Origin of the sequence: Streptomyces sp. NPDC057939, assembly GCF_042887545.1 — a bacterium.
GTDB lineage: Bacteria > Actinomycetota > Actinomycetes > Streptomycetales > Streptomycetaceae > Streptomyces.
This window is the reverse complement of sequence record NZ_JBHVPG010000010.1, coordinates 95,462-151,692: the sequence shown is the minus strand read 5'-3', so window position 1 is coordinate 151,692 and position 56,231 is coordinate 95,462. Positions and strand designations below refer to the sequence as shown.

The window sequence follows — 56,231 nt, the reverse complement described above, 5'->3', positions numbered from 1 at the left end:
TGCACGTGTGCACGCATTACGCGAGGCGAAGGCCCCGCCGGAGTCCGGCGGGGCCTTCGTTGGGGGTGTTCAGCGGCGCGGGTCGTGCTGCTCCAGTACCTGGTCCGCGTACTGCATGAGGTGGTTCCACAACCTCGGATCGCCCTCGGCCCGCCTGTCGATCGCGAGCTTGAAGAGGCGGCAGACGCTCGTGAAACCGCGGATGACGTCATCCCGTCCGGCCCTGACGTCCTGGGTGATTCGGGTTCGAGTCACGCGGAGCCAGAATTCCATCCGACCAAGCTCGCCGCGACTTTCGATTGCCCTGCGCTCCTCATCCTTCAGCCAGCCGTTGCGCCCCTGAATGGAGCGTTCCGTGCTGGTGAAGGGGCGCGTCACGCCGACTCCCTGTTACCCATGTCGTAAATCGACGTGGGGCCACCGTAGCCGGAATTCCGGATCGGCGCACCCTGCTGCGACGGATACTGCGGGGCGGCCTGGAGCGGCGGGGCGTTCTTGCGCTGCTTTTCCAGCTCCTTTTCCTTCCTCTTCTTTGCGGTATTCGAGACCGCCTCGTCGTGGGCGCGGCGCTTGAATGCGCTCTTCTCCAGGCCCTTGGTGACGCCCTCGACGTGCTTGAGCACGTCCTTGAGGGCGCGCTCCACGGGCTGGGCGCGCAGCCAGGCGTCGAACCAGCGGTCACCCGAGACGTGGGTGTCGCGGCAGTGGACGCGGGTCTCCAGGGCCAAGGCCTCCAGGTTCCTGCCGATGTCCAGCAGGACCCGCTGAACGTCGGCCAGGTACCGGGCGGTTGCCTCCGGGCTCTTCGCCACATCGCGCAGAGGTGCGTGATTGGGGTCGTTGCTGTTCACGGCGGGTCTCCTCCTGCTGTACTGGGTGGGCTGTGGACTGCTTCCGGCAGTCGCAGCGAGGGCCAGCCCGCTTCCTTCGGGCTGGCCCTCACTGGCGTGTGCCGGACACGGGGTCACGTCAGGTGCTTGTCCGCGTCCTCGGGGCGCAGCAGGCCGGCCTGTGCGAGCAGGCGTACTGCGCGGGTGTTGTTGACGGAGAGCTTGGTGCGGGCCTGGTAGAGGGTTACGAAGCCCTTCTCGTCCCGGGGCAGGTGCTGTACGAGCGCGAGGAGTTCCTCGTCCGTCCGTACACCCGTAGCTGTACGGTCCGCGCCCCCTGTACCGGTGGTTCCGGTTGCGGGAGCGGACACGATGTCTGTACCTGTACGGGCTCCCGGAACACCCTCGTTGCCGGGCTGGGTACGGGCGCTGATGGCGCCGGTGCGTCCCTGGACGGCCGCGCTGGCCGTCCCGGTACGCCCGACCCCCGTCGTACGTGTACGCGCCACCCCCTCGGAGGCGGTGTGTACGCCATATGTACGGCCGCTGTACGCCCTGGTCATCGCCGCTTCGGTGCCGCCGCCGTGCGGCGGGTGCGAGGCGGGGCGTACAGGGTCCGTACCGTCCCATCCAGCGCCCGAGCCGTTCGGCTGAACCGTGTTGTGCGCGGCGTACAGGCCATGGCTCGTGCCCTCTGTACGGCTGGACGGCGCGGTGTCCGTTCCGTCGGTACGCCGGTGCGTACCTGTACGGGCGGGCATTCCGTTTTCGCCCTCCGTACCGGGACGGACGCCCGCCGCGGCATTGCCGTCGTGGCCGTCCACACTGTCGATGTGCATGAGCGTGTGGACGCGCCAGATGACGGCCACGAAGATCAGCACGACGAACGTGGTCAGCTGCCACGGGGCCGACTGACCGTCCTGGACGAGGTGCGCCTGCTCGGACAGGTGGTAGGTCACGTTCGCCGACGCCATGAGCAGCAGCGCGTAGGGGATGTCCTTCTTGGCCCGGAACGCGGTGACGCAGTAGACGTCGATCGAGACGGGGAGCAGCGGGGCGACGTAGGGGTGGATGCCGACCATGCGGGCCAGTTCGTACTCGCCGGAGGCGGCGAGCCCGACGCCGGCGGCGAGCGCGATCCATGGGGCCGTCTTCCACGCCTTGCGGCTGATGTTCTGCTGCCAGCCGTTCCAGCGGGACGCGGACTTCTTAGCCTCCCGAGCCTCCTCCAGCAGCCGGCGGGCACGGGCCTCATCGGCCTTGGCCCGCTCGGTGACGGCCTTCGCCCTGCGGTCCGCCTCCGTGGTGATGCGGTCGGCCTCCTTCTGGGCGGCTTCGCGCAGCTGCACCGCGACGGTCTTGGCTTCGTCCCGCAGCCGGTCGCGCTGCTTGTCGCACGCCGCCTTGAGCCCGGCGAGCTCGTCGGCGAGGGCCTTGCGCTTGGTGGCGGCCTCCGCGTCGAACCGGTCGGTGAGGGCGCGGAGCTTCGTCCGCAGCTCGGTGCGGGCCGCCTCCGCCTCGGTGTGCGCGGCCGCGACCCGGTCGTCGGCCTCGCGGCGCCGGTCGTCGGCGGCCTTGACCGCGTCCGCGTACAGCGTCTCCGCCTCTGCGCGGCGGCCGTCGTACTGTTCGGCCGCCGTCGCCGCGAGGGCGGCGAACCGCTCGCGGGCCTGGTCAACCTCCCGTTGCGCCGCGGCGAGCAGGTCGTCGGCCTGCTCCTGGGCGCGGGCGACGATCTGGCGGGCCTCGGTGCGGCGCTGGTCGACCAGGGTGCTGATCTCGGCGAGGTCGGCCTCCGCCAGGCGGCGCAGCTCGGCAACCGCCTTGCCCGTGGCCGCGCGGTCGGTGGCGGCCAGCTCGGTGAGGTCGACGACCTGCGCGCGAGCCTCCCCCACCAGGGTGTTGGCACGCTCGCGGGCCTCCGTCAGGAGCCAGTCGGCCTCGCCGCGCGCCGCCTCCAGATCCTTCTGCGCCGCCTCGCGTTGGGCGGTGGCCTGCTGGTCGGCGGCGGCGGTGATGCCCGCGGCGCGGGCCTGTGCCTCGGTCATCAACACGGTGACCTGCTCGTGCGTGTCGGCGACGGTGCGCGCGGCCGCAGTCTCGGCTTCCACCTGAAGGGCGGCGGCCTCCTCGCGCGCGGTGTCGACCACGTCGGCGGCCCGGTCCCGGGCGTCCGCGACGCGGGCCACCGCCTCGATGTCGACGACCTCCGGCTCCAGGTCTGTCGTCGTGGCAGGAGCCGGGGCCGGGACCGAGCAAGCGTCGGAGGTGGGGGAGGCGGTGGGCTGCGTCGTCGGACGGGAGGCCGCCGGCTTCTTGCGAACGGGGGTCCTCTTGCGGGCGGTTCGTGTGGCGGCCACGCCGCCTCCTTCCGGGTCGGGTGCCGCCCCGGCGAGGGCGGCGGATCAGGTGGTGCGGTCAGTCACGCTGGGCGGGCAGTGCCGCCCCCTGGTTGGCGGTCGCGTGCTGCTGGGTGAGCCAGGCAATGGCGGCCGCGGTCATGTCGTCGGCCGCGCCGTCGGTGTGCAGCGGGGCGGTGTCGATGTCGCGCATCGCGTCGACGGACGGCAGCAGCCGCATGTACTCCGGGCCGGCGTAGTGGACGTAGCGGTCGGAGGCCAGGGCAATCAGGTCGTACTTGCCGTCCATCCAGACCCGCTCGACCTTGCACACGAAGGTGTGGCCGGCCTGCCCGGTCCAGAACATCTCCGGGTCACGGAACAGGACGAACTGGCCCTGCTGAAACTTGATCGCGGGGGTGGTGCTCTGGGCGCTACCGCGCATGGCGACTCCTGGTGGGTTGGTGGCCCGGGCTGTCCGGCTCCCCTTCACCTCCCGCTCCTGCCGCCGGGGTGCGGCGGCAGGAACGGGAGGATCAGGCAGCTGTCAGACCGCGTTGAGAGGACGGTGCGGGGCGATAATCCGGCCGTCGGGCAGCAGCTCACCGGTGTCCTCGAACACCAGAACGGCATTGCAAAGGAGCGCCCAGCCCTGCTCCGGGTGGGCGGCCACGACGCGTGCGGCCTCGCGGTCCGGGCTGTCGGCCGTCGGACAGGCCGGGGTGTGCGTGCACAGCGACTCCGGCAGCGTGGTACCGGTCACCGTCGCGGTGTCGAGCGGGGTGTTGCTACGCATGTGCTCTCCTGCGGAGGTGCGGGCCCGAGACTCGCCCGGGCGGGAGGCGTGCGGAAGGCCGGCCGCCCGTCGTGCGGGCGGCCGGCCGGTGCTGGTGCTGTGGGGTGGGCAAGAAGTTGGTGTGCGCTCCCGTCAGGCGGGAGCACACACCGTGGTCCGGTCTCAGCGGGCCGGGTTGCTCCACTCATCCGGGAGCGTCGAGCCCTCGCGGAGCGGGATCGTGCCGCGCTCCCTCTCCGCCGAGGGCGCCGCCGTCTCGGTGGTGACGGCGGGCTTCGGCGGGGTGATTCGGGGCAGGGCGATGCGGGCGCGGTCCTTCATGCCGCGGCCCCGCTCGTATTCCGGGTCCGGTTGCGGGCGGCGCGACGCTTCATCGCCCGCCGCTCGTCCTCGGACAGGCCGCCCCAGACGCCGTCGTCCTGGCCGGACTCCAGCGCCCACTGCAGGCAGTGCTCCATGACCGGGCAGCGGCGGCAGACGGCCTTGGCCTCCTCGATCTGCAGCAGCGCCGGACCGGTGTTGCCGAGGGGGAAAAACAACTCCGGGTCGCCCCCTTCGGCGCAGACCGCGTTGTGTCGCCAGTCCATGCCGCTCACTTCCCCTGCCGGACGCGGCGCAGGGCCTCGTCCATGTCCGTGTCGGAGTCGCCGTTGTTCCGTGCGATGCTGTGCTGCATCAGGTCCTCCACGTAGGTCCTGGACAGCCCCGGGGGGTCTCAATTCGCCGGGGCTGTCGTCGTGTTGGCGGGTCCTACGACCGGCCGCGACCAGCGGCCATCCCCTTGGTGCAGTAGGGGGTGGCCGGTGATCGCGGGCGTCCGTCCGGGCCGGCTGGTCAGGCGGCGGCGTACTCGGGGCGGCATCCGGAGCGGATCGTCCGGCGCAGTTGGTCGGCGTAGGGGAGCAGGACGTCGACCAGGCGCTCGCGGACGCGGGCGGTGATGGTCGGGTCGGCGGCGAGGATGTCGCGGCCCGCGTCCACACGGGCGGTGATCTCGGCGCCGTGCGCGAGGGCGAGCTCCTGGCGGCGGTTGGGCGGAACGTTCAGAACTGCGGCCGCGTACCGGCGCAACTCCCGGGTGGTGCCCGCGGGCTCGTGCATCTCCAGCGGCGTGCCGAAGGCGATGTCGAGGTCGACGTCGAAGTAGCCGCAGAGCGGGACGTCGAGCTCGTCCAGGAGCGCGAGCGTCTCGGCGTCGAACGCCTCGCCGCTGCTGGGCCGGTGGGACGTCAGGGTCAGGGTGGCGGGCATCGGGACCTCCAGGGTGCGGTGAGCGGGCAGGGACGGGAGCAGACGGCCCCGGCCTCGACCCCCGCACGGTGCGGGAGCCGAGGCCGGGGCCGTGGCGGTTGTGCGGGTCAGGCCGCGAGAGCGGGCTATCGGCGGCGGGCGCCGAAGGCGGGCTTGCGGCAGCGGGCGGTGTACGCCGCGGCGGTCTCACCCGGGACCGGGGCGGGCAGCTCGGCCCTGACCTCGTCCACCAGCTTCGTGTGCTTGGACTGGTCGGCAGGGGTCAGGGGGCGGCGCCAGAGCGTGGCCAGGTGCGTGTAGGCGACGCGGGCGAGGTGCTCCTCGAGGACGTCGCTCGCGGAACGGTCCGGGGCGGCGTCGGCCAGGAGGCGCAGGGTGCCGGCGGCCAGGGCACGGACGGAGCGGTCGTCCCCGGCGTCCTGCCCGATCATGGCCGTCAGGGCGCCGGCGGGTCCGTCGACGGCCCGACCGCGCGTGGTGGGGATCGCGTCGGCGGGAACCGCACGGGCGGCGTCAGCCTGGCGGGCGGTGGGCACCGCACGCTCCCACTGGGTTCGCCGGTCAGCGGGACGCTCCTGCGGCCGGGCGACCTTGAGGGTCTGAACGGTGGCGCGGCGGTGGCGGGTGACGTCGACGGCGAGGCGCTCCTCGCGCGCCCACTCGTCGTACTGGCGGCTCCAGGTGTCCGGGGTGATGTCGACGTCGACGAGGCGGTTGCTGGAGTTGCAGCGGATCGCGGCGTCGACGCCAGCCTTGCCGGTGTGGTGCGGGACGAGCTTGAGCAGGTAGGTGCCGCGGTGGAGGGTGACGGCCACCCAGGTCTTGCAGGTCGGGCAGACCAGCGAGATGCGGCGCTTCTGGGTGGACTCGGCCCGCCGCATGTCGATGTGACCGGGCGACAGGGTCGAGAGGGCGATCGCGTTGAGGGGGCTGACGCGGGAGGTACGGGTGCGGCCCTTGCGCTTGGCGGCCTTGGGCATGGCGAGCTCGGGCATGGCGACTCCTCGGCAGGAAGAGGGGGAGGGGTTTCGCGGGGGCGGATGCTCTCTCCACCCACCAGGTCCACGAGCCATCGGCCCGCGTCCCGGCGGATAGACAGCGCATCAACGCTGAGGTCGTGCAAACAGTCCTGCCAGGCCGGGGGGTTTGGTCTTGGCTACCGCCTCCGGCCATCTGCCCGACTCCGAGGAGACGAGCTGCAGAAACTGCGGTGGTGCAGGTGCAGTGTGAGGTGTTGCCTACCGGCCGTCACCTCACATTCCTAAGGTTCCCTATGGTCCCCTAAGGTGTCAAGCGGTACGGTAAGGAAATCTAAGATCTGAAGTGACGAGCCACCGAGGAGGCAGACGTGAGCCGGGCCGACAACAGACCGCCGTACGCACGGATCGCAGGTCACTATCGAGATCTGATCGAATCCGGCGCGCTGGTCGCCGGCACACTCCTGCCGAGCATCAAGAACCTGTCGGAGGAGTGGTCCGTCAGCACAGCCACGGTCGAGAAGGCCCTGCGCGTCCTCAAGGAGGACCGCCTGGTTGCCGGAATTCACGGCATTGGCACAGAAGTGCTCGGCACGCAGGTGTCCCTCTCCTCCGGAGCAGAACGACACGACCGCAGCGGCAGGACCCAGTCGTCCTGGGGGGTCGGGGAGAAGTCGTCCGGTCATACGGCTGGTGTGGTGGCGGCCCCGGTCGATGTCGCCGAGGTCATGGGAATCGCGCCTGGTGCGGACGTGATTCGGCGGAGTCGCGTTTACCGTGATGCGCACGGAATCGTCTCCCATTCGACCTCGTGGATCCCCGTCAGGTTCGCCGTGGAGATCCCGGACCTGGCCCGCAGCGAGCGCCTCAAGGGAGGCATTTCGCTGGACCTGATCGCTCGGGCGACAGGGCGACACGCGGTACGCCGCGTAGACGAGGAGACCGCTCGCATCGCCACAACGCACGACCTCGAGCTCCTGGAGCTGGAGGCTGGCACCGTGGCGGCAATCCTGGTGTTGACCGCGCGGTTCCTTGACTCGAATGGAGAGCTGCTGGAGTACGGCGTGGACCTGGGCGCCCCCGGCCGCACCAGGCGAACAACGTCCGAGGTCCTGCGATGACCGGGCGCAACACCGGCCGCCCGGTTCCCACGCCTCGCGCGATCCTCATGTCGGGCCTGCAGGGCGCGGGCAAAACGACCCTCGCCCGTGCCCTGGAGAGGACTGGCTTTCGGCGCCTCTGCCCCGACGAGGAGATGTTCCGCCGCTACGGCCACTACGGCCGGGACTTCCCCCGCGGCCAGTTCAGGATTAGAGAGGCACCCGTGCTCAAGGACATCACCCTTGAGCTCGAAGAACTCCTGACGGCCGGACACGACGTCGTGGTCGACCACGGCTTCTGGACTCCGGAGGAGCGGGCCCAGTGGGCAGCGACTGCGGTGAAGGCGGGTGGTGAGCCCGTTCTCATCTACCTGCCGCTCCCGCACGAGGTGCGCTGGGACCGGATCCGGAGGCGCAACGAGCAATCGCTGGTCGACGCGAACTCCATCGAGTTCAGCGAGGAGGACCTCCTTCGACATGCGGGCCGGTTTTCCCCGCCGACCGATGACGAGCCGCACCTCGTGTACGACGGTCATCCGGAGAGCGTCCTCGCTCTGCTCCGCCGCGCGCAGCAACCGGATGCGGCTGGAACCGTAGAACACTGAAGCCTCCCGAGTCGGCGGACCGTTTGGTTCGGTTCTAGGTCCGGAACACTCGGGAGTTCCAGATCTGGCATGTGGCCGGATCATCTGGCCACATGGGCCACGAGGTTGGGGGCGGGATGGCACAGAAACCGAGGGAGCTGACGCCCTGGGTGTCGCCCTTGCATAACTGGGGATACCAGCTGCGGGAGTTACGGACCTCACGGGGACTAAGCCTTCGCGAGCTCGGTCGACGTACTCGTATCGACCACAGCCACCTGGGACGATTCGAGCGCGGGGAGCGAACGCCCGACAGTTCGCAGGCGTTGGTCCTCGACGACAAGCTGGGTGCCAGCGGCATGCTGCTCCGCCTGTGGGAGCGGATCGGTGACGAGCGTGGCCATGTGGCCAATCCCCCGGCCCATGTGGCCAGATCATCGGTGGATCTGGCTTTTGCCGTGGCTGACCAGGCAGCGTCGGACGGTGAGGGGATCTCGGTCCCGTGTCGTCTCGTGGATGGGTCGGTGGTTTGGGTGGCTCTGAATCGGCGTGCGCTGCTGCGCACGGGGATGGGGCTCGGGGCTGCGGCCGCTGTCGGCGTCGGTTCGCCGGCCTTCGCGGACTCCGGTGCCGTTCCCGGTCTGGTCCGCAAGGCTCGGGCCGCGTACGCGTACGGCTCGACGCCGGTGGAGCACCTGCGTCGCACCCGCCGCCTGCTGATCGACAACGACAACCTGCTCGGGCCCCGGCACGCCGTCGCCGCAGTGCGCGACCACATCCAGGTCATCCAGGAGCTGCGCCGGGACGCGAAGGGCGCCGACCGGCGCGACCTGATGGAGCTCCAGACGCAGTACGGCGAGTTCCTGTCCTGGCTCTATCAGGACCTGGGCAACCCGCAGGCGGCGTCGTACTGGCTGGACCGGGCCATGCAGTGGTCCCACACCGTCGGCGACAACGACCTGACGACGTACGTCATGGCCCGCAAGGCGCAGCTGGCCGGTGACACGGCCGACTTGGTCGACACAGTCGACCTCGCCGAAGCCGCCCAGCGTATGGCCCGTCCGCGCAGCCGCCTCGCTGCTGTCGCGCGCACCTACGAGGCGTACGGCCACGCGCTGCGCGGTGATGGCGATGAGAGCGAGCGGGCGATTGACGACGTCCGCAACGCCCTCGATGGCGCCGCCGCCGACCCCACCCCGTGGGGCGTGTGGCTGAACGCCTCGTACGTGGAGGTCCACCGGGCCCAGGGCCTGGAGGCCCTCGGCAAGCACGAGCAGGCCGCGGACGCGTTCGGCGCCGCCATCCGGCTGGTGCCGGAGGGCTACCACCGCGACCGGGGCGTCTACATGGCCCGGCAGGCCGTGGCGTTGGCCGGTGCCCGCGCACCGGAGCAGGCCGCCGCGCTCGGAATGCACGCGCTGACGGTGGCGGAGGACACGGGCTCCGGCCGGATCACGAACGAGCTCGCGCGGCTCGACAAGGCCCTGATCCCCTGGCAGCGCGAACCGGCCGTAGCCGAGTTCCGCGCCACCTTCGACTCCACCCTCTTCCACGAAACTGAAACGGATGCCTGAGCAGATGACTGCCCGCCCATACGTTCTGCTGTCCGCCGCCACGTCGGTCGACGGCTATCTGGACGACACCAGCCCCGAGCGGCTGCTGCTCTCCAACGCTGAGGACTTCGACCGCGTCGACCAGGTCCGCGCCGAGTCCGACGCCATCCTGATCGGCGCGACGACCATGCGCCGGGACAACCCGCGCCTCCTGGTCAACAGCGAGGAACGCCGCGCGAAGCGGCTCGCGGAGGGCCGGTCGGAGTACCCGCTGAAGGTGGCGGTGACCGCCTCCGGCGATCTGGACGCGGACCTGAAGTTCTGGCACTTCGGCGGCCAGAAGCTGGTCTTCACGGTCGACTCCGCCGTCGACAAGGTGAAGGCGACGCTCGCGGACCTCGCGGACGTGGTCAGCGTCGGCCCCGAGCTCGACTGGGGCCTGGTCCTCGACGAGCTCGGCCGCCGTGGCGTCGGCCGGCTCATGGTGGAGGGCGGCGGCACGATCCACACCCAGCTCATGGCTCAGGACCTGGCCGACGAGGTCCACCTCGCCGTCGCCCCGCTGCTGGTGGGCCAGGCCGATGCCCCGAAGTTCTTGGGCGCCGCCGCCTACCCGGGCGGGTCCACCTCCCGTATGCGGCTGCTGGAGGCCCGCGCGATCGGCGACGTCGTGCTGCTGCGCTACGCCCCGAAGGAGCGTGGCTGATGTATGCCCCGGACCGAGACCAGGACCTCCGCTGGATGCAGCGCGCGATCGACCTTTCCGCGCTGTGCCCCCCGGCCGCCGGGGCATACTCGGTGGGCGCGGTCATCGTCGCCGAGGACGGCACCGAGCTTGCGGCTGGCTACTCACGCGAGGCCGATCCGCGTGAACACGCGGAGGAGGCCGCCCTCGCGAAGGTCCCGCCAGGCGACCCGCGGCTAACCACGGCGACGATCTACTCGTCCCTGGAACCGTGTTCCCAGCGGAGCGCGGACCGTACTCCGTGCACGCAGCGGATCCTCGAGGCCAGGATCCCGCGCGTCGTCATCGCCTGGCGCGAACCGTCCTTGTTCGTCACCGACTGCGTGGGAGTCGAGCAGCTCGCCGAGGCAGGCGTGGACGTCGTGGAGCTACCGGAACTCGCGGAGGCCGCACGCGCCGCAAACTCCCACCTGGGACTTTCATGACCACGCCCGTCCGTGATCTCGGCATCGCCGTTTCGATGGAAGCAGGCCAGGCGCTTCCTTCGCAAAGATCCAGTGATGTATGGTTTTGGGGAACATCAGATGGGATGGAGGCTGCCATGTCGGATCCGCTGCGTCGAGACGATGCCCTAGTGGATGCTGACACGCTGCCTCCGCCGCACATTCGTCGGCAGCTGCGCATCGCCGCGAACCTCACCCAGGAGGAAGTCGCCGAGGCTCTCGGCGTCAGGCGCCTCGCCGTCGTTGGCTGGGAAGCCGGCCGCACGCAGCCCCACCGCAGCAACCGCCTGAAGTACGCGGAGTTCCTCCGCGGCCTGGCCAAGGAGCACCCCGCCGTTGCCCAGGGAGGTCCGCGTGAGGACTGACCTCGGTACCGGTTTCGGGTACGCCGACTCCACCTTCGGTTTCGAGGGGGTCGGGGTGACGTAGCCGCCACCGGCCGCGCGCGCCAAACGAGTGGACTGCAATCCACTCCGGCCTCGCGCGGCCCTTCACGCCGACCATAAGGTCGGCCGCCCAGTCCCCGGTTCGTACCCGGCTCTGGGCTCCAGCTCATCGAGCTGGGTTTCGCAATGTGATGCACCACCCGGTCCGCGAGGACCAAGCACCAACGCAGTGACCCCTCTGCAAGGGGGTTGCTGCACCGCTCAGCCGTTCCGCCGCCCCTGCAAGGGCCTTGGAACACAGCACGACCAGCCCAAGGGCTGCCCGCACACCCGTCCGAATCACGTCAAGGAGAGAGGAAAGGACTCGCCTCTGGTTCTCCGTCCGGCCCGCGCCCGCTCCTCACGGAGGGGGCTCGGTTGGTTGGTGTCTCCCAGTTCGCTCGTCGGCCGTCCCGCATTGCGGGGTGGTCCGGCTCGCTTATGAGAGTCGGTGTCTTCGCCATAGTGCCCGATCTGGTGTCCCATGAAAAGTCGACCGCCGCCCGTTTCGGTGCGGTTCGCACCTTTAGCGATTTTCACGCGACGGAACAAGCGTCCCCTATCCATCGCTTCGCGGCTTTTGGTCAGGAAGCGGCTCTTCCTGTAGGAAGCCATGAGCTGATCATTTCGACGGGGTCTGTCGGGCCGCTCCTCGGCGGCGGTGTCCGCGAGAGCGTCGTCCCGTCTGGCGGGACGGGTTCCAAGATTGACGCCCACCGTGCGGGAGCGCCGGAGGTGACCGGGGCTTGCCGGGCTCTGTCCACAGGCTGCCTGCGCAAGGCTGCCGAGATGATCTCTGTCTCCTGCATCCAGGCAGGCCGGTGAGCGTCGTGGCGGCCCCAGCCGCCGTGGTGATCCCCGCTCAGCGCTCATCCGTTTCGGCACCCGCACCCGCATCGGTACCTGCACCCGCACCAAGTGCTATTCCGGTACGTCGACAGCGGGTGCGGGTACCGATGCGGCTGGTGTCGTCGCCGTTCTACGCGGATATCGCGCTGTCGGTGTACGTGAAGGTGGCGGCGCTGGCGGCTCGGCCGGAGGGGTGTGAGGCGCGGTCGGTGAGGATCGCTTCGTACCTGGGGCTGTCGGTGGCGTCGGTGGAGCGCGGTTTGACGCAGCTGACTCGTCCGGGGCCGGACGGGGTCGTGGAGCTGCGGTCACAGCGTCGGACCCTGCCGGGTGGCAAGGGCCAATCCGCGCTGCGGACGGTGCGGGTGATAAACCGGACGGAGGCGTTCGTGTGGCTGCCTGTGGCGGCTGCGGAGGACCTCATGCCCCGGCAGCTGCGCGCGTACGCGGTCATCGCGTACGCGGGGAAGATAGGTCTCGCGCTGACCGAGGGGGAGTTGGCAGGCTGCCTGCGTCACCACTCGGGGAAGAAGGCCGGCGAAGCGCTGTCGGTGACGGCGGCGTCGGCGGTCGTGGACGAGGTGGAGGCGGCGCGCTGGATGACGGTGCAGCGGCGCGCTGGGGCACGGGGCCGAAACCTGCACATCGTGCACGACCTTGCCCCGGAGGCTCATACGGAGGTCACGGCCGGGGGCTGCGGCGGAGCCCCGGAGGCCGGTGTGACTGCTGTGGCGGGTGGTTCTGAGGGGTCGGGCAGTTCCCCGGTTGGTGAGGGATCGGGTTCCCTGGTTGGTGAGGGATCCCTCGCGGATAGGGAATCACCTAGGACTGACTCACCTGATGACGAGCGTGCACTGATCTCACCCGCCGTAGGCGAGGGACAGGTAGTTGAGGGCGCTGAGGTTGTGGAAAACCCGGCTGGCGCGGAGGCGCGTTCGCAAGGCGGGGGTGGTGTCGCGCTGCGCGCGGGTGAGATCAGCCAACCTTCCTCGAAGCTTGGCTGCGAAGAGCGCAGCAGCAAGGGCCAGGTGCCGTTCCGGTCGTCGTACACAGGACCGCAGCTGGCCATGAGCCCCGAGATCTATGCCGTGCTGGAGCCCGTCCACGTGCTGCTGCAGCAGGTTACGAGTTCCTTCGTCGTCCGAAAGATTGCCCGTGAGGTGGGCAGGCAGCTGCGCGAGGGCACGGCTGCCGACCGGCTTCAGCACCGGCTGACGGCCCGACTGGGCAAGGTGGCGCTGTCGGAGATCCGTGACCCGGGCCGGTGGCTGCTCGGGGTCGCCCTGCCCCGCTGGGGCTGCGGCTACCAGGATTGCGAAGCTGGGATCATCTGGCGGACCGGTGCCGCCTGCGAGCTGTGCGCCGAGACCGTCCAGGACCGGGCCGCCGCCCGCCGGCGCGAGCAGCGCTTGGCCCAGAGCCTCTGCCCCCAGCACCGAGCCCGCCCCAGCCAGGCCGGTCACTGCACCGACTGCGAGCTGGAGACCGCCATCCGGCACCCGGCACAAGTGCCGGCCCCCCGGGAACCTGTAGGCCCGCGGCGCTCTTCCTGCGGCGGATGTGGATGCGCGATCTTCCTGACCGGCCGGGCCATCGACACGGGTCTGTGCAAGCTCTGCCGGGAGGAGGCCGACACCCTCGCCGCTGTCGAACCCGTGGTTCCCGCTGCGCCTTCGATGCCGGAGATCTGCTCAGGCCGCGATGGCGAAGTGCCCTGCATGCGCAAGGCGCTGCCGAACCGCAGCATCTGCCTGGCCCACCTGGCGCAAGAACTCGCCAGGGACGTGGCGCGATGAGCCGGACACCCCATCCCAGCAGCGCACTGGCCCGCGTCGCACTGGGGGCGGCGCGACAGATGCCTCGAAGAGTACCGGCGCCCGAACAGCAAAGAGCAAGCCGCGGCCTGCCCGGATGGTCCGGCTTGACGGCCGCGCCCCCATGGGCCTCGGCGAGGCGTGTACAGCGCTCATGGCCGAACGCGGCCGGGACATTCCGGCGGCCGCGTACCCGCCTGTGAGAACGGTGGGCGGGGCACGCCCCGACCTCGCTGCCGTGGGCTACGACGCCGAGCACGGGGAGCTGACGCTGTGTTCGGGCCGGGCTCCCTGCGGGCATCCCAGCGGTCAGCATCGGGCCGGGCGCGACGCGGTGAGGAAAGTTGCGACCCCTCGAAGGGGCGATGAGGACGGCATCGGCTGCCCGGTACGCCCGCAGCTGCTCCGAGTTGAGACCCCTCAGAGGCGCGATGAGGACGCTGTGCGTTGAGTCGGGCCACCGGAGGGAGTGACCGTGTTGTGTCCCCTCGAAGGGGCGATAATGACCCGCTCTCCGCGCGCGGCCGATGACCTAGGCCATCCGTTGCTACCCCTCGCAGGGGCGATGAGGACCCGCGGGGGCGGTGCGCTGCTCCGGCACCGCCGCCTGTTGTGACCCCTCGAAGGGGCAACGAGGACTTCCGGAGCTTGGTCGGCTTCGGGTCCTGACGGCCTCGTTGTGACCCCTCGCAGGGGCAATGAGGACCCACGTCCGCGCCTGCGACATCCGCTCGGCCCTCACGTTGTGACCCCTCGCAGGGGCAATGAGGACCGGTCCGGAGGCGGCAGCGCGGCACGCCGCCGACGCGTGTTGTGACCCCTCGCAGGGGCAATGAGGACGCCGGTGCTCCGCCGCCACCTTCGCGGCCGCCGCCTCGTTGTGACCCCTCGCAGGGGCAATGAGGACGCGGCGCCGTCCATCTCGACCGCCCAGACCACCGCGCGTTGTGACCCCTCGCAGGGGCAATGAGGACCTGACACTCACCATCCAAGGTCATTGGGCTGTACTCGCGTTGTGACCCCTCGCAGGGGCAATGAGGACTCGCGGCGCGCTGCGCAGCGGTCGCGGACCGGATGCGTTGTGACCCCTCGCAGGGGCAATGAGGACCGCCAGGTTCGGGTTCACCGCGGCGGCCGGGTCCTCGTTGTGACCCCTCGCAGGGGCAATGAGGACCTGTAGCCCGCCAGATCCTCGGGAGCCAGCCGTGACGTTGTGACCCCTCGCAGGGGCAATGAGGACGTGGGGGCCCGCCGAACCCTGCTGTTCGTGGCCAGCCGTTGTGACCCCTCGCAGGGGCAATGAGGACGGTCATCGTGGCCCGCCGGCGCCCCACCGGGCCCGCACGTTGTGACCCCTCGCAGGGGCAATGAGGACCCCGCCCGGGAAGAGGCTGGCGGGGAGCAGCTGCTGCCGGTTGTGACCCCTCGCAGGGGCAATGAGGACCCCCGAGCGCCGCGCCAGCTGACCAACCCCGCACGAAGTTGTGACCCCTCGCAGGGGCAATGAGGACCCCAGGACGGGTACGTCAACGTCACCCGCGCCCGCAAGTTGTGACCCCTCGCAGGGGCAATGAGGACCCCCCAGAGTAAAGCTGCAGGTCGAACCCTGCTTCCAGGACGTCGGCGGAGCCGATTCTGCAACAGACCTCCGGTCGTGTCATCGAGGCCGGTGTGGCGCTGAAATTATCCACCGCTCCCGTACTCGTCTGCCGGCTCCACGTTAGGCAGAGCCACCCCGGATTCGTGGACGCAGGGTACGCGCTTGCGCATGCCCTGCATGGCGAGCCGTGTCCCATCAAAGGGGCGATGAGGACCTGGGTGCCCGCGTGCGGGGTCGCCCTGGCGCTGATGTTGCGACCCCTCGAAGGGGCGATGAGGACTGGTGACCACCAGGCGGGGGTGATCCTCCACCAGGTTGTGACCCCTCCAAGGGGTGATGAGGGCAACCGACACCTCGCCTCCCTCTACGCCAACGTCTCGTTGCGACCCCTCGAAGAGGCAATGAGGACCAGAGCCGTCCCGGCCGCCCGGGACCTGTTCGGCACGTGGCGACCCCTCGAAGGGGCGATGAGGACCCCGGCCGCGCACGCCGATGGTCCCGGGGGTGGTATCTGGTTGTGACCCTCGAAGGGGCGATGAGGACTCCACGGACTCCGTGACGCGATCGAGCTCCTGCGCGCGTTGTGACCCCTCGAAGGGGCGATGAGGACTGGTGTCCTGCGTCGTGATGAGATCAGGCAGGAGCTCGTTGCGACCCCTCGAGGGGCGATGAGGACTCCATATGAAGGTTGGTGTCCCCGCCATAGTGCAGTTGCGACCCCTCGAAGGGGCGATGAGGACCTGGTCGACGAGGTAGCCCATGTCGTCGTATCCGCAGCGTTGCGACCCCTCAAAGGGGCGATGAGGACGCGTCGGAGTTCGCGCGGATGATCCCGCCGGAGTTGTTGCGACCCCTCAAAGGGGCGATGAGGACCCCACGAAGCCTCCCCCTGGGGACCCGCCTGGTACCAGTTGCGACCCCTCGAAGGGGCGATGAGGACCGTCCGCGCCCGAGCTACAGCCCACCCGGCGGACCGTTGCGACCCCTCGAAGGGGCGATGAGGACGACCGCGTCCACCGGATGCGCGTCGCCGGCTTCACGTTGCGACCCCTCGAAGGGGCGATGAGGACCTGATCACGGAGTAGCCTGCCCCCCACCAGAAATGCGTTGCGACCCCTCGAAGGGGCGATGAGGACCCGGCTACCAACTCGTGGACCTGCCGCATCAGCACGCGTTGCGACCCCTCGAAGGGGCGATGAGGACACCAAGTTCAGGAAGTTCCGGCGTGCGCAGGCGACGGGTTGCGACCCCTCGAAGGGGCGATGAGGACCCCAGAGTAAAGCTGCAGGTCGAGCCCTGCTTCCAGAGTGTCGGCAGAGCCGATTCTGCAGCAGACCTCCGGTCGTGTCGTCGAGGCCGGTATGGCGCTGAAATTTCCCATCGCTCCCGTATCGATTGCCCGCTCCACGTTGGGCAGAACGCTCGGGGTTGGCGGACGAAGGGTACGCGCTTGCGCGTATCTGCGCTGGATCATGGCCGTTTCTCCTTTCTGGCCATGCCGGATCGGCAATCATGGCCTTGGCTTTGCCCAGTTGTGACTGGACCCGGCGTGCCTGGGCGGCCTTGTGGCCTGTCGTTGGTGGGGTGTGACGGGCTCGGGCGCGGGATTGTCAGTGGTGGCATCTAGGCTTCGGCGGCGCGTGGAGCATGCTCTTGTGCTTTCGCTTTGGGCTGTGTCTGTGGGTGGGGAGTGCGGATGAGGTTGCGATTAGCGGTGTCGACGGCTGCTTCTGAGCTGCCATGGGGGGTGGTGCTGGCTCCGGGGCGTGGGTTGGTGTACGACGTGTTGGCTCGTGTGGCGCCCGCGTTGGGTCGGCGGTTGCATGCCGAGGGTTTCGGGGTGCACGGGATGGTGCCGTTCGGTCATGGAGCGCCGGTGTTCGCGGGGGCGCGGCGGAGGCCTGGTCGTTACGCGGCCGGTGGGCGTGGGGTGGTGGAGTTCGGTAGTCCGGTGCCGGAGGTGGTGGAGGCGCTTGCTGCCGGGTTTGCGGCGCGGGAGGTGATCGATTGGGGTGGTGTAGCGCTTCGTCTGACGGGGATCACGACGTTCAGTCCTCCGGATTTCGCTTCGGGTCGTGCCGTGTTGCGGACTGCGACGCCGGTGGTGATGAAGGGCTCCGGGCGTGGCGAGGATGGGGTTCGGCGGACTCGGCAGGACTGGTTGTTGCCGGCGGAGCCGGAGTGGGCCGGGTACTTTCAGGGCAATCTGCGTCGCAAGGCGGAGGGCTTGGGGTGTGATCCGGGTGTGAGTCTGGAGCAGGTGACCTGGATCGGCCCGAAGCGGGGGTTCAGCGTGGGCCCTGGCGTCAAGACGGGTGCCGCGGTCGAGGTGGAGATTTCGGGGGCGCCGGAGACGTTGCGGGCCTTGTGGAGCTGGGGGTTGGGGCAGGCGAATTCAGCTGGTTTCGGTTGGATCGCGACGTGAGCGCGGCAGGGTCGGACCTTGAGGCGCAGTGTCGGTTGGTGTTGACCGCGCATCCGTTGCAGCGGGTCGGGGCGTACGCGATTGCTGCGCTGGCGGGTGATGATCACCCGGAGGACCTGCAGTCTGCGGGGTTTGCTCGTGCGGTGGAGCAGGTCACCCAGCATGCTGTTGCCGCAGCGCTGGTGCGGGACAGCAAGGGTGCGACTGGGTTTTGGTTGAAGATGAGCTATTCCTTCTTTCCGAACTCGCCGATGAATCATCCGGGCAATGGTAAGAAGCCGGATGGCGTGGTGAGGGATGCGGTTCGCGGGTGGCGGGGTCTACCCGATCCCGGTTTGTGGCCAGATGCTGGTTGTGTGTTGTGTGGGCGGCGGGCTGTCGGTTTTTTCGGGAAGCTTGATGTCGCGTTGGCGGAGAGCGAGGCGTATCGGAACAACGTGCCTCGTGGGCATTCGGGGATGGCGTTGTGTCAGCCGTGTCGGGTTTGTTTTCACGCGTTGCCGTATGGGTGTCAGCTGACGGGTGGTTCGTCGATTGCTTTGCACAGTTGGGATGAGCGTTTTCTGCGGCGTGTGGTGACGCGGCAGGTGGAGCGGAATCTGCCGTTGGCGGAGACCGGTGATCCTGGGCGGCGTCAGACCGATGTGCGTGAGGTTGTGGCGCTGACGGCGTTGCGGCGTTACAGCGAGCGGGTGAGCGGCGGGGTTGAGCTGCTGGTGTTCAACAACAACAACCGTGGTCAGTTGTTGGAGCAGCATGCTGTGGAGCAGGTGCTGGCGGAGTGGTTGCGGCGTACGTCGCGTGATGCGGTTTTACGGCGTGGGTTTACGGCTCTGTTGCGGGCGCATGCCACGAAGACCGATCCGGGTGTGGTGGCTTTGTCGCGGAACGCGTTCCGTGAGCCGGGTCGGATTTTTGGCAGTGGGGTGCGGCATGTGGGCCGGCTGGTGGCCGGTGGGTCTGCTGATCGTGAGGAGGTGGCCGATCTGGTCACTCTTCTCTATTCCTTAGTCACCGAGGTGATGCTGATGAACGAGAAGGACTTGTCCGAGATTCGGGCGACTGCGGGTCGGATCGCGCGACTGTTCGCTGCGGAGGAGTCGGGTGGGCAGCTGCGGAAGTTTCGTGCGCTGCTGAAGGATGCGCCGCGGTTGCGGCGGTGGCTGACCGATCAGGGGGTGCGGCGGGCGATCCGGCCGCCGGAGGGTGGTTCGGGCCCGTTGGTGACGGAGCGTGGTTTCACTCTGTTGTTCGATCCCGGGGCGGACAACCCGGCGTGGTTCCACCGGGACCTGCTGCTGGTGGGGGTTCTGGAGGAGTTGTCGCGGCTGGGCTGGCAGGCGGTCGACGGGGCGGATGTCGCCGATGACGAGGGCGTCGACGGGGTGCTCGACGCCGGCGATAGCGCGTTCATTTCCGATGATGAAGAGGAGTACGTGCGTTGAGTTTCCTGGTGGGGAAGATCGTTTTGGATGTGGTCGCGGGTGCCCCGAACAATGGGGAGGGTGAGGACAACACCGGTCGGGTGAAGAAGCTTCGGGTGGGCCGGGAGGAGTTTCCGTATGTGTCCGCGCAGGCTTTCCGCCGGTGGCTGCGGGACTCTTTACCGCCGCAGGAGTCCCGTTCGGCGGTCATCCGCTCGGGCAGTGGTGCCAAGCAGCAGGCGTACACGGCGGGTCGTCCGGACTTGCATCTGGACGATGATCTGTTCGGGTACATGGTCGCGGTGAAGAAGGAGAACTACCAGCGCGACACCGTGCTGGCGACCGGCACCCTGGTTTCCGTGGTGCCGCAGCGTCCGACGTTGGACTTCGGGACGATGAGCCGGGACTTCCCGGCGGGGGAGCACCCCGTCATCCACTCGCACGAGTTGTACAGCGCCACCCTGGCCGGTGACGTACTGCTGGACCTTCCGCGTGTGGGGGTGTTCGAGACCGACGGGCACGGGCTAAGGGTCGCGATTAGCGCCGCGGTCGCCGAGGAGGCGACGAAGGGCGGGGCCGAGGCCACGACGTTGCGTGGCAGTGCCGCGGTCCGGTTGCCGCTGGGGGAGCGGCAGCGGCGGGTGTCGGCGCTGTTGCGGACGTTGGGTGCGGTGCGTGGTGGGGCCAAGCAGGCGATGCACTACGGGGACCGGGCGCCTTCGCTGTTCGTTTTGGCTCCGCTGAAGGGAGGCGTCAATCCGTTCACCAGGGTGTTGGGTGCCCGCGACGGCAAGGTCGTGTTTTTGCCGGATGTGCTGCGTGAGGAGCTCGAGGCGTGGGCGGATGAGGTGGACGGGCCGGTGCTGCTCGGTTGGGCACCGGGCTTTTTGGGGGATCAGCGCGAGCGGGTCGAGCGTGAGCTCAAGGACCTGATCGACGAGGGGCGTGTCGTCCTGGGGCATCCTCGTGTGCTGCTCAACCGGCTGGCCGATCGGATCGAGCAGGGCGGGCACGACGCGTGGTTCGAGGACCCTGCGGCGTGACGGGCACGGATGTCACGGCGCTGCAGATCACGGTGACGGCGCCGGTCGTGTCCTTTCGGAATCCGCTGTATGCCGGGGTGCAGGTCACGTTGCCGTGTCCGCCGCCGGCCACGGTCGGTGGGCTCCTGGCGGCCGCGGCCGGGGGGTGGGAGCGGGTCGATGCGGAGCTGCGGTTCGCGATGGCGTTCCGTGCGGGTGGCAAGGCAGTCGATTTCGAGACCTACCATCCGCTGGACGCGTCGGGGAAGAAGACGTCGCCCACCCCGCGCAACCGTGAGTTCCTGACGGCGGCCGAGCTGACCGTGTGGGTCCTCGATGATCCTGAGGGCTGGCGGAAGCGGTTGCGGCGGCCGGTGTGGCCGCTGCGGTTGGGTCGTAGTCAGGACCTGGTCGGTATCCGTACCGAACTGGTGCCGCTGCGTGCGACGCCTGGTGTGCAGGGGGCGGCTGTGGTTCCCGAGTCGGTCGGTCGGGTGGGCACGCTGTTGCGGCTGCCGACGGCGATCTCCGCCGGTCGGGACCGTACTCGGTGGGACGGCTACCGCTTCGACGGTTCCGGCCGTGCCGACCAGGTCGTTGCCGACAGCAGGTCGACCACCGGCGGGCAGGCCGTCGTTCTGCTGCCTCCGACCCACCCCGACAGCGTTTCGCGTTCCTGACAGTCCGGCCGCTCGGCCCGCACCCAGATACGGACCCCTCGTCATCATGACGGACATCCTGTCCACGCTGCGGGCCAAGAGTGCCCGGCAGACGCGTCCCGCCGAACTACTCACCGTGCACCTGTCCGACACCCGCCTTGCCGCGGCCGGCCTGCGGCAACGCGTGGGCCGGCTGGAGGCGGCGGAGGACATCTTCGACGGCACGTTCTGGACCGTCGTGGAACTGGCCGCCCTTCTGCACGACTCGGGAAAGGTTCTCGACGGCTTCCAGCAGATGCTCGCCGGCCTCATCCGGGCCTGGGGCGAGCGCCACGAAGTGGCCTCGCTCGGCTTCCTTCCCCCGCTGATCGACGACCCCGAAATGCTGTCGTGGGTGGCGACCGCGGTCGCCACCCACCATCGGCCACTCACCGGTGAGAACGGACGCGACCTCCAGACCCTCTACGGCGGTGTCACCGTCACCGAACTCGAACGCCGCTTCGGCCCACTCGACCCCCGTGCCGCACCCGCCCTGGAAGGCTGGCTACGCCAAAGCGCCATGGCGGCCGGGCTGCCGGCGGGCACCCGCCGGGCAGACGCCCCCCGTACGGCTACTTCCCTGGTCGGCGACGCCCACCGGCTGCTGGAGGAGGTCCTGGACCGGTGGGCTGATCGTGTCGGACGTGAGGAGGGCTTGGCCGCCGTCCTGCTGCAGGGCGCGGTCACACTGTCCGACCACCTGTCCTCCGCACACCAAACCCTGGCCACGACACAGCCCTTGGACGCGACCTTCCGACCCCGGTTGGAAAAGGACTTCGCCACCCGCGGCAGAATCCTGCGCGCGCACCAGCTCCAGGCCGCGAACATCAGTGGACATCTACTACTGCGCGGGCCGACCGGTAGTGGGAAGACGGAAGCGGCCCTGCTGTGGGCGGCCCGTCAGGTCGAGGCCTTGATCGCGACCGGGGGCGGCGTGCCACGGGTGTTCTTCACCCTCCCGTATTTGGCCTCCATCAACTCTATGGCCCTCAGGCTCGGCAAAATCCTCGGCGCCGAGGAAACCGTCGGTGTCGCCCACTCCCGAGCCGCCTCCTACCACCTCGCCCAGGCCATCGCCCCGCAGGACGGTGACGAGGAAGACGCACACGGCGACCCGTGCCGCGTGGACGCCGCGACCAAGGCCCTGTCACGGGCCGCGGCCACCAAACTGTTCCGCGAGAGCGTCCGCGTCGCCACGCCGTACCAGCTTCTGCGGGCCGCGTTGGCAGGGCCGGCCCACTCCGGGATCCTCCTCGACGCCGCGAACTCGGTGTTCATCCTCGACGAACTCCACGCCTACGACGCCCGGCGCCTCGGCTACATCCTGGCCAGCGCCCGGCTGTGGGAACGCCTTGGCGGACGAGTCGCCGTCCTTTCGGCGACCCTGCCCCGCGCCCTCGCCTGCCTGTTCGAGAACACTCTCGAAGCGTCCGCCACTGTGCTTGACAGCCCCGACCTGGGCCTGCCGACCCGCCACCTCCTACAGACCCGCGGCCACCACCTCACCGACCCCGCCGCGCTGGAGGAGATCCGGCTGCGGCTGTCCAGGGGCGAGTCCGTCCTGGTGATCGCCAACAACGTCGCCCACGCCCATGCCCTCTACGAACAGCTCGCACCCCAGGTACGTGAGCAGCACGGTTCGGACGCCGCCCTCCTGCTGCACTCACGGTTCCGCCGGTTGGACCGCTCCCGTATCGAGCAGGAGATCACCGACCGGTTCGCCACTGTGGGATCCGACGCTCAAAGCGGCCGTCGTCCCGGGTTGCTGGTCGCCACTCAGGTCGTCGAGGTCAGTCTGGACGTCGATTTCGACACCTTGTTCACCGGCGCGGCCCCGCTCGAAGCGCTCCTGCAGCGCTTTGGCCGTGTCAACCGCATCGGGGCCCGCCGGCTGGCGGACGTCATCGTTCACCACCCCGCCTGGACCACTCGTCGAGGGCAGCCCGGCGAGTACGCCGACGGCGTCTACCCGCGCGAGGCCGTCGAATCCGCCTGGAGGATCCTTACCCGGGATCAAGGACAGGCCATCGACGAGGCGGACGCCACCGAATGGCTGGACGAGGTCTACGCCACCGACTGGGGCCAACAGTGGCACCAGGAGGTCCTGGAGCGCCGTGAGAGCTTCGACCGCGCATTCCTGCAGTTCAGATACCCCTACGAAGACCGGACCGCGCTGGCCGAGACCTTCGACGAACTCTTCGACGGCACCGAAGCCATCCTCGCCGAGGACCAGGAGGCCTACGCCGCCGCACTGTCCGCGCCCGGCGACCGCAACCGCGGCGCCGGCCGGCTCCTGGCGGACGAGTACCTCATCCCCATGCCCCACTGGGCAGGCCCCCTCAGCCGCTACGAAAAGCGGCTCAAGGTCCGCGTCATCGACGGCGACTACCACCCCGACCACGGACTCACCGCCGTCCGCGGCCTGCCCCAGCACACCTACCGGCCCGGGGAGATCCTGTGATCAACGAGGAGGACATCGGCGGCGTCCACATCAAGTACCTCTACCACTGCCGCCGCCAGCTGTGGCTGTACCTACGCGGCATCCGTCCCGAACACCTCAGCGCAGCCGTCCGCTCCGGTGAAGCCGTCCACGACACCTCATACACCCGCAACACCCCCGTCGACCTCGGCGCGGCACAACTGGACTTCGTCGACGGCGCGCACTGGGTCCACGAGGTCAAATCCTCCTCACGCCCCAACCCGGCCGACGAGGCCCAGGGCCGCCACTACTGTCACCGGCTGCACCGTGTCGGTATCGATGCCCAGGGCACCATCCTGCACTACCCCAAAACCCGCCGCACCGGACGCTTCCCCTACACCCCCGAAGCCGCCACGCAGGCGGAAGCCGACATCGTCGAGGTCCTCGCCGTCGCCGCCGCGGACAGCTCCCCGAACCGGCTGCCCCGCTCCGCCTGCCAAGGCTGCTCCTTCACCGACTACTGCTGGACGGAATGAGATGCCCGCAGCCGCCCGAACCTACTGGCTGACCAGCCCCAGCCGAATCCGTAGAAAAGACCAGTCGCTGATCATCGAACGCGAAGCCGCCGCCAACGTCCACATCCCCATCACCGACGTCCGCGACATCGTCGCCTGCGCCGAAGTCGACATCAACACCGCCGTCATATCGCTGCTCAATCGGCACCGCATCAACATCCACGTCCTCAGCCACTACGGCGACTACGCGGGATCCCTGCTCACCTCCGAAACAAGCACGTCCGGCGAGACTGTCCTGGCACAAGCGCGGATCGCCCAGGACCCCAACGCCAGTCTGGACATCGCCCGCAAGATCGTCGACTCCTGCGCCTTCAACGTCCGACGCGTCATCGACCGCAAGCTCCTCGACCGCCCCTACACCGTCCTCCAGAACTCCATCGCCACCGCCGAGAGCCCCGCCCAGCTCATGGGCGCAGAGGGAACATTCCGCCGCTCCGCCTGGGAAGTGATCGACACCAAGCTCCCGGACTGGCTGCAACTCGGCGGCCGAAGTCGCCGACCACCCAAGAACGCCGGCAACGCGTTCATCAGCTACGTCAACGGGATCACGTACGCGCGGGTCCTCAGCGCCATCCGCCTCACCCCACTCCACAGTGGAATCGCGTTCCTCCACAGCAGCATGGAACGCCAGCGACACTCCCTCGTCCTGGACCTCTCCGAAATGTTCGAGCCCCTCTTCGCCGAACGGCTCCTGCTACGCATGACAGGCCGAAACCAACTCAAAGAACACCACTTCGACCGTGACACCAACCAAGCCATGCTCAGCGAATCAGGTCGCAAACTCGTGGTCCAAAGCGTCCGGGACGAGTTCGCCGTCACCGTGGCGCATCGCAGCCTCGGCCGGAACGTCGCCTACGACGAGCTCCTCTACCTGGACGCACTCGCCCTGACCCGCCACTGCCTGGAAGGCACCCCCTACAAACCCTTCCGCATCTGGTGGTGACCACAACATGTACGTAGTCGTCGTCTACGACACCCACACCAAACGGAATGCGCGCATCCTACGCACCTGCCGCAAATACCTTCACCACGTACAACGAAGTGTCTTCGAAGGGCACCTTAGCGACGCCCAACTTCGACACTTCCAAGCCGCGGTCGAAGACAACCTCGACCTGGACTACGACAACGTCCTCGTCTACACGTTCCCACCCGGTGCCGTGCCACAACGCCTCGAATGGGGAGCAACCGAACCCGCCCCAAGTGACATCCTGTGACTCGAAGGCCCCCAAGCCTTCCTGGGACGACAAGCCAGACTTCAGCGCCACACCGGGCCCGACAACACCACCGGAGGTCTGCTGCAGAATGGCAGCCACCGATCCCTACCAGCATTATTGTGACCTGCAACTTTACTGTGGGGGGGGGTCCTCATCGCCCCTGCGAGGGGTCGCAACCGGCTGTGCTCCGGGTGCCCCTTGATGGCCTCAGCGTCCTCATCGCCCCTGCGAGGGGTCGCAACACGTCCTGGTCCTGGACGAGGCCGTGATGACGGACGAGTCCTCATCGCCCCTGCGAGGGGTCGCAACGCTACTGATCACGGAGTAGCCTGCCCCCAGAAATGCGTCCTCATCGCCCCTGCGAGGGGTCGCAACGCTGAACTCGTAGTTGCTTGGTCACGATCCGTACTGGTCCTCATCGCCCCTGCGAGGGGTCGCAACGCCAACAGCCGCCGGGCCTCCACCGTGAACGCGTTCGTCCTCATCGCCCCTGCGAGGGGTCGCAACCCGCCGGCGTGACTGGGTCCGTGCCGCCGGACGCGTGTCCTCATCGCCCCTGCGAGGGGTCGCAACACGCCGTACTCGCGCGCCATCCCGAGGGCGAGCGCCAGTCCTCATCGCCCCTGCGAGGGGTCGCAACACGCCGTACTCGCGCGCCATCCCGAGGGCGAGCGCCAGTCCTCATCGCCCCTGCGAGGGGTCGCAACGTGTCCACTCGGGCGTCCGCGTCGTCCGCGACCGTCGTCCTCATCGCCCCTGCGAGGGGTCGCAACGCATCATCGCGGACGTCATCCCGAACGCGTACGGAACGGTCCTCATCGCCCCTGCGAGGGGTCGCAACATCCCGAACGCCCGGCTCCGCCGGGCGAGGTGACCCGTCCTCATCGCCCCTGCGAGGGGTCGCAACACGGCGAGGAGTTCACGGACGGCAAGCTGCCGTCGAGTCCTCATCGCCCCTGCGAGGGGTCGCAACAAGTCGCCCCGGAGGACCCGGCGATGCCGGAGCACGAGTCCTCATCGCCCCTGCGAGGGGTCGCAACCCCACATCCACATCGGCATCCCGACCACGTACGCCCCGGTCCTCATCGCCCCTGCGAGGGGTCGCAACTGTTCCTGCTGGGCGTTGAGGTCGGGGCGCTCGTCCTGGGGTCCTCATCGCCCCTGCGAGGGGTCGCAACGCCATGGCCAGGATCGGAATGGAGTCCTTGCCGGGGGTCCTCATCGCCCCTGCGAGGGGTCGCAACTCAGGGACGCGCCGGGCAGCTTGCGGAAGTCCTCCGTGTCCTCATCGCCCCTGCGAGGGGTCGCAACTGGGACGGGCAGCGGGCGTCGAGGCCGGAGTCACCGCGTCCTCATCGCCCCTGCGAGGGGTCGCAACATGGCGGCGCTCGCCGGCTACGGCATCAAGATCGGTGGTCCTCATCGCCCCTGCGAGGGGTCGCAACTGGACGTCCCGAAGTGCCCGTCGACGAGGTTCGACGAGTCCTCATCGCCCCTGCGAGGGGTCGCAACACGTGGAGGTGCTGCGCGGCGGTGAGTGGCCGGAACGTCCTCATCGCCCCTGCGAGGGGTCGCAACAGGCCGAGCCCTCGCCGGCAGAGCGGGAGGCGCTGGCGTCCTCATCGCCCCTGCGAGGGGTCGCAACATCTCCTCGCGGTGGGCCAGCCACACCTCGTAGACGGGTCCTCATCGCCCCTTCGAGGGGTCGCAACGTGATCGCGCCCCGGGCTTGGTCGGCGGCGGCGTCCTATCCTCATCGCCCCTTCGAGGGGTCGCAACACCGTGGTCTCCCGCCGCACGTGCGCCTCGGGGTGGCGTCCTCATCGCCCCTTCGAGGGGTCGCAACCTCCTCTCCTCGGCGTTGATCAGCCCGTGCTCCGCCTGTCCTCATCGTCCCTTCGAGGGGTCGCAACAAGAACCAGCGGGAGAGGGGAATGCCTCGGCGGTCGTCCTCATCGCCCCTACGAGGGGTCGCAACATACGTGAGGCGGTCTGCCCGCTGACCCTGGCTGGTGTCCTCATCGCCCCTGCGAGGGGTCACAACCGGTGACGCGCCGCCAGGCCGACCTGAGCCGGGTCGTCCTCATCGCCCCTGCGAGGGGTCACAACTTGTGGCAAAAGCCGCTGGGGCGAGATAGTCCGCCCGGGGCGGCCTTGAAACCAGTTGTGCAGCTATTGGCAGTAGTCAGATGACTGGGGGCCTGCCCAACTTGGTCATCCGCCACACGGTCCGCCATCGCATGGGCCGTCGCGGTGGGCACGGTACCCGTACGCCCTCGAAGAAGCCGGCCCACCAGGCGGCCAGACCAGACAGCGGAGGGCGTTGCGCGGTCGTGTACGCGGCCCACGTGCCGAGGTAGACCGGGATCAGGAGGGCGGGCAGGTGCCGCTTGGCCAGCCAGACCCGGTTTCGGCCGGTGTTGCGGTAGTAGACCGTGTGCCGGGACGCCTCGGTGCGGGGGTGTTGCAGCACCATGTCCGCCCGGTAGTCGATCTCCCAGCCGGCGTCGAGGGCCCGCCAGGCGAAATCGGTTTCCTCGTGGGCGTAGAAGAACTGGGTGGGGAAGTCGCCGACCTGGTCGATCATGGTCATGCGGATGGCGTGGCCGCCGCCGAGGAACGTGGTCACCGGCCCGGACTGCATGGGGTTCTTACCACCCAGACGGGGGATGTGTCGGCGCTGACTCGTCCCGGTCTCGTCCGCGATCCGGAAGCCCGCGACCCCGAGTCGGGGTCTTGTGGCGAACGCTTCGCGGACCAGGCGGAACGTGTCGGTGCGGGGCAGCAGGCCGTCGTCGTCCAGGACCACGACGATGTCCACGCCGCCCCGCTCGCGCAGCCACTGCAGGCCGGCGTTCCGGCCACCGGGGATGCCCAGGTTCTGCGGCAGCTCCACGCTGTCCACGTCGTCCGGGAGGGGCGGGAGCTTCACGCCTTGGCCGAGGACCACGATGGTCGCCGGATCGCCTTCCTGGGCGGCCACGGAGGTCAGCAGGGCCCCCAGTTCTGTGGGCCGGTCGCCCATGGTCAGGACTACAACCCCGATCTTCGGCATTCTGGTGTTCGTTCCTTTCACGGCTGGTTGTTGAGCAGTTCGGTGGCGCGCTGGTTCAGGCTCGCCGCGCCAGTAATACCGCGTCGGCGGTATCGGGATGCCGCCGCCTGGATTTCCCTGACCGCTTGCCGGTTGCGGTCGGAGACCACACCGCCCATGAAGTCCAGTGACCGGGCCCACAGGCCGACGGCTTCTTCGTGCCGGTGTTGCCCGGCTAGCGATCGTCCCAGGTTGGTCATGGTGAGCCCGTGCTTGAGCTGGTAGATGCCCGGGGTGCGGCCGGTCAGGGCTCGCCGGTAGTGCCGTTCGGCCGCCGTGTGGTCTTTCATCGCGGTGAGGGTCTTGCCCGTGTGTGAGGCGACCGTGGCCGCTACCGGCCCCGAGGCCGCGGAGTAGGTGGGGAGCTCGTCCCGCGTGTCCGTCATCGCGTCCTCGGCCGCGAGAAGCGCTCGCGCCGCCCGGGTGCTCTGCCCGTGGTATCCGTACGCGCGGGCGCATGTCACGAGCAGCAGGGCCTCGGTCTGTCGGTCGACCTTCCCCGCCGCTCTGCCCAGGGCTGCTTCGGCAAGCTCCGGGCACTGGCCGGGGTGGCCCAGGTCAAGGGCCTGATGGGTCAGGGCCCGCATCATCCACGCGGCATGTCCGTTCGGGTCGGCCTCGCAGGCGAGCTGGTAGCCCAGCAGGTAGTACCGCTGGGCGGCGCCCTCGCGGCCGAGGTCGTGGTGTTTCCAGCCGACCAGACAAGCGAGCTGGGCCGCCGCCCCGAAGGCGTCGGAGCGGACCGTGGCGGACGGGTACCGGGCGTTCAGCATCGGTGCGACGGTGTCGGTCAGATAGGCGGTGACCGTCGTCAGGCCGTGGCCGCCGCCCATGCGTTCGTCGATGCTGCGGAACGTCTCGGTCAGCTGTCGGACGGCCGTCACCTCGGTCGGGCCGACGCTGGCGCCGGTAGCGGCCGCTCGGAGCGTCGCGGCCACCGCTTCGTGGTCGTAGGCCAGTGGCAGGCCGACGGAAGCCGCGGTGAATGCGGCGCTGAGGAAGTCGCGGCGACGTTGCATGACGGATCTCCCGAGGTCGGCGATGACGGCCAGTGGATCGTTTTCCATGGCCGCGCCGCCTTCGCAGCCTAGACCGATCTCGGCGACCGTCACTCGCCGCTTGGTCCGTCTTGTCAGGGCCTCGGCGATGTAGAACGGCGTCTGACCGGACGGTGTACCGCCGGCGACCCAGTAGGCGATGGCCGACGGGCCGGTGTTCAATCGCCGGCCGGCCTCGGCTGCCACCGAGCGGATCTCCCTGGCCAGCGCGTAGTACGTGGTCCCGGACTCGGCGATCACGTCCGCCAGCACTTTGTTCGGCGTCCGGTCCACAGCCAACGTCGGCCCCCCTTGCAAGCAATCTTGAACGGGTTGAACGGATTCCTGCCCGTACCACCGTACTCAGCTTTGTCCCGGACGAGTTCACTGTTCATCACGCCGCCCGGGGCTGCTTCACCGCCCCTTCCGGGGGAGCCCACCCCTGCCTCGGGCGGTGCCTGCCGGATGGCGGGGAGGTGATCCAGGCCGGATCCGGCTGGGACGGCGTGGACGCCCACATCGCCCACCTATGGGTACGGCCGGCGTCCGGACGAGAGCAGCGCCTGGCCAAAGGGGGGATCGGATCGTACGGATCGGCCCGAGCCGGTCCTGATCGGGGCGACCGTGACCTCGGAAGCCGTGCCGGTTCCGGCCGCCCACATCTCGAACACCCCGTTCAATCTGCTTTACGAGGAGGATGAGTGACCACGATCAGCGGGCCCCTGCCGTACGTCGACCTGCTCGCCCTGGTCGGTGAGACCAACCGGTGCCCCGGAGGCAAGCGGGCCATCTCCCGTCTCGCCCACACGATGCACCTCGGCCCTCGACACCACGTGCTGGAGGTCGGTTCGAACACGGGCTTCACGTCGATCGAGTTGGTTGCGCTCACCGGCTGCCAGGCGGACGGGATCGAGGTCAACCCGGCAGCCGTCGCCGAAGCCAATCGCACCGCCGCCCGCCTGCCGGCTCACATCGGTGAGCGGGTCGCCTTCCATGCCGGCGACGTCCGTGCGCTTCCCTGGGACGCCGACACCTTCGACGCCGTCGTGTGCGGCGGAGCGCTCGGATTCGTCACCGACCGGCCCGCGGCGTTCGCGGAGATCCGCCGGGTCGTACGCCCGCTCGGCATGGTGTCGATCACCCACCTGTACTACCGCAGCACCCCGCCCCCCGAGCTGTCCGGACGCCTCGCAGACATCCTCGGGTTCACGGTGCCGGTCTACGGGTGGGAACAGTGGCTGGGCGACCTGGCCCCGGACGGCTGGGAGATCTACCACTTGGACCGAAGGCCCATGAACGCCCGGCCCGCGGGTGTGGTCGACGCCTACGTCGATGCCCTGACCGGCACCCCCCGGATCGAAGCGCTGCCCGGCGAGGAGCGGGCGCGCGTTCGCGAGCAGTGGCGCGAGGTGAGCCATCTGTTCAACGCCAACCACGCGCACCTGGGGGTGATGGAGCTCGTTCTGCGTCGGCCGATGCGCGACGACGTGCCGGAGCAGCCGGAGCTGTTCATCGAACCGGGGGCGTACGACCCCCACTTCGAGCATGGGTTCGTTCCCCTGAAGGAATCGGAGACGATCTGATGACGACCGCCACCAGCACCCCGCCGCTGTGGTCGGATCCCGGCCGGTATCTGGACCTTATGGATTCCCCGTGGGGGCGCATGTTGGTCACCATGCAGGACGCCCTGTCCTACGCCACCGCACGGTTCTGGGCGGACCGGGGCGTGTCGACCCTGCATCTGCCGGTGACCACCGGGGCGGTCTCCTCCCCGATGGGTCTCGGCTCCGACTCCCAGCCGGTCAAGGCACGCATGTTCGGCAGGGATGTGTACCTCGCGGACAGCATGCAGTTCACGCTGGAGTACGGGTGCCGCATGGCCGGCTCGGGCTGCTACTACCTGATGCCGTCCTTCCGCGGTGAGGACCCCGACAACAGTCACCTCTGCCAGTTCTTCCACAGTGAGGCAGAGCTGCCCGGCGGCCTGGACACCATCATGGCCACGGTGGAGGATTACATCCGCCACCTGGCCCGGCACCTGCTCACCGCCTGCCCGGACACCGTCCGCGCCGCGGCGGGCACGGTCATCCATCTTGAGGGGATCGCCGACGGCCGCAGTCCGTTCGAACGGATGACGTTCGACGCGGCGGCCCGGCTGTTGGGCCACGACGCCGACCTGATCCGCATCGGAACCGCGTCCGGCCGGCCGCCGTGGCGCACGCTCACCCGCCGGGCCGAGCGGCTCCTCATCGACCGCTGCAAGAGCCCGGTCTGGGTCACCCACTACGACCACCTGGCCGTGCCCTTCTACCAGGCCTTCGCCGACGACAGCCACCACAGTGCCCTCAACGCCGACCTGCTGTTCGGCCTCGGTGAGATCGTCGGTGCGGGGGAGCGGCACATCAGCGCCGAGCAGGTGCGTGCCGCGCTCGCCCTGCACCATGTCGGCGAGGACTCCTAGCTCTGGTACCTCGCGATGCGCGAGCGGCGGCCGCTGCACACCTCCGGCTTCGGGATGGGGGTCGAGCGGTTCCTGATGTGGGCGCTCGACCACCATGACATCCGTGACCTCCAGATCCTGACCCGCGTCAACGGGCAGGACTGCGTTCCCTAGGCGGCCGCCCGCGTCCGGCCGAGTGCCGCCGTGGCCTGCTGCACGCTGCGCAGTGTCCACGGCGGACAGGCGGCATCCAGCTCCAGGGCGGGCAGCGTCACCCATCGGATGTCCGCCACCTCCTCCGGTGAGGCGATCACCGGTCGGGCCTGCTCGGGGAGTTCGCCGGCGAGGACCACGTTGATGACGGGACTGCCGGTGTCCGTGACGAAGAACGCGGACTCCGCGTAGGACAGCTCCACGGCGTCCAGGTCCACGCCGATCTCCTCCAGGACCTCCCGGCGGGCGGTGTCGGTGATCACGTCACCGCCGGGAGTGTCCGCGTCGACGGTCCCGCCGACCAGCGACAGGGTTCCCGCCGCGTGCTCCTCCTTCAGCCCGCGCACGATCAGTAGCCATTCATCGCCACGGCGCAGCGCCACGTCCACATTGACCGAATACCTCATGGCTCCTCCTCCAACCGGTCCCGCACGAGGGCCCGATGGTAGCGGCGGAGCCGGTCCCGGAGGTGCACGTATATGCCGATCTCAGCCAAGCCCGACCGGTACGGTTTCTTCGCCTTCGACGGGGGCCTGCTCCATCAGCTGTCGGAGGCCTACGGTCTGGGGCCCCTGACCGGGTTCCGGCCGGTTCTGCTCGACGGCGATCACGTCACGCTGATCGACATCCGGTCCCAGACCAGTCGCAAGATGGTCATCGAGGCCGCCGATGGATCCCGCCTGTTCCTCAAGCAGATCCCGTGGTACTGCGAGAGGGACGCTCTTACGCTGGCCAGCGCCTGGCAGACACAGGCCACCGCAGCCGGTCTCCCCGTACCCCGGATCCTGCGCACCACCGAGGGCAGCGCCTGGTACGACATCGGTGGATCATCCTTCACCCTCACCGAGTACGTTCCCGGCCGCCGCTACGCGGGCACTCCGCGCGATCGTGCCCAGGCCGGCCACACGATGGCGATGCTCCACTCCACCCCGGCGCAGGTTCCCGCGGGTCCCGCCGAGGACGTCTTCGCCGGCGCGCTGGAGCACATCGCGCTCGCCCCCGACCTCACGCCCGTGCCCACGGCCGCGCTCGACCTCATGCGGCACGCGGTCCACTCCTGGACAGCCCAGGCGGCTGCGGCGGGTTGGGGATCGCTGACCGGACAGCTCACCCATGGGGACACCAACCCCTGGAACCTCATCTACACCGACACCGCGGCAGCCCTGATCGACTTCGACAACGCCCACCGGGGCCCCAGCCTTCGCGACGTCGCCGAAGCCGTCCTGTCCTTCTGCGCCGTCCGATACCGCCAGGACACCACCAACTTCGCCCCCTGCGTACCCGGCCCGGTCGACCGGGACCAGGCCGCCGACATCCTCACCGCCTACACCCGGATACGAGACCTCACCCCGCGGGAGCGGGCCTGCCTGCCGCCGGCCGCCGGCGCGGTCGCGGTGGGCTTGGTCTGCCTGGGCCTCATGCGCGGCGACTACCCCCAAGATCTCGCGCATGACCTGGCGATGTGGGCCACCGCGGTTCCCGCCGACATGGCCGGCCTCCTGGCGCAGGTGTGCCCGTGAGGGCCCTCGTCCGACCGGCCGCCCTCGTCCCCGGCGACACCCTCGCGGTGGTCACCCTCTCCTCCCCAGGTCCCGCCCACCACCCCGACGCCTATGCCCGAGGCATCGCCCACCTGCACGCCGCAGGCTTCCGCACGGTCACCACACCGACCACGACCGGCCGCTTCGGTTGGACGAGCGGAGCGCCCCGCCGGCGCGCCGAAGACCTGAACGCCGCCTTCGCCGACCCCGCGATCGACGGCATCCTCACCACCATCGGCGGCAACCACACCGCACAACTATTGCCCCACCTGGACTGGGACACGATCGCCGCCAACCCCAAAGTGCTGTGCGGGTACTCGGACACCACCGTCCTACACCACGCCATCCACCACATGACCGGCATGGTCAGCTTCTACGGGCCCGCGGTCATCCCGCAGTGGGGCGAACACGATCACCCCTTCCCCTACACCGCCGGCCACTTCCACACCATCACCACGAGCACCACCGGGCCCGGCCCCGTTCCGGTCTCCGGCTACCTCGTCGACGAGGACCACCACACCGCCCAAGCCGCCCACAGGGCCCGAAGGACACGCCCGGCCCCACCGCGCCTGGCCCTGCGCCCCGGCCACGCCCGGGGACCGCTCGCCCCGTTCTGCCTGCCGTCCATGCGGCTCCTCGCGGGGACCCCGTGGCAACCGGATCTGAGCGGCCACATCCTGCTCCTGGACCTGAGCGATCACGCCTACCGCCCCGAGGACTTCGACGCCGACCTCACCCACCTGCGACAAACCGGCCTGACCCGCGACCCGGCCGCCGTAGTCATGCTGCGCACCCCGAGCCGTCAGGACGCCACCGCCTACGCCCACGTCCTGTTCACGCACACCCGCGGCGGCTCCTACCCCGTACTGATCGGCATGGAGGGCGGACACGTCGACCCCATGCCGACCTACCCGCTCGGCGTGTCCGCCACCCTCGACACCACCACCCTGACGATCACCGAACCGGCCGTCATCCCCAGGGAGGACCGAACCCATGGCATCTGACCCGCCGCCCTTCGCGATTCCGGCCGTCATCGTGTGGAGCGGCAAGGGAGGCGTCGGGAAGTCCACCGTGGGCGCCGCCGTCACCCGCGGCCTCAAGGCGCACGGAGCCCGGCCCGGTCACTTCGACGCCGACCTCACCGGCCCCTCCGCCCCCGCCCTCTTCGGCGTCGACGGCCGCCTGCGCGTAGCCGGCCAGCGCATCCAACCCGCGATCAGCGCGGGCATCCCCGTGGTGTCCACCGGCCTCCTCGCCGACGCCGACCGGCCCTTCATCTGGCACGGACCACTCCTACGCGGCGCCATGCACCAGCTCCTGCACGACACCGACTGGGGCCCCCTGGACGTACTCGTGGTGGATCTACCCCCGGGCACCGGCGAGCCGCAACTCGCCGTACTGACCGAACTCGATGTCGTCGGGGCCGTCATCGTCACCACCCCCCACGAACTCGCCCTCCTCGACGTCCGACGGTCCCTGCGCATGCTCGAAGAAGCGTCCGTACCGGTCGTCGCCATCGTCGAGAACCTCGCCGAAGCCATCTGCCCCTCCTGCGCCCACTCCTGGCCGCCGTTCCCCGGAACGGCCGGCGAGAGCCTGCACGCTCTGCTGCCCGACGCCCGCCTCATCCGCCTGCCCATCGACAGCCAGGCACCCGCGATCGACGCCGACGGCAACACCGACGCCGCCCTCATCCGCCACCTCACCGAAGCCGGCCTCTACCGCGACCTCCTCGCCCTCCTCCCCATGCCCTGACCACAACGAAAGGCCCCCGACGTGCACCGCATGGACCCCCGCGTCATCGCCCACTACGAAACCCACGACCAAACCGACCGGCTGCACGCCACCGCCACCGGACGCCTCGAACTCACCCGCACCCAGTACCTCCTGCGCCGCTACCTGCCGCCGGCCCCCGCCCGCGTCCTCGACGTCGGAGGCGGACCCGGCATCCACGCCCGATGGCTGACCGACCAGGGCTACACCGTCCACCTGATCGACCCCGTCCCCCACCACCTCACCCAAGCCGCCGCCCACGCGAACTGCACCACCGAACTCGGCGACGCCCGCCGCCTCACCGCCCCCGACAACTCCCAAGACGCCGCCCTCCTCCTGGGCCCCCTCTACCACCTGCCCGACCGGCCCGACCGGATCACAGCGCTACGGGAGGCGCAGCGCGTCGTACGCCCCGGCGGCCTGATCGCCGCCGCCGCCATCAGCCGGTACTCACTCCTCCAGGACCACGGCACCGTCACCAGCCTGACCGACGAGGACGTACGTCGACGCCTCGGCACACGCCTGACCAGCGGCTACCAACCCGAGCCCGACGCCGACCCCACCGGACTGTTCACCGCCGCCCACTTCCACACCGGCGACGAACTCCTCGCCGAAGCCACCGAAGCCGGCCTGACCGATGCCGTGCTCCGCGGGATCGAAGGCCCTGCATGGGCAATCCTCAAGGGGGTCGAGCGATACACCGGCGAAGTCCCCAGTGATCTGTTCGCCACGGCGCTCGAAGCGGCCCATCTCGCCGACCCGCACCCGGCCACCGCCGACATGTCCGCTCACATGCTCCTCCTCGCAACGGTCGGCTGAAGAGCCGCCCCGGACGGCGGCTTGGACACCGAGTATCGACTGGGTTTCTGTCGGTGTCAGCGGCGGCTAATGCGACCAACGGCGCCTTTGTCACCGCGACCAAGTGCCCGACCTCGGATCCAGCACGATCACGGTCTTCGGGTGGGTTCCGGGGGAGGCCGAGCCACCATTCGACAAGGCAGCCATCTCCAAGGGCATGGGCACCGTCACCGCCCAACTCCACCAGCACGCAGCAACCACGCACCTGCCCTCGGACTTCGCCCGGCCCACCTGGGATCCGGCCGACGTCTGGACCGCGGCTACGCCCTCACCCATCCCGACCGCCCGCTCCTCGGCGACGGCGCCGCCTTCCTACGAGCCATCGCCGACCGGATCCACACCCACGGGACTGTCCCCAACAGCGATCACGGCCTGATCCACGGGGACCTGCGCAGACAGAACATGATCCTCACCCCCGAGGGCACCATCGCGGTCATCGACTTCGACGACTGCGGCATCGGCGCCTACACCCTCGACATCGCCACAGTTCTGTCCTCGATCCACCACCTGTGCAGCAACCAACCCGAGGTCTACGCCGATTTCACTGACCGCTTCGTGACCGCGTACAAGAAGATCCGCCCACTGCCCGTTTCCATGTGCCGCTTTGATCAGGTGTAGGACGGGATGGTCTGCGGTAGCAACATGGCTGATGGTAGGGCTGGTTGGGTCGGAGGGTGGGGTTCGTGCGGGGTGACCGGAGGCAGATTCAGACGGCGGTTCTGGGGGGTGCGGATTCGGAGGAGCCGCTGATACTTCCCCTGGAAGCGATCGAGGTGGACGCCTTCCGCCAACGGCACGAGCACGACACGTTCTGGTGCGGGACCCTCCTCGGCGGGTGCGGTTCTCAGGTGACGACGAAGCTCTACACCGACCGGGTCTGCCACTTCGCCCACCACCCGGCAGCGGACGGTATGCCGCACTGCGGGCGTAGCGCGCGGGGGGTGGCGAGCGCCGACCATCTGTATGTGAAGGCGGCCGCCTCCGCGTGGCTGCGCGGCTCCGGATTTCAGGAGGATCTGGTCCGCTTCGACTTTGCCCGGCCGCAGGGGGTGGGTATCGGGTCGGTTGTCGATATCGCGTTCCGGGAGCGCGGGCTGCGTGTGCACTTGGACACGTCGGTGGAGCCGGTGTGGGACGAGGAGGGCCACGAGCCGGTGCTCGGGGTGTCCGTGCCGGTCGATCGGGACACTCTGATCCGTCGCTGGTACGTCCACCGGATCAGGCTGGACAGTGAGGGCACCGGTAGGCGGGTCCGGATCGGTACCGAAGCGTTTGCGCGGCCTACCCAGTGGTTCGCCCTGGAGGAGTGCTCGATGACCGTTCGGGGTCTGTCGACTCCGGCTGTAGAGCAGATCGTACGGTCCCGGACCACCCGTCCATCGGCTCCTTGGGCAGCTGCCCGCACCGAAACCGCGGTAGCCGCCCCGGTGCGGGCCCTGGGCCTTCTCCGGCGCCTGGCCGACGCCCGCAAGGTGGGATCGACGGTCGTGGTGAGCCGACTGTGCGATGAGATGGCCGCTCTGCTTGCGGAGAACCCCGACGACGGTCGGCTCTCCGAAGTCATTGAGGACGCCCGGAGCTGGCTTGGTGGGCAGGCCGACGTCCGTCGAAAGCTGTTTCACGAGCTCGGGGAAGCGGTTCCCCGCGCGCAGGTCCGACGGATCCGTCAGCTTCTCGTCCAGGCCAACGCGACAGCCGGCCACGGACGGACGGCGCAGGAGACCCGCATCGTGGAGGCGGCCGCCGCCCACCTTGCTGCCTGCGGCGCGGACCTGCTCGTTCTCGACGCGAAGCAGAAGCAAGAGGTGAGAGCCAGGGCTTCAGCGAAGCAGGCCCGAAAGTATCTGGAGCGGCTCGCGGGGTTCGGCCGCCTCGAACGGCGCTCCCCGGGACCGGGAACCCGCAAGATCGTGGAGAGAATGGCCCGGTGCGCCACCGAGGCCGGTGATCTCCTCAAGACCGACGAGGTCCAGCGGATCACCGCATGGAAGGTGCGGGCAGGCCTCACCGGTCCCCAGGGGGAACTTTCCGAACAGGGCAGCGGCACACCCGAGGAGAAGCCGCGGGCGAAGCAGCCGCCGGCGCGGGAGCAGGTGGCGCGCAGGTTCTGGCTGAAGGAGCCCTGCCCCCGCTGCTTCGCTGTCGTGGGCAAGGACTGCTACAACGACGACCGCACCGGCAAAAAGAGAACTCGCGCGCAACCGCACCCTGAGCGGCTGCGGCACATCCTGGCGCGCCGGGCCAGCGCACGGCGCCCCCAGAGAACTCCGGTCCCGCCTGACACCCAAGAGGTCTTGTCCGTGGACTGCCCCGACTGCGGCAGCCGCCCCGGACAGCTCTGCCGGTCTCCACGCGGATCCCACCGCGGAAGGGTGGAACGAGTTTCCTCCCGGGCAGCAGACGGACCAATCTGATGGGGCGGAAGAGAGTGTCACCGGGCTCTGAACGGCCGGCATGAGAGGGCCTCCGATGGCCGGATGAAAGCCGTGAGGCCGACGTTCCCGTCCCACAGGAACGTCACCGAGGATGAGTCCAGGCCACGGTCGCCCTTACCAATGCGATGACCACCGACGCCCTCGACGGCATCCGCGACCACTACCGCGACGTTATGGAGGAACTCCTCGCGACCAAGGCCCACAGAGAGCCCACCCAGGCCCCTGAGTCGCCAGCCCCGCTGATCGGCGTGATGGCCACCCTGAAGGCGTCCGTACAGAAGGCTCGGGAAACCCAAGGAGAAACAGAGGCCACCGTCCACGGGATCGGCACCAAGAAGCGCCCGAAGAAAGCTGCAAAGAAGATCGCCGGGGCGGTCGAGGGCCGCATGACGCGCCGTGGTAAGGATCCTACGAACCTGCCGTCAGTACCTTCATCACGTACAGCGAAGTGTCTTCGAAGGTCACCTCAGCCATGCCAAGTTTCACCTCCTTCAGCACGCGGTGGAAGCCATCATCGACCTGAGCTACGACAACGTCCTCGTCCACACGCTCCCGCCCGGTGCCATGCCACAACCTCTCGCATGGGGACAACCGAACCCGCCCCAAGTGACATCCTGTGACTCGAAACCCCCCAAGCCCTTCCCGGGACGACAAGCCGGGTTTCAGCGCCACACCGGGCCCGACGACACCACCGGAGGTCTGCTGCAGAATGGCAGCCATCGATACCCACCAGCATCGCTGTGACCTGCGACTTTACGGTGGGGTCCTCATCGCCCCTACGAGGGGTCGCAACCGGCTGGAAGCCGCGGCGGTCGAGGCGGCACTGCTCGGTCCTCATCGCCCCTACGAGGGGTCGCAACGCCTCCGCCGCGAAGGTGGCGCCGGGGCTGACGGGCGCGTCCTCATCGCCCCTACGAGGGGTCGCAACGCGTGGTGATGATGGGCGTCTCACAACTCGTGAAGCCGTCCTCATCGCCCCTACGAGGGGTCGCAACGCACTCCGCGCGAACGCGGAGGTCGCGGCCCGCGGTGTCCTCATCGCCCCTACGAGGGGTCGCAACTGCCGACCCAAGGCCTCAGTCATGGCCCGACGGTAGCCGGGTCCTCATCGCCCCTACGAGGGGTCGCAACACTCCGAGGGGCCTGTGCGGCGTCGAGAGGCCACGGTCCTCATCGCCCCTACGAGGGGTCGCAACCTTGCGAAACGGCACGTCACCTCCTCCAGCACGCTCTTGTCCTCATCGCCCCTACGAGGGGTCGCAACGACGGGAGCGTCACGGCGACCAGTTCCGTCGCGGACGGTCCTCATCGCCCCTACGAGGGGTCGCAACTCGATGGGCCAGGTCGGCGACGGGTCCGCCGTCGCGCGTCCTCATCGCCCCTACGAGGGGTCGCAACACGAGTGGGTCGACCAGTACGGCGAGGAGCGGGTGTCCTCATCGCCCCTACGAGGGGTCGCAACTAGTAGCCCGTCGGGTGCCTGAAGGCCATGCCCATCAGTCCTCATCGCCCCTACGAGGGGTCGCAACGTGAGCTGGTCGAGGTGCTTCCGGGCCGGCTGCTGTGTCCTCATCGCCCCTGCAAGGGGTCACAACAACAGATCCGCTGGGGTCGAGCCCTCGCCCATGGCCGGTCCTCATCGCCCCTACGAGGGGTCGCAACGGGATTGGTAGGTCGGGGCCGCGTCCGCAGGCGCGGGCTCCTCATCGCCCCTTCGAGGGGTCACAACTTGTGGTAGTAGCCGCAGGGACGAGATGGTCCGCCTGGGGCGGCGGCCTTGAAACCAGTTGTGCAGCTATTGGCAGCATTCAGATGACTGGGGCCTGCCCTACTTGGTCATCCTGGTGCTCAAGCTCCACGCCGACCCCGCCGCCTACGCCGGGGAGACGCTCGAGTACGCGCTACTGGCCGGCACCACCCCGGTCGCCCAGCTGCACGCGGAGGGCAAGGAGTCGTTGTCGCTGCTGGAGTTCCTGGCGCAATCCGCCGACTGGACCGGGGCAGAGATGCCCGCCGTGCTGGCCGGGCGGGTCGCCGCCGTCCACACGGCCTGGCTACGGCTGCCCGGCGAGGCCCCGAGGCCTTGGCCAGCTTCAGTCTCGCGGCTCTGAGCGGCGCGCCCGCCCCGGCCTGGATCACGGACCCGCCCGCGTACGGCGAGGTGCTGGCCGCGCACCTGGACGCCTATGGACCGCAGTTGGTGCCGCTGGGCCACCTCGACCTCTAGCCCGAGCACCTGCGCAGACGCCCGGGCGGGGAGGTGGTCCTGCTCGATGTGGAGAGCGTGCGCCCGGACGTGCCGGGCTGATCGACGTGGTCACTCTGCCCGCCGACCTGCGACAAGCCGGGCACGAGGTCGGCCCGGGTGCTGGACTTGTATCTGCAAGCCACTGCCGCGTTCGGCGCACGCTGGACGACCGGCACGCTGAAAGCTGCTCTGCGCGCGTACGCGGCGGCCACCGGCCTGGAAAGCCTGCACGGCCTCGACAGCTGAACGCCCGCCGCCCCCGTCGGCCGCAGTGGCCGAGGGGGCGTCGGGCGTTCGCCGCATTCTATGGTCCTTCGATGCCGACGATCGTGCCGAACGGGTCACGCAGCTGGGCGATTCTGCGGCCGGGCTCGATGGTCAGGGGGCCGCGGTGGTGCTCACAGCCGGCCGCCAACAGCCGCTCCCGGATTCGGTCGACGTCGTCCACTCCCCAGTACACGACCGGGCTGCCGCCCCGGGGGTTGCGCTCATCGTCCACCGGATGGAATCCGACCTCGACCCCACCGATCTGCACCCAGGCGTAGACAGCCCCGGTGTCACCAACGTCCAGCTTCACGGGGACGTCCAGGAGCTCACCCCACCACCTGGCCGATGCCTCCGGGTCCACGGCGAAGGTCATCACGGTACGAACGGTGCTGAACACGGCCCACCTCCAAAGGGGTGCCTCACAAGTTCTCGTTCACTGCCAATCCCCACACGCCAAGCCCATGGCCTCTCCGAACATCTCCAGGATGTGCATCTGGGCGACTCCGGATGTCCCCGTATCGCGCAGGGGATCGGGTAGTCAGGCAGGCCTCTCTTGCAGCAAGCCGGCCGCCACGGGGTTGCGGTCCGTCCGACGATGGTCGGGAGCGACCAGGGGACCAGGCATCACGCCGCTCAGGCCGTGCTGTTCGCCCAGAGGGCCGGTAGAGGGGGCGTCAGTCGAAGGCTACCGGCATCAGGGTGGATGGGTGGTGTCGAACGACGAGGGACAGTCGCCTGGACCGCCACCACCGAAAACCGGCCCCGACGGCGCGGTTCGCCACCTTCTGCGGCTATCAGGGGCTGGCTGCGGAGGAGGGCGGGCAGGGGCAGGTGAGAGGGAGGACGCGTTCGGTCAGCTGTCCGGTGAGATGGATGTCGGTGAGGGCGGCGTTGGTGAGCCAGTCCGCTGCGGTCAGCTGGTCGACCAGGCGCTCCAGCTCGCCGGCACCGGCCGGGACCATGGCAGCCAGAGTGGTCAGGAAGACGCCGTGGCCGCCGGTACCCAGACGTCCCGATGCCGAACTCTGGGTGGCCAGGGTCAGGGCGAGCAGGCGGGTGGCGGAGGTGGCCTTGGTTTTGCGGAGCTTCTTGTCCGAGACGACCCTTTGGGCCCAGCCGGAGAGCTTGGGCCGCATCTTCTTGCCGAACGTGAACGGGCCAGCCCCGTCCTCACCGGACGCGAGGGAGGGGACGGTGATCGGGGTGGCGTTCTCCGGGCGGGAGGCGAGAAGGTCGCCGGCCGTGCAGGGGAGGGACAGCCAGCCGCAATCGGTCAGCTTCTCGACCAGGTCCTGCGGATCGGTCAGGCCCAGCGCGGTGAGGTCCTGGCCGACGAGGTTGCCGGTTCCGGTGTGCGCGGTGCGCAGGGTCAGCATCAGCACCAGCAGCCGTGCATCCGCGCCGGGCAGCGGGGTGTGGTTGGCCACGTGGGCGAGGACGGAGCGCGCGTGCTCCCACTGCCCGGGAACGGTCAACAACCGGTTCACGACCGGGCCGTCGCCGCCGGTAATGCCGCTGATGCGCTGCTGGTGCTGGAGACGGGCGGTGGCGGCGGCCCGCTCGGCCCGTCGGGCCTCCCAGCGCAAGGTGCCCTCGCCGGTGATGTCGGCCCAGGTGGTGAAGGCTCGGGCCTTGCGTTCCTGGAGGTCGGCGAGCAGCTCCAGGTCGGGCTGGTCGCGCTGCTGGTAGGCGCGGAAGAGGTTGCCGAGTTCGATGAGTTCGTCCCGCAGGACGGTGGGCCGCAGATCGTCGGGGATGATCCGCTGGGAGATCTTTGCCGGTGGTGGGCGGCGCCGCGCCGGCGTGTTGCGGGGAAGCGGGACCGAGCCGGCGACCTGGTGGTCGGAGAACTGCGGCACACCCGCACCGGCCGCCGTGTCCACGCCCGTTGCCACGCTTGTTGCCGCGCTCGCGGCCGGGGTCGCGGCCGGGGTCGAGGACGGGTGGTCCGGGGCCGTGGGTACGGAGGTCGCCGCGGTCTTCGCTCCGGGGGTGGCGGCCGCGCACCGGGAGCAGCACTCCATGACCTGCCACCAGCGGCCTTCCCGGTCGGTGACCACGGCCAAAACAACGGGGCCACCGCACCGCCAGGGTGCCGTACGTGGACGGCCGGTGTCGGGTAGGTGGGTGTGGCAGTCCGCCAGCCGGCACGCGCAGTACGCCGTGGCTCTCGGGGCGGGGGCGGCGCGCAGGTGGGCCTTGATGTGGGCGACCGCGGCCGCGCGGCCGGCGGCCGCGGACGGAAAGCGCTGCTCGGAGCAGGCGGGCCGGCTGCACGAGACACGTACCGCTGTACTGCCCCGGCCGGCGGCGTCCAGGCGCACCGTCCAACGACGCCCCGGCACTCGTTCATCCAGCTCGCCTACTGCGGCCTGCGTCATCCCGGTCCCTCTTCCGCCCTGTATCCCCGATAGGGACCGCCCCCGCCGCGCGCAGGGCGACGGGGGCGGCGAGGACACCGTATTGGGGCGCGGAGATCGAGGGCTGCTGAACTCGCCCTGTGCGAACGGTGTGAATTGCGAAGGCAGGGTCCTGTGTGGTCGCGGGTGTGCCGTCCAGGGAGTCGAGGAGTTCGCCGAAGGTGATCTTGGTGTCGTTGTCGGTAATGCCATGGTGGCTGCGAGCGCTTCCGACCTGCCGGTGCTGCGCCGCGGTGTTCCAGCAGGATGTTCAGCGCGACGTCGGTCGGCACAGATGAAGGCCCTCTGTATCGCTCAGCCCCTCAATAGAAGCGCGAACCAGTCCAGCCAAAGAGGCAAGGGGTTTCGCCGCTGGTACGTGGCTGATGATGACGTAAGGTCCCGGGCCGCCGAGCAGGCCGGCCTGGGCCCGGATCACTGGCGACTCCGGGTGCTGCGACGTGGTGTCCACCGGCCGCATGAGGGGCGAGCGTGCTGAGTAGCCTCACGCTCAGGGGTAATCGGTCGGTCAAGAGCAGGCGAGGGCATTGGCGCTTTGGCGTACTTCCGGTTGCCCATGGGCAACTCGGATCTCATTGATCACTGACAGGTCCGAATGGGTGACGTGGTGTCAGCGTCAGGTGCTTTCATGGGGCAGTTGTGCAGGGAGGCGCAACCCGACTGATGGGGGGCCGCATGCCGGTCGTCAGGGAGCACATCCGCAACGGGTTCAAGGTCCGCGAGCATTGGCGCAACCCGGCAGGGTCTGGCAGGCAGGTGATGCTTCTTGGCTTGTTCGTGTTGGCCGTGTTCGTGTTAGGCAGCAAGCCGATGGGTGGCGCGGCGGGTGAGGGGCAGCCGGTGCCTCAGTCGACGGTGTATCCGATCAAGTGGCCCGGTTGGGATCAGCCGGTGGTACGGCCTCAGCCGACGGTGTCCTATCCGATCGTGTTCCCGACTGCCGGGACGGGCCGTTGAGTGCCCGTCGGCCCGCGCGGCGAATCGGCCGCGGCCGGCGTTCCGGGCGACGCAAGGGCGCGGGCCTGGAGCAGCTGCTGCTGTTCGGTCTGCTGGCCGTTGTGGTCTTCAGCCTGGTGGTGGGCGCGTTGCGGTGGCTGGCCGCGCACCCCTGGGGCGTGGTGTTCGTCGCGGTGGCCGCTGTCTGTGCGGCGGCGGCCTGGTGGTGGCGTCGGGCTGAGACCGTTCGCTGGGAACAGGTTCGGGCGCAGGGGCTGCGTTATGCGGTCGAGCAGTTGGACCGGCTTCATCATCGGCAGTTCGAGTTCGCGGTGCGCGACCTCATGCATCGAGACGGCTGCCAGGACGCACGGCAGGTCGGCGGCCGCGGTGACAACGGAGCCGACGTGAAGGCGACCGACCCGTACGGGCGGCGCTGGGTCATCCAGTGCAAGCACCGGAAGGACGGTTGGGCCGGTAAGCCGGTCGGCACACCCGACCTGCACGTTCTCAACGGGACCGGCCGCCAGATCCACGGCGGGGATGTCCTGGTCATGCTGACCAACGGCCGTATCACCGGCAACGCCGTGGAATTCGCGAAGGACCAGCGTCTGCACCTTGTCGACCGCCACGTCCTTGCCCAATGGGCCGCCGGCTCCCGCCCGCTGTGGGAACTGCTGCGCCAGGTGCCCCCGCCCCGCAAGCCGTCCTCCCTGTCCTGACCCGCTGCCTCATCGCCGGGGGCATCTGGTCCGGGGGCAATGCGGCGCCGTTCAGGGGCAGGGGACTGGCATCCCGGATACGGTCCGGCCATTGCGGAGTCTGTGGGAGAAACGGAGCGACGGGGACTTCCAGTAGGGGGGCGCGTGGGTCAGGGCGTGGAGGCGAGGGCGTGGTGGCCGGAGCGAAGGTCGGCCAGTAGGCGGCCCGCGTCCGTCAGGAGCGCGCCCTGCAAGGTGTGGATTTCGGGTGGGGCCTGGGCCGGTGCCCGTTCGTGCCGCTGCACGCGGTCGAGTTCTCCTTCCGCGTCGTCGACCAGGGTGGTGAGCTGCTGCGTGTCGGTAGGGGATGTGTGGCCGATCTCCTGCGTTGCCGCGGCACTTTTCCGGAGCAGGGAGCTGAAGCCGGTCCGGAAGGATGCGGGCAGGTTGTTGAATTCGTCGCTGTCCAGGGCGTGGTCGAGGGCGCGTGTCATGGATCGGAGGTGGTCGATGGAGCGTTCGGCGACGGTAAGGGCTTCACGAGCCCTCGGTAGGAGCACATCAGAATTGCCGGGGCCGCTGCGGGGGCGAAGACGGCTGTTCTCGATCTCGCTGTCGATGCCGTGTCGGATCCGTTCGCAATCGGCGGAGAGTTTGCGCCAGTCACGGCGCCACTGCCGGACGCGCTCCGGATCGGGATCGTCCGCTTCGAACACCTCGGCCATGCCGTCCAGACGTTGCCCCATGCCGGTGTAGAGCTCGGCGACGGCATGCTGACGGTGGTGGACGTGCCGGGCGGGCGCGAGGATCAGGTGAGCCGCGAGGCCACACAGAGCACCGAGGGCCACGGAGGCGGCCAGGTGGCCGATGTAGTCGATCCGTCCCTGTCCGGAGGAGAACGCGAAGAAGCCGACGATGGCGACCTGCGTGCCCTGATGGCCGAGGCGCCGGATTTTGCCGACACACAGCGCGAGCAGGGTGAGAAGTCCGAAGGTCCATCCGTGGATGCCCAAGATCGCTGCCAGCGTGGCGGCCAGTGTCGCTCCCACCGCCATCGCGACGAGATACTGAGCGGCGTCCCGCACCGACCGGTACACGGTGGCCTGCAGGGCGACCAGCGCGGTGAACGGGGCGAAGGTGGACACCGTCGGCGGCAACAGATGACGCGCCAGGACCCAGGCGACCATCGCCGCGATCACCGTCTTGGCACCCAGGAGCAGTGCGTCCCGTTCTTCCCCCGGTGCGCGTATCGCCCGTTGGAAGTAGATGGCTCGTTCCTGGACGGCCACCAGGATTCTGCTGTGTACGTCGCCCCACTTGGGCACATCGATCACCTCTCACAGACCGTTTGCCCCACCGATCGGTACCAAACAGCGAGGTCCGAAGCCGTGCGCGCGCCCTCGACGAGGTGGTGCGTGATCGACACACCGTCCTGCGGTGGGAGGGCCGGTTTCCGTCGGGCTCCGACCTGGCGCGCCCCGGGGTTTCTGGCCGCCGTCAGGCATCAGGCCCGGCCGGTTTGTGCTGCTTTATGGCGAGTCGGCTACCTGGCGCGGTGGGTGACCTCTCCTGCCTGGGCCGGTACGGCGGGCAGGGGGGATGGTGCAGGGAGCGCAGCGCCTGGCCTGTGCCGGGACGGGGCTGAGGCGTTTGGGGCAGTCCCGTTTGGGTGCTTGGACGTTGTGGTGCGGGGCGAGGCGCTCGTGCAGCTTGTTGTTGGGCAGTACGACCAGGAAGTACAGGGCTCCGGCCAGGGGAACGAAGCTGATGGCCGCGTTGATGAATGTGCCGTAGGGGAACTGGGTGGCGCCCATGGTGAAGGTTTTGCGGTTCATGTTGCCGGTGGCGCCGGTGGCCAGTCCGACAAGTGGTGTCAGGAAGACGCCGACGAAGCCGTTCACCACGGCGGTGAAGGCTGCCCCGATGACGATGCCGGCGGCCAGGTCGACCACGTTTTCGCGCAGGATGAAGCTGCGAAAGCCCTTCGCCTTCGTCATCCTTGAAGTTTCGATGCCGACGCGCGGAATGGGCTGAGCGCAGTCGGCCGCTGACCAGTGTGGTCAGGCGGTGACCGGGGAGGCGTGGGGGCAGGGCGTGTCAGCGGGGATGCGGCCGATGCTCATCCGGCGTAGAAGGTCACGTGTGGTGCGCATGCTCAGATTGCTGCGCCAGGCCAGGCCCGGGTGGCGGGAGCGCAGGTGTGAAAGGGCTCGGTTGCCCAGGCCGGTGCCGCGGAAGCGCTCGTGGATGACGAGGGCGGTGATGACCCCCTGGGCGCATTCGGAACAGACCTGGTAGCGGACCTGGCCGACGACCTGGCGGACGTGGACGAGCAGGAGGCATTCCTCGCCCGGCCCGGAGTGGTTCGGGATGTGGGTGGAGAGGAAATCGATCGCCCGGTATGTGAGGAGCCTGCGGCGCAGGCGACCGGTGATACTGCCGCGGCGGGAGTGCTTGGCGCCCGCGTGTCCGCACGGCGATGTCGGGGCTGTGGGGGCCGTGGCGAACACAGTGCTCGTGGGGCGCGCGTGGTGTCCATGCATGGAATCTCGTGTGCCCAGAGCAGCGGGCGATACCCACCCCGGGTGTCACGCCCCGCAGGTCGGTGCGAGTCGACGAAGCACGGCCGAGTGCTAGCTGGAGCGGCGCCCGGCGTCGCGGTGCGGGTACAGCGAGGTGAGCTTGTTCCAGTACTGCTCGAGGTGGGCGTCGGCTTCCCGCAGGGCCGGATCCAGGAACGAAGCATGCAACTCGGCCAGCCGGTCGTGGGCCGCGTCCACGCTGGTGGGCGGGGGAGCTGTGCGACGCCAGGGTGCCCTGGCCGCACTGGCACCGTGTGCGTCACGGGCCGCCCGGGTGATCCACCAGCGGGCGAGTAGCGCCACGGTGGTGACAGCGGCGGCTGCATGCAGCGCATGGTGGGCGGCCACGGCTTCCTCCCTTGCTCTCGGCTGTTCACGGACTGCAGCGTGCGGCGCGGGTCTTCCAGGGCGAGACCCGCGCCGCCCACGGATGGCTAAGCCAGGCCAGGTGCCGGCCGGTCAGCGCCGTATGGTGGCGGCGCTGACCGGCCGACGCGGCCTTGGCGACAGCGAAGATCGCACCTTGCAGGATCGTGACGATCAGGACCTCCCGACCGACTGGCCCCTAGGTGATCTTGGATGCTTTCACCGGCGCCTACGGCTGCGCCGCACAAGGAGGACGACGACGAACGCAGCAGCGGCGGCGAGCAGGGGAGTGCGGTTGGCCTTCGCCATGGTCGCAGCCGTCTCGGCCTTCTCGCGGACCTGGTCCGGTGTCGACTCAGCGACGAACTGCCCCGCCCGGGCCGCGGTCTCGCGAACCTGCGTCGCGGCCTGTGCAGCCTTGTCCAGGACCGGATCGGGCGTCTGGTCCCTGACGACCTGGGTGGCCTGCGTCGCCTTCTCCCGGATCTGATCACTCACCAGGGCGGCCTTCTCGGCCGCCTGACCCGTGATCTGTGCCGCCTTCTCCTTGGCCGCCTGCGCCTTGACGTCGGCCCTGCCCGCAGACGCTTTCACGGTCCGGCCGAGCTGCTCGCGGGTGTTCTCGACCTGCTTGCGCAGCTCCTCGGGAGTGGGCGTGGCTTCGTTGTCGCCCTGGAAAGGGGTGCTCATCGGTGTGCTGCCTCCTTGATCTCGGCTACGTCGGCCTTGACGCTGTCGATGGTCTGCTGCGGTGCGGGGGCACCGGCTTTGGTGATCTGCTTCTTCCCGGCCGCGGCCATTGCGGCGGCGACGGCCGCCAGCAGGGCGGCAATGATCAAAGCTGAGGCCCAGATCGGGAGGAGCAGGGCGAGGGCTGCGATCACGGCGCCGACCAATGCCTGGGCTGCCAGGAAGCCGATCAGGCCGGCCCCACCGAACAGGCCGCCGCCCACGCCGAAGCGCTTGCCCTTCTCGGTCATCTCCGCCCGGGCCAGCCGCATCTCCTCACGGACCAGCTCCGAAATCTGCTGCGACGCCCGTGAAACGAGCTCGCCCACCGATTCCGAAGCACTGCCGTGCTCCGGGTGTTGTCCAATGGCGCTCATCCGCTCTTCACCTTCCGCATCCTTCGTCCGGACGGGCACGATGGCCGCCGTTCATATCGCTGCGCAGCGCCGGGTCAGGGACCCCAATCGGAGCCGGGCGTCAACCTGGATAGGGGCATCGACATTTGGCTTGTCGGAGTCGAGGCCGTCGCCCTGGCCGTGCTGGTGCCGGACCGCGAACCGAGCCGCCACGAAGGACCCCTCCCTGGTTGCGCGCTGCTGTTCGGCGCGCCTACCCGGTGAACAGCGGCTCACCCGTCCCGCAGCCGGAGGCGCCCCAACCGGTGGAACAGGAGGCGGGCGCCCCGCGCACCAAGGCGGCCGCGGCAAGATCGATAGCTGCACCGGAGGCGACGTCGGACATTGGTGAGCGCCCTGTCAACTCGTTCGAGGGCCACCGCAACGGGCAGGGGAGGACGATGCGACAGCCCGACTGGCAGCAGCGGGGCGGTAGGCGGGCACAATCAAGCGAGTATGGATTCGACACCTCCTCCGGCGTCTGCGGAGATCAGTTCCGTGACCACGGGCCTGACCCGCAAGCAGCCGCTCCGCTCGCGGGTCAGGCACGGCAGTCCCACCTGCGCCGACTACGGCTGCCCGCGACCGGAGTGCAAAGCCGCAGCCCGCCGGGACCGAGCCCGGCGCACCAGCGAACTCCAGGCGGGCCGACCCGCCCGCATCCCAGCAGATGCCGCTGCCGCGAGAGCCCGCCATCTACAGAGATCGGGCCTCTCCGCATCGGACATCGCCGAAATATCCGGAGTCGCCGTCACACTCGTCCGGCGCCTGCTCCGCCCGGCCGAAGCACAACCGACCCGCATCCACCGCACCACCGCGGAAGCCATCCTCGGCATCCCACTCAACACCGCATCCCGACGCGAACACCTGATTCCCGGCCTCACCGACGCCGGCCGGGCAGCCACCCACCTGCAGGACCTTGCCGAACACGGATGGCCCACGAGCTTCCTGGCCGGCCAACTCGAGACCAGCACCCAAACCCTCGCCGCGATCCGAAACCGCGAACGCCCCCGCCTCGCCATCACCTTGAACCGCAACATCCAGCAGCTCACCACCCGCCTGCTCGCAGGCGACCCGACCGACCACGGCATACCCCCACACAGAAGTCGCCGCGCCCAAGCCGAAGCCCGCCGCCGAGCCCCGCTGCTCGACCTGCGCCTCTCGCGCATCCACGCTCCCGAACGCTGACGCCAGGGAGACGCGCGTGCGGATAGGCTCGCTTTAGAACTCCTAACGAAATGATGTTCGAGGTGGTTGGATCACTGCAGGACTGACGATCCGGGGGTGTGGGATGGCTCGACCGAAGCCGTGGCATGTTGATGGTGAGCTGTGGGCGGTGATCGAACCGCTGCTGCCGAGGGTGGAACGCAGAGCCCGCCATCCCGGGCGGAAGCGACATCCGGACCGGCTGGTGTTCCAGGGCATTCTGTTGGTGTTGCATACCGGGATCGCCTGGGAACACCTGCCACAAGAGCTCGGCTTCGGTTCGGGGATGACGTGCTGGCGGCGCCTGGCCGAGTGGACCGAGGCCGGGGTATGGACCCGGCTGCATGAGGTTGTTCTTGCCAAGCTCCGCAGCGCGGACGCCCTGGACTTCTCGCAGGCAGCGGTCGATGGCTCCCACATCCGCGCGTTAAAGGGGGCCCCAAGACGGGACGAAGCCCTGTGGATCGGGGCAGGGTGGGCAGCAAGCATCACCTGATCACCGACGCCACCGGCATCCCGCTCGCCGTCACTCTGACCGGCGGCAACCGTAACGATGTCACCCAGCTGATACCACTCCTCGAAGCCGTGCCGCCCGTGCGGGACAAGCGCGGCCGACCACGGCGCCGACCGGACGTCGTTCTGGCTGACCGCGGGTACGACCACGACAAGTACCGTCGCCTGGTGTGGAGGCTCGGGGTGAAGCCGCTGGTCGCCCGGCGAGGCACCGAGCACGGCTCAGGGTTGGGCACTCACCGCTGGGTTGTCGAGCGCGCGTTCGCCCACCTGCACTGGTTCCGCCGCCTACGGATCCGCTGGGAGATCCGCGACGACATCCACGAAGCCTTCCTCACCCTGGCATGCGCACTTATCTGTTGGAGACGGCTGAACTCATTGCGGTAGAAACCCGGCTGCGGGCCCCCGATTGATCTCGCGGGCCAGTACGAGGACCGGCTCGCCGGCGTCCACGTCCACACCCCTCAGCGCGTCCGCCGCCTGCCCAAGCATCGCGGCCAACGGGCTACGGAGCTCCGGCGAGACACGCGGGTCACCTCCCTGTACAGATTCCACAGCCTTGCTGATCTCATCCGCGGGTGTCATACGCCCTCCCTCCAGTTTTGCTGCGATGGATCGAACCCCCTCCGAACGGTACACAAGCGCCTGCCCGATCCCTTGATTTCGTTAGGAGTTCTTAGTCCGCGCCGACATGGGTGCGCGGGTCAGGGCCGGTGCCCAGAGCGCCCTGGGGCAGTACGACCGGACCGTCTCGGCCCCCGGATTCCGCTGGAAGCCCGGGGGCCGCATTGTGCTGCGGGCCGCGCCCAGGCGGCGATCCCCCCCGGGGTGGCCAGCTGCAGCCCCGGCCGAGCTGCAGCATGGCAACGAGGACGGCCGCAGCGTCGCGGGGATGGCGTGTCGGCAGGCTCGACAGGGCAAAGGGACTACATTCTGGGACGGCCCAGCCACGGCGTAACCGGGCCATCTGGTGTTCTGAAGAGTCAGGGGGCGGCCTCGTAGACGACGGTGGTGTTCGGGCAGTCCTCCGCGACCCCGAGCAGGGCTTGGCGCTCGGCGTCGTCGGCGGCGAGGTTCCAGCGCAGCTTCGTCGCGGTCCACTGGGCGGCGTACTCGCAGTGGTAGCCACCGGCCGGGGGAAGCCACTGCGCCGGATCCTTGTCGGCCTTGGACCGATTCGACTTGGCGGTGACTGCGATCAGAGTCAGCGGGGACGCCTGGTCGTTCGCGTACGTCTCGCGACGGGCCGCGTTCCACGCGAAGCCACCCGAGTCGTGGACTTCGGCCAAGGGTACAAAGTGGTCTACATCAAGGCCCGCGGCGTCCGTCACGACGACGTCGTCGTAAGGGCTCAGCCACGTCCCGCCCGACATCTTGCAGCCCGCAGCGACCTGCGGAGCCTCAACGGCTTCCGACAAGATGACCTCGCGGCGGGTGTCACAGCCGTCAGTGGCGTTCAACCCGCGGTTCCAGTGCTTGTACAGGTCCCGCTTGTAGCCCTCGCGCTGCTCATCGGCGACCGCGATCCGGTCGATCGCCTCGAACAACGGCAATGGCGCACGGACTGCGGGAGCCCCAGCGAAAACGAACGCAGCGGGGACGGATGTCGGGCCGTGGGCCGCGTGCGCGGCGGGTGCCGTGGCGAGAAGGGGCAGGGCGGTGAACGCGAGCGCCGGCAGACCACGCTTCAACAGGTTCTTGATCACGCCCTGGGTTGTAGCGGCGCCGAGACCCGGTGCACAGCCGCTGCGGCTCCGACTCACCCGCACGGCCGCCCCCAATCACCGCAGAAACGATCACACATGGGGCAGACGCAACGCGGGCGTGTCCGAGCACTGTCAGCTGAACCTCATCTCGGGCCGGCCCAGAGAAGGGGGCTATGTCCGACTGGTTCGCGAGCTGGCGAGTGGCCACCGACCACCAGCTCATAACAAACCAGGACCGCGTCGCGGTTCCCTGAGCCGGAGGAGGTCCGTGACGGCCGGGCTGCGGAGGCGGACCGCGAAGTCGTCCGCGAGTGCGGAGTCAGGTGTTGTCTCGCCGGTCGGTGTGGTCGCCTACTGTCCCTTTCGCTCAAGGTAGATGGATGTGAACACGGCAACCTTCGCGCGAAGGGCCCACGGGTCGAATGGCTTGCTGATGTAGTCGACCGCGCCGGCCGCATATCCGCGGGCGGAGTGTTCGGAGTCGACTCCCATTGCAGTCAGGAAGATGATCGGGATGTCCCGGTTCCTGGGGCGGCGCTTGATGTGGCCGCAGGTTTCGTAGCCATCCATCTCTGGCATCTGCACGTCCAGGATGATGACGGCGAAGTCGTCGTAGTCGAGGAGCGCCTTGAGAGCTTCACGCCCGGATGAGACCGTGACGAGTTCCTGGTCGAGCGTCGCGAGAACGGCGGTCATGGCGAGCAGGTTGTTCGGCTGATCGTCAACGATGAGGATCTTGGGCATGGCCTGTGCCAGGGCGGGCTGCTCCGGGACTGTTTCCGCTTCGACGGCGTTGAGCTGTCGTTCGAGTAGGTTGCAGCGGTCATCGGCAGCGGCACGTTGGGCTTGCGCTTCCCTGAGGTCTGCTCCGAGCCGCTCGACCTCCATCCGTAGCGCGTTGCGCTCCTGGAGGAGGCCGGAGATGTCGGGGTGGGCTGCCGCGAGTTCGTCTGCCCGGCGCCGCTCAGCGATGCGGTCGGCCTCGAGCTGGTTGAGGCGCGTTTCGAGGTCGGCGATGCGCTCTGTTCGGTCCAGAAGCGCGTCGCCCAGTACGTCGCCGCGGACACTGGAGCGCCGGGATACGCGGTCCGCGTCGGCGAGCTGCTGCTCGAGGATTTCCACCGCGTGCTTGGGGGATGAGGCGGCGTCTACGGCGGATCCGTACAGGCCCCGCACGAATTCGATGGCTTCGGTGGTCACCGCCGTTCCACGGTGCTCGGCGACGTCGGCGAAGAGGTCGCTGATCACCTGCCAGGGAGGTAACCGCGTGCCGTTGAGGTAGCGGGAGAAGGTTCCCGGGTCGCGTTGCCGGCGCGCCGCGTACCGGCGGACGGATACCCGTAGTCCTTCGAACAATTCGCGCAGAGCCTCTGCCAGGGCCCGGGAGGGCTCGTTGAGATCGTCGCCCAGGGGCCGCAGTTCACCCATTGCTCTTCCTGTCGGCCGAGCCCGTGATGTCGGCGGGAGAAGTCGGCTGAATGGCAGTGGCCTCGGTGTCGATGAGCCGGTTGAAGAAGGGCACTGCCAAGCCCGTCACGGCAAGGCCCACGAGGAGACTGCGTGGGGTGGTCTCGCCTGCGATAGCGGTCAGCCCACCTGCCACGGTTCCGGCGAGGAGGGCCAGCAGAAACACCAGGGTCGACCTCAGTGACAGCAAGGGGCGGTCCATCAAGATCTCCATTCAGCCAACCCGTTCCGAAGAATCGGGATGTGGTGCCCACTCAGCGAAGCGCGAGTGGGGAGGACCAGAATGGCCGCCTCACGGGATGTTGCAGTACGTGATCGGGAAACTGAGGCTGCAACCGCCCCTGTTGCGTCCGCCTGATCTCGTGCTGGCAGGGCATCTCTGCTGGTCAAGAACGTGCCGTATTGGCTGTTGCCACAGTGTTGCTCTGCAACGCTGCCGTTCCCCAGCAACAGTCAGCACTGAGCTTGCCGGATAGCCGGGTGGCCGGTCGGGCGTGACCGCGCTCTATTCGATTGTCAGTGTCGCGGCCTACCGTGGAAGCAGGGTTCGCCGTCAGGGGGAGGGCATGCCGTGGCCAACATCGTCTGGCACACCAAGCTCAGGATGCTTCTTGATCTCAAGCAGGAAAACCTTGGGCAGGACACGATCGATGACCTGTGGGGCCATCTCTACCGGACGGACCGGATCCTGGCCCAGCGCAACGTTCCGGTCTCCGAGAGGGAGCTGCAGTGCGGGGGCATCTGCAGGGAATCCGGCGTAGTCGCCTGGATGTATTTACGGCAGCAGGCCAACGGCCGTCGCGAAGCCGTTCATGAGCGTAAGGAGGACGAGGAGCGCCACAGGGCGCCGATGAGCGATGAGCACAAGGCTTATCAGGAACGGATCCTGCGCGCGGCCGCGGCGGGTGGCTTTCATGGCGACTGCGAGGTGCGCACGCCAGTCGGTCGCAGTTGGATCCAGACCGACACCCTGATCGAGGGGGAGGGCGGGAGGCGCATCGGGTGGGAGGTCCAGCTGTCCTCGGCCGGCGCCGACGGCCCTGCCAGTGTGAAAGCCCGCGCGGCGAAGGCAGCGAAGCAGGGCATCATTCCGGCCTGGCACACCGACCGGTCCGACTACGCGCGCCGCAGCGACACGCAGTGGACTCGGAGCAACGACCTACCCGCCCACGTCATCGCGAAGATCGGCGACCTTCGTGTCATCTCCGGCTACCGAGCCATGGACTTCTGGGTCTGCGACCTGCGGGCCCTCTATCCGTGCCCGGACGGGGTCCGCCGATGCGGCAAGCCGCACGCCACTCCCAAGCCGCGGGACGTCCTGTTCGACGACCTCGTGCGCCGGACGGCGGCCGGAACGATCGTCCCCGTTGAGTACCGCAGGGGCACCAAGATCGACAAGTTCTGGGTCACGGACGAGGATCGCGACCGGCTCACCGAACTCCAGGAGGGCGTCCTTACGCTGCCTCCGCCTCAGCAAGACGATGCGCGATCGAAGTCGAGCCCGAACCGACCCACGTGCCGTCCCACAGCGACTCCGGCCGATCCGGTTCCTGGAGGAGCGCCCGTACCAATCGCGTCGGTCCCGCCGCAGCGGACGTTCCCCGAGACGTCGCCTCCTGTGAGGCCCTTCGGACAGGAGACTCCGCCGTTCGAACACACCGAGGTGCCGGTCGCGCCCATATCCTCGGCCGCTGCCGGAGTCGGCACCGGCGAGCCGGAGCCCGAACAGGTGACGCCTCGAGGCGGCGACTTCCCCACAGAAATCGAACAGGTTTACGATGTCGGAGTGACCGACGCCGAGCCCTCCTTCCCCGACGATCTCCTCCAGCTCCAGGACCGTCTCCACCGCGCTCATGCGGAACACCGCGCCTACCTGGCCGACCTGCCCTGGAGTGTGGAGCCCATGGCCGGCTGGAAGCGGGGCGAGCGGTTTTCCCACCGCGGTGACGTGCCCGACAGCCCCGGCTGGACCGACGAGCAGAAGGAGACGGTCGAGCGGATCCGAGCCGAGCTCCGAGAGCTGTCGACCGCAGTCGCCGGCCACCCCCACTGGGCGAGTGTCCCGCGCGAGCACCTGGTGGACGCCCGCATGCAGCTCAAGAAGCAGGCCAGCCCGGCGGGATCCGATGACGTGACCCAGGCGGCATAGCCAGCCATGTCGGACCCGCTCGTATCGCCGCTGCCGGCCCGACACCAGCTCCTGGTCAAACGCCGCTGACTGGAG

58 protein-coding genes, 1 pseudogene and 4 CRISPR repeat arrays are annotated in these 56,231 nt (G+C 69.0%); of the genes and pseudogenes, 35 read left to right on the top strand and 24 right to left on the bottom strand.

Annotated elements, in window-relative coordinates; all coding sequences use genetic code 11:
• Nucleotides 1-69: 69 nt before the first annotated feature.
• The 9 genes from ACFVS6_RS14530 to ACFVS6_RS14490 form a co-directional block, all read right to left on the bottom strand.
• Nucleotides 70-255, bottom strand: a complete 186-nt coding sequence (locus tag ACFVS6_RS14530; protein ID WP_389703763.1) for a hypothetical protein — start codon at nt 253-255, stop codon at nt 70-72.
• Between the two features lie 119 nt (nt 256-374).
• Entirely contained in the window at nt 375-851 is a 477-nt protein-coding gene (locus ACFVS6_RS14525) for a hypothetical protein (protein WP_389703761.1), read from the bottom strand.
• A 113-nt stretch (nt 852-964) separates the two neighbouring features.
• Entirely contained in the window at nt 965-3,190 is a 2,226-nt protein-coding gene (locus tag ACFVS6_RS14520) for a hypothetical protein (protein ID WP_389703759.1), read from the bottom strand.
• A gap of 58 nt (nt 3,191-3,248) precedes the next feature.
• Complete coding sequence (locus ACFVS6_RS14515; protein ID WP_389703758.1) at nt 3,249-3,614, bottom strand: hypothetical protein; 366 nt, start codon at nt 3,612-3,614, stop codon at nt 3,249-3,251.
• 102 nt (nt 3,615-3,716) lie between these two features.
• On the bottom strand, nt 3,717-3,905 hold the full coding sequence (locus ACFVS6_RS14510) for a DUF5999 family protein (protein ID WP_389703868.1): 189 nt from the start codon (nt 3,903-3,905) through the stop codon (nt 3,717-3,719).
• A gap of 222 nt (nt 3,906-4,127) precedes the next feature.
• Nucleotides 4,128-4,286, bottom strand: a complete 159-nt coding sequence (locus tag ACFVS6_RS14505) for a hypothetical protein (RefSeq protein WP_389703756.1) — start codon at nt 4,284-4,286, stop codon at nt 4,128-4,130.
• On the bottom strand, nt 4,283-4,552 hold the full coding sequence (locus tag ACFVS6_RS14500) for a WhiB family transcriptional regulator (protein ID WP_389703754.1): 270 nt from the start codon (nt 4,550-4,552) through the stop codon (nt 4,283-4,285). Before ACFVS6_RS14500 ends, ACFVS6_RS14505 begins: the two co-directional genes overlap by 4 nt.
• 247 nt (nt 4,553-4,799) lie before the next feature.
• Nucleotides 4,800-5,216, bottom strand: coding sequence for a hypothetical protein (locus ACFVS6_RS14495; RefSeq protein ID WP_389703753.1), 417 nt, complete (start codon nt 5,214-5,216; stop codon nt 4,800-4,802).
• Nucleotides 5,217-5,341: 125 nt separating this feature from the next.
• Nucleotides 5,342-6,211 (bottom strand): hypothetical protein, encoded by an 870-nt coding sequence (locus tag ACFVS6_RS14490; protein WP_389703751.1) that lies wholly within the window; start codon nt 6,209-6,211, stop codon nt 5,342-5,344.
• A 353-nt stretch (nt 6,212-6,564) separates the two neighbouring features.
• On the opposite strand from ACFVS6_RS14490, the gene ACFVS6_RS14485 reads away from it, so the two are divergent.
• The 3 genes and pseudogenes from ACFVS6_RS14485 to ACFVS6_RS14475 form a co-directional block, all read left to right on the top strand.
• The gene (locus ACFVS6_RS14485; protein ID WP_389703750.1) at nt 6,565-7,314 is read left to right on the top strand and encodes a GntR family transcriptional regulator; all 750 of its coding nucleotides are present in this window, start codon (nt 6,565-6,567) and stop codon (nt 7,312-7,314) included.
• Nucleotides 7,311-7,898 carry an AAA family ATPase gene (locus ACFVS6_RS14480; RefSeq protein ID WP_389703748.1) on the top strand — a complete coding sequence of 196 codons (588 nt, stop codon included), beginning with the start codon at nt 7,311-7,313 and terminating at the stop codon, nt 7,896-7,898. Before ACFVS6_RS14485 ends, ACFVS6_RS14480 begins: the two co-directional genes overlap by 4 nt.
• A 92-nt stretch (nt 7,899-7,990) precedes the next feature.
• A pseudogene (locus ACFVS6_RS14475) lies at nt 7,991-8,188 on the top strand (helix-turn-helix domain-containing protein); the annotation flags it as partial.
• On the opposite strand, the gene ACFVS6_RS14470 reads toward ACFVS6_RS14475, so the two are convergent.
• A complete protein-coding gene (locus ACFVS6_RS14470; protein WP_389703871.1) occupies nt 8,105-8,278 on the bottom strand; it encodes a hypothetical protein in 174 nt (57 codons plus the stop codon). The pseudogene ACFVS6_RS14475 and the gene ACFVS6_RS14470 sit on opposite strands and share 84 nt — an antisense overlap.
• Nucleotides 8,279-8,407: 129 nt before the next feature.
• On the opposite strand from ACFVS6_RS14470, the gene ACFVS6_RS14465 reads away from it, so the two are divergent.
• From ACFVS6_RS14465 to cas2, 13 genes are all read left to right on the top strand, one after another.
• The gene (locus ACFVS6_RS14465) at nt 8,408-9,448 is read left to right on the top strand and encodes a DNA-binding protein (RefSeq protein ID WP_389703866.1); all 1,041 of its coding nucleotides are present in this window, start codon (nt 8,408-8,410) and stop codon (nt 9,446-9,448) included.
• Nucleotides 9,449-9,452: 4 nt separating this feature from the next.
• A complete protein-coding gene (locus tag ACFVS6_RS14460) occupies nt 9,453-10,133 on the top strand; it encodes a RibD family protein (protein ID WP_389703864.1) in 681 nt (226 codons plus the stop codon).
• A complete protein-coding gene (locus ACFVS6_RS14455) occupies nt 10,133-10,597 on the top strand; it encodes a deaminase (RefSeq protein ID WP_389703746.1) in 465 nt (154 codons plus the stop codon). Before ACFVS6_RS14460 ends, ACFVS6_RS14455 begins: the two co-directional genes overlap by 1 nt.
• Nucleotides 10,598-10,746: 149 nt before the next feature.
• Complete coding sequence (locus tag ACFVS6_RS14450; protein ID WP_351220496.1) at nt 10,747-10,980, top strand: helix-turn-helix transcriptional regulator; 234 nt, start codon at nt 10,747-10,749, stop codon at nt 10,978-10,980.
• Between the two features lie 1,016 nt (nt 10,981-11,996).
• Entirely contained in the window at nt 11,997-13,685 is a 1,689-nt protein-coding gene (locus tag ACFVS6_RS14445) for a hypothetical protein (protein ID WP_389703744.1), read from the top strand.
• Nucleotides 13,686-14,046: 361 nt separating this feature from the next.
• Nucleotides 14,047-15,281: direct repeats of the CRISPR family, unit length 30 nt; unit sequence GTTGTGACCCCTCGCAGGGGCAATGAGGAC.
• Between the two features lie 206 nt (nt 15,282-15,487).
• A CRISPR array of direct repeats spans nt 15,488-16,573; the repeat unit is 30 nt; unit sequence GTTGCGACCCCTCGAAGGGGCGATGAGGAC.
• Nucleotides 16,574-17,254: 681 nt separating this feature from the next.
• Nucleotides 17,255-17,728 (top strand): CRISPR-associated endoribonuclease Cas6, encoded by a 474-nt coding sequence (locus ACFVS6_RS14440; RefSeq protein WP_389703743.1) that lies wholly within the window; start codon nt 17,255-17,257, stop codon nt 17,726-17,728.
• On the top strand, nt 17,725-19,173 hold the full coding sequence (locus ACFVS6_RS14435) for a hypothetical protein (RefSeq protein ID WP_389703742.1): 1,449 nt from the start codon (nt 17,725-17,727) through the stop codon (nt 19,171-19,173). The genes ACFVS6_RS14440 and ACFVS6_RS14435 overlap by 4 nt, the downstream gene beginning before the upstream one ends.
• Nucleotides 19,170-20,195, top strand: a complete 1,026-nt coding sequence (cas7i, locus tag ACFVS6_RS14430; RefSeq protein ID WP_389703740.1) for a type I-B CRISPR-associated protein Cas7/Cst2/DevR — start codon at nt 19,170-19,172, stop codon at nt 20,193-20,195. The genes ACFVS6_RS14435 and cas7i overlap by 4 nt, the downstream gene beginning before the upstream one ends.
• Complete coding sequence (gene cas5, locus ACFVS6_RS14425; RefSeq protein WP_389703738.1) at nt 20,171-20,854, top strand: CRISPR-associated protein Cas5; 684 nt, start codon at nt 20,171-20,173, stop codon at nt 20,852-20,854. Before cas7i ends, cas5 begins: the two co-directional genes overlap by 25 nt.
• 46 nt (nt 20,855-20,900) lie before the next feature.
• Nucleotides 20,901-23,333 (top strand): CRISPR-associated helicase Cas3', encoded by a 2,433-nt coding sequence (gene cas3 / locus ACFVS6_RS14420; protein WP_389703736.1) that lies wholly within the window; start codon nt 20,901-20,903, stop codon nt 23,331-23,333.
• A complete protein-coding gene (locus tag ACFVS6_RS14415; RefSeq protein WP_389703734.1) occupies nt 23,330-23,827 on the top strand; it encodes a CRISPR-associated protein Cas4 in 498 nt (165 codons plus the stop codon). The genes cas3 and ACFVS6_RS14415 overlap by 4 nt, the downstream gene beginning before the upstream one ends.
• Nucleotide 23,828: 1 nt before the next feature.
• Nucleotides 23,829-24,809 (top strand): type I-B CRISPR-associated endonuclease Cas1b, encoded by a 981-nt coding sequence (gene cas1b, locus ACFVS6_RS14410; protein WP_389703732.1) that lies wholly within the window; start codon nt 23,829-23,831, stop codon nt 24,807-24,809.
• A 7-nt stretch (nt 24,810-24,816) separates the two neighbouring features.
• Complete coding sequence (gene cas2 / locus ACFVS6_RS14405; protein ID WP_389703730.1) at nt 24,817-25,080, top strand: CRISPR-associated endonuclease Cas2; 264 nt, start codon at nt 24,817-24,819, stop codon at nt 25,078-25,080.
• Between the two features lie 147 nt (nt 25,081-25,227).
• Nucleotides 25,228-27,189: direct repeats of the CRISPR family, unit length 30 nt; unit sequence GTCCTCATCGCCCCTGCGAGGGGTCGCAAC.
• Nucleotides 27,190-27,265: 76 nt separating this feature from the next.
• On the opposite strand, the gene ACFVS6_RS14400 is transcribed toward cas2, so the two are convergent.
• Nucleotides 27,266-28,135: a glycosyltransferase family 2 protein gene (locus ACFVS6_RS14400; protein WP_389703728.1), complete on the bottom strand. Its 870-nt coding sequence runs from the start codon at nt 28,133-28,135 to the stop codon at nt 27,266-27,268.
• A gap of 17 nt (nt 28,136-28,152) precedes the next feature.
• Entirely contained in the window at nt 28,153-29,511 is a 1,359-nt protein-coding gene (locus ACFVS6_RS14395; protein WP_389703726.1) for a tetratricopeptide repeat protein, read from the bottom strand.
• Nucleotides 29,512-29,912: 401 nt separating this feature from the next.
• Here ACFVS6_RS14395 and ACFVS6_RS14390 point away from each other — a divergent pair, with 401 nt between their 5' ends.
• From ACFVS6_RS14390 to ACFVS6_RS14380, 3 genes are read left to right on the top strand one after another with little or no spacing between them, the layout of a single operon-like run.
• Nucleotides 29,913-30,794, top strand: coding sequence for a methyltransferase domain-containing protein (locus ACFVS6_RS14390; protein WP_389703724.1), 882 nt, complete (start codon nt 29,913-29,915; stop codon nt 30,792-30,794).
• Entirely contained in the window at nt 30,794-31,672 is an 879-nt protein-coding gene (locus ACFVS6_RS14385) for an amino acid--tRNA ligase-related protein (RefSeq protein WP_389703722.1), read from the top strand. The genes ACFVS6_RS14390 and ACFVS6_RS14385 overlap by 1 nt, the downstream gene beginning before the upstream one ends.
• A gap of 15 nt (nt 31,673-31,687) precedes the next feature.
• Entirely contained in the window at nt 31,688-31,825 is a 138-nt protein-coding gene (locus tag ACFVS6_RS14380) for a hypothetical protein (protein WP_389703720.1), read from the top strand.
• Here ACFVS6_RS14380 and ACFVS6_RS14375 read toward each other — a convergent pair.
• Entirely contained in the window at nt 31,822-32,271 is a 450-nt protein-coding gene (locus ACFVS6_RS14375) for an NUDIX hydrolase (RefSeq protein ID WP_389703718.1), read from the bottom strand. The genes ACFVS6_RS14380 and ACFVS6_RS14375 overlap by 4 nt on opposite strands.
• 72 nt (nt 32,272-32,343) lie before the next feature.
• Between ACFVS6_RS14375 and ACFVS6_RS14370 the strand changes: the two genes are divergently transcribed.
• The 11 genes from ACFVS6_RS14370 (at nt 32,344) to ACFVS6_RS14320 (ending at nt 40,965) form a co-directional block, all read left to right on the top strand.
• Nucleotides 32,344-33,384, top strand: a complete 1,041-nt coding sequence (locus ACFVS6_RS14370; protein WP_389703717.1) for a phosphotransferase enzyme family protein — start codon at nt 32,344-32,346, stop codon at nt 33,382-33,384.
• The gene (locus ACFVS6_RS14365; RefSeq protein WP_389703715.1) at nt 33,381-34,409 is read left to right on the top strand and encodes an LD-carboxypeptidase; all 1,029 of its coding nucleotides are present in this window, start codon (nt 33,381-33,383) and stop codon (nt 34,407-34,409) included. Before ACFVS6_RS14370 ends, ACFVS6_RS14365 begins: the two co-directional genes overlap by 4 nt.
• Complete coding sequence (locus ACFVS6_RS14360; protein ID WP_389703713.1) at nt 34,399-35,160, top strand: P-loop NTPase; 762 nt, start codon at nt 34,399-34,401, stop codon at nt 35,158-35,160. Before ACFVS6_RS14365 ends, ACFVS6_RS14360 begins: the two co-directional genes overlap by 11 nt.
• Before the next feature lie 30 nt (nt 35,161-35,190).
• The gene (locus ACFVS6_RS14355) at nt 35,191-35,997 is read left to right on the top strand and encodes a class I SAM-dependent methyltransferase (RefSeq protein ID WP_389703711.1); all 807 of its coding nucleotides are present in this window, start codon (nt 35,191-35,193) and stop codon (nt 35,995-35,997) included.
• Between the two features lie 103 nt (nt 35,998-36,100).
• On the top strand, nt 36,101-36,412 hold the full coding sequence (locus ACFVS6_RS14350; protein WP_389703869.1) for a hypothetical protein: 312 nt from the start codon (nt 36,101-36,103) through the stop codon (nt 36,410-36,412).
• A complete protein-coding gene (locus ACFVS6_RS14345; RefSeq protein WP_389703862.1) occupies nt 36,358-36,654 on the top strand; it encodes a phosphotransferase in 297 nt (98 codons plus the stop codon). The genes ACFVS6_RS14350 and ACFVS6_RS14345 overlap by 55 nt, the downstream gene beginning before the upstream one ends.
• 56 nt (nt 36,655-36,710) lie before the next feature.
• On the top strand, nt 36,711-38,450 hold the full coding sequence (locus tag ACFVS6_RS14340) for a hypothetical protein (RefSeq protein ID WP_389703710.1): 1,740 nt from the start codon (nt 36,711-36,713) through the stop codon (nt 38,448-38,450).
• 417 nt (nt 38,451-38,867) lie between these two features.
• Nucleotides 38,868-39,215 carry a CRISPR-associated endonuclease Cas2 gene (locus ACFVS6_RS14335; RefSeq protein WP_389703708.1) on the top strand — a complete coding sequence of 116 codons (348 nt, stop codon included), beginning with the start codon at nt 38,868-38,870 and terminating at the stop codon, nt 39,213-39,215.
• 19 nt (nt 39,216-39,234) lie between these two features.
• Nucleotides 39,235-40,200: a CRISPR direct-repeat array (repeat unit 30 nt; unit sequence GTCCTCATCGCCCCTACGAGGGGTCGCAAC).
• Between the two features lie 115 nt (nt 40,201-40,315).
• Nucleotides 40,316-40,582 (top strand): hypothetical protein, encoded by a 267-nt coding sequence (locus ACFVS6_RS14330; RefSeq protein WP_389703706.1) that lies wholly within the window; start codon nt 40,316-40,318, stop codon nt 40,580-40,582.
• Complete coding sequence (locus tag ACFVS6_RS14325) at nt 40,555-40,698, top strand: hypothetical protein (RefSeq protein WP_389703705.1); 144 nt, start codon at nt 40,555-40,557, stop codon at nt 40,696-40,698. Before ACFVS6_RS14330 ends, ACFVS6_RS14325 begins: the two co-directional genes overlap by 28 nt.
• Before the next feature lie 138 nt (nt 40,699-40,836).
• Nucleotides 40,837-40,965 carry a hypothetical protein gene (locus ACFVS6_RS14320; RefSeq protein ID WP_389703703.1) on the top strand — a complete coding sequence of 43 codons (129 nt, stop codon included), beginning with the start codon at nt 40,837-40,839 and terminating at the stop codon, nt 40,963-40,965.
• Between the two features lie 58 nt (nt 40,966-41,023).
• On the opposite strand, the gene ACFVS6_RS14315 is transcribed toward ACFVS6_RS14320, so the two are convergent.
• Together ACFVS6_RS14315 and ACFVS6_RS14310 are read right to left on the bottom strand one after the other, a co-directional pair.
• Nucleotides 41,024-41,383: a VOC family protein gene (locus tag ACFVS6_RS14315; RefSeq protein WP_389703701.1), complete on the bottom strand. Its 360-nt coding sequence runs from the start codon at nt 41,381-41,383 to the stop codon at nt 41,024-41,026.
• Between the two features lie 397 nt (nt 41,384-41,780).
• Nucleotides 41,781-43,367, bottom strand: coding sequence for a hypothetical protein (locus ACFVS6_RS14310; RefSeq protein WP_389703699.1), 1,587 nt, complete (start codon nt 43,365-43,367; stop codon nt 41,781-41,783).
• Between the two features lie 714 nt (nt 43,368-44,081).
• Here ACFVS6_RS14310 and ACFVS6_RS14305 point away from each other — a divergent pair.
• Together ACFVS6_RS14305 and ACFVS6_RS14300 are read left to right on the top strand one after the other, a co-directional pair.
• Nucleotides 44,082-44,363 carry a hypothetical protein gene (locus ACFVS6_RS14305; RefSeq protein WP_389703697.1) on the top strand — a complete coding sequence of 94 codons (282 nt, stop codon included), beginning with the start codon at nt 44,082-44,084 and terminating at the stop codon, nt 44,361-44,363.
• Nucleotides 44,360-45,064: a restriction endonuclease gene (locus tag ACFVS6_RS14300; protein WP_389703695.1), complete on the top strand. Its 705-nt coding sequence runs from the start codon at nt 44,360-44,362 to the stop codon at nt 45,062-45,064. The genes ACFVS6_RS14305 and ACFVS6_RS14300 overlap by 4 nt, the downstream gene beginning before the upstream one ends.
• Before the next feature lie 149 nt (nt 45,065-45,213).
• On the opposite strand, the gene ACFVS6_RS14295 is transcribed toward ACFVS6_RS14300, so the two are convergent.
• The 6 genes from ACFVS6_RS14295 to ACFVS6_RS14270 form a co-directional block, all read right to left on the bottom strand.
• Nucleotides 45,214-46,242, bottom strand: coding sequence for an aromatic acid exporter family protein (locus ACFVS6_RS14295; protein WP_389703693.1), 1,029 nt, complete (start codon nt 46,240-46,242; stop codon nt 45,214-45,216).
• A 330-nt stretch (nt 46,243-46,572) separates the two neighbouring features.
• Entirely contained in the window at nt 46,573-47,040 is a 468-nt protein-coding gene (locus ACFVS6_RS14290) for an MscL family protein (RefSeq protein WP_389703692.1), read from the bottom strand.
• Between the two features lie 63 nt (nt 47,041-47,103).
• Entirely contained in the window at nt 47,104-47,586 is a 483-nt protein-coding gene (locus tag ACFVS6_RS14285; RefSeq protein WP_389703690.1) for a GNAT family N-acetyltransferase, read from the bottom strand.
• Between the two features lie 90 nt (nt 47,587-47,676).
• Nucleotides 47,677-47,973 (bottom strand): hypothetical protein, encoded by a 297-nt coding sequence (locus ACFVS6_RS14280; RefSeq protein ID WP_389703688.1) that lies wholly within the window; start codon nt 47,971-47,973, stop codon nt 47,677-47,679.
• A 237-nt stretch (nt 47,974-48,210) separates the two neighbouring features.
• Entirely contained in the window at nt 48,211-48,681 is a 471-nt protein-coding gene (locus ACFVS6_RS14275; RefSeq protein WP_389703687.1) for a DUF3618 domain-containing protein, read from the bottom strand.
• The gene (locus tag ACFVS6_RS14270) at nt 48,678-49,097 is read right to left on the bottom strand and encodes a phage holin family protein (RefSeq protein ID WP_389703685.1); all 420 of its coding nucleotides are present in this window, start codon (nt 49,095-49,097) and stop codon (nt 48,678-48,680) included. Before ACFVS6_RS14270 ends, ACFVS6_RS14275 begins: the two co-directional genes overlap by 4 nt.
• A 516-nt stretch (nt 49,098-49,613) precedes the next feature.
• Between ACFVS6_RS14270 and ACFVS6_RS14265 the strand changes: the two genes are divergently transcribed.
• The gene (locus tag ACFVS6_RS14265) at nt 49,614-50,303 is read left to right on the top strand and encodes a hypothetical protein (protein ID WP_389703683.1); all 690 of its coding nucleotides are present in this window, start codon (nt 49,614-49,616) and stop codon (nt 50,301-50,303) included.
• 103 nt (nt 50,304-50,406) lie between these two features.
• A protein-coding gene (locus tag ACFVS6_RS14260) for an IS5 family transposase (protein ID WP_389703681.1) occupies nt 50,407-51,221 on the top strand; the annotation gives its coding sequence in 2 pieces (ribosomal slippage) (nt 50,407-50,733 and nt 50,736-51,221; 813 coding nt in all).
• A 596-nt stretch (nt 51,222-51,817) separates the two neighbouring features.
• On the opposite strand, the gene ACFVS6_RS14255 is transcribed toward ACFVS6_RS14260, so the two are convergent.
• The 3 genes from ACFVS6_RS14255 to ACFVS6_RS14245 all read right to left on the bottom strand — a co-directional run bounded on the left by ACFVS6_RS14255 (nt 51,818) and on the right by ACFVS6_RS14245 (nt 54,221).
• Nucleotides 51,818-52,540, bottom strand: a complete 723-nt coding sequence (locus ACFVS6_RS14255; protein WP_389703679.1) for an HNH endonuclease family protein — start codon at nt 52,538-52,540, stop codon at nt 51,818-51,820.
• A gap of 351 nt (nt 52,541-52,891) precedes the next feature.
• On the bottom strand, nt 52,892-53,968 hold the full coding sequence (locus ACFVS6_RS14250; protein WP_389703678.1) for a response regulator: 1,077 nt from the start codon (nt 53,966-53,968) through the stop codon (nt 52,892-52,894).
• Nucleotides 53,961-54,221, bottom strand: a complete 261-nt coding sequence (locus ACFVS6_RS14245) for a hypothetical protein (RefSeq protein WP_389703676.1) — start codon at nt 54,219-54,221, stop codon at nt 53,961-53,963. The genes ACFVS6_RS14250 and ACFVS6_RS14245 overlap by 8 nt, the downstream gene beginning before the upstream one ends.
• Nucleotides 54,222-54,578: 357 nt before the next feature.
• Here ACFVS6_RS14245 and ACFVS6_RS14240 point away from each other — a divergent pair, with 357 nt between their 5' ends.
• Nucleotides 54,579-56,156 carry a hypothetical protein gene (locus tag ACFVS6_RS14240; protein WP_389703675.1) on the top strand — a complete coding sequence of 526 codons (1,578 nt, stop codon included), beginning with the start codon at nt 54,579-54,581 and terminating at the stop codon, nt 56,154-56,156.
• The last annotated feature ends 75 nt before the right edge of the window (nt 56,157-56,231 follow it).

Bases quoted from the DNA above. Each gene is read 5' to 3' on its own strand.
- ACFVS6_RS14310 (WP_389703699.1), bottom strand. From the start codon at position 43,367: ATGACGCAGGCCGCAGTAGGCGAGCTGGATGAACGAGTGCCGGGGCGT.
- ACFVS6_RS14385 (WP_389703722.1), top strand. From the start codon at position 30,794: ATGACGACCGCCACCAGCACCCCGCCGCTGTGGTCGGATCCCGGCCGG.
- ACFVS6_RS14470 (WP_389703871.1), bottom strand. From the start codon at position 8,278: ATGGCCACGCTCGTCACCGATCCGCTCCCACAGGCGGAGCAGCATGCC.
- cas3 (WP_389703736.1), top strand. From the start codon at position 20,901: ATGACGGACATCCTGTCCACGCTGCGGGCCAAGAGTGCCCGGCAGACG.
- ACFVS6_RS14490 (WP_389703751.1), bottom strand. From the start codon at position 6,211: ATGCCCGAGCTCGCCATGCCCAAGGCCGCCAAGCGCAAGGGCCGCACC.
- ACFVS6_RS14375 (WP_389703718.1), bottom strand. From the start codon at position 32,271: ATGAGGTATTCGGTCAATGTGGACGTGGCGCTGCGCCGTGGCGATGAA.
- ACFVS6_RS14290 (WP_389703692.1), bottom strand. From the start codon at position 47,040: ATGACGAAGGCGAAGGGCTTTCGCAGCTTCATCCTGCGCGAAAACGTG.
- ACFVS6_RS14245 (WP_389703676.1), bottom strand. From the start codon at position 54,221: ATGGAGATCTTGATGGACCGCCCCTTGCTGTCACTGAGGTCGACCCTG.
- ACFVS6_RS14495 (WP_389703753.1), bottom strand. From the start codon at position 5,216: ATGCCCGCCACCCTGACCCTGACGTCCCACCGGCCCAGCAGCGGCGAG.
- ACFVS6_RS14270 (WP_389703685.1), bottom strand. From the start codon at position 49,097: ATGAGCGCCATTGGACAACACCCGGAGCACGGCAGTGCTTCGGAATCG.
- ACFVS6_RS14305 (WP_389703697.1), top strand. From the start codon at position 44,082: ATGCCGGTCGTCAGGGAGCACATCCGCAACGGGTTCAAGGTCCGCGAG.
- ACFVS6_RS14455 (WP_389703746.1), top strand. From the start codon at position 10,133: ATGTATGCCCCGGACCGAGACCAGGACCTCCGCTGGATGCAGCGCGCG.
- ACFVS6_RS14480 (WP_389703748.1), top strand. From the start codon at position 7,311: ATGACCGGGCGCAACACCGGCCGCCCGGTTCCCACGCCTCGCGCGATC.
- ACFVS6_RS14370 (WP_389703717.1), top strand. From the start codon at position 32,344: ATGCCGATCTCAGCCAAGCCCGACCGGTACGGTTTCTTCGCCTTCGAC.
- ACFVS6_RS14445 (WP_389703744.1), top strand. From the start codon at position 11,997: ATGCGGCTGGTGTCGTCGCCGTTCTACGCGGATATCGCGCTGTCGGTG.
- ACFVS6_RS14400 (WP_389703728.1), bottom strand. From the start codon at position 28,135: ATGCCGAAGATCGGGGTTGTAGTCCTGACCATGGGCGACCGGCCCACA.
- ACFVS6_RS14285 (WP_389703690.1), bottom strand. From the start codon at position 47,586: ATGCATGGACACCACGCGCGCCCCACGAGCACTGTGTTCGCCACGGCC.
- ACFVS6_RS14355 (WP_389703711.1), top strand. From the start codon at position 35,191: ATGGACCCCCGCGTCATCGCCCACTACGAAACCCACGACCAAACCGAC.
- cas2 (WP_389703730.1), top strand. From the start codon at position 24,817: ATGTACGTAGTCGTCGTCTACGACACCCACACCAAACGGAATGCGCGC.
- ACFVS6_RS14460 (WP_389703864.1), top strand. From the start codon at position 9,453: ATGACTGCCCGCCCATACGTTCTGCTGTCCGCCGCCACGTCGGTCGAC.
- ACFVS6_RS14500 (WP_389703754.1), bottom strand. From the start codon at position 4,552: ATGGACTGGCGACACAACGCGGTCTGCGCCGAAGGGGGCGACCCGGAG.
- cas1b (WP_389703732.1), top strand. From the start codon at position 23,829: ATGCCCGCAGCCGCCCGAACCTACTGGCTGACCAGCCCCAGCCGAATC.
- ACFVS6_RS14380 (WP_389703720.1), top strand. From the start codon at position 31,688: ATGCGCGAGCGGCGGCCGCTGCACACCTCCGGCTTCGGGATGGGGGTC.
- ACFVS6_RS14275 (WP_389703687.1), bottom strand. From the start codon at position 48,681: ATGAGCACCCCTTTCCAGGGCGACAACGAAGCCACGCCCACTCCCGAG.
- ACFVS6_RS14250 (WP_389703678.1), bottom strand. From the start codon at position 53,968: ATGGGTGAACTGCGGCCCCTGGGCGACGATCTCAACGAGCCCTCCCGG.
- ACFVS6_RS14505 (WP_389703756.1), bottom strand. From the start codon at position 4,286: ATGAAGGACCGCGCCCGCATCGCCCTGCCCCGAATCACCCCGCCGAAG.
- ACFVS6_RS14515 (WP_389703758.1), bottom strand. From the start codon at position 3,614: ATGCGCGGTAGCGCCCAGAGCACCACCCCCGCGATCAAGTTTCAGCAG.
- ACFVS6_RS14360 (WP_389703713.1), top strand. From the start codon at position 34,399: ATGGCATCTGACCCGCCGCCCTTCGCGATTCCGGCCGTCATCGTGTGG.